The sequence below is a fragment of the Pseudomonas monteilii genome (assembly GCA_001534745.1).
Taxonomy (GTDB): Bacteria; Pseudomonadota; Gammaproteobacteria; order Pseudomonadales; family Pseudomonadaceae; genus Aquipseudomonas; species Aquipseudomonas alabamensis.
Map to the genome: position 1 here is coordinate 4549883 of CP013997.1, position 57671 is coordinate 4607553.

Genomic DNA, 57671 nt, shown 5'->3' on the forward strand with positions numbered 1-57671 from the left:
GGATCGTCGCTAGGTGCTGCAACCGTGATGCTGCCTGCGGTTTGACCTGCAGCGATCGTGATCACCGAGCCGTTGCTCAAGGTCACGGTCACTGGCGTCTGCGCAGCATTGGTCAGAGTTGCGGTGTAGACGATCTGACCGCCTTCGGCCACGGTTGGCGTGGCCGTCAGCGCCACGGTCGTAGTCGTGCTGGTGCCTGGGCCATCGGTGACGGTAGTGCTTGGTGCACCGGCAGTCACCAGGTTTTCGTAGTTGCCACCGCTAACGCCAGTGATGCTGTTGGTTACAGGCGGATTGGTAGCGTAGATGTTGTCCGGCGCGGTTGCATCGACGGTGCCAGAGGACTGGCCGACCGGAATGGTGATGGTTTGGCCGTTGGCCAGGGTTACAACCAACGGTGCTTCGGTGACGGGCGCAGTGACGCTCGCGGTGTAGGTAATCACACCACCTTCAGTGACCGACGGAGTCGCCGTCAGCGTGACGGTGCTGGTGTCGATGGTGTCGGTGACAGCAGTCACCGCTGGCGTACCATTGACTGCCAGATTTTCGAAGTTGCCGCCGGTGGCACCAGTAATGGTCGCATTGACCGAACCGGCGTCGATGTATGGATCGTCACCTGGCGCTGCAACGTTCACCGAGCCGGAGGTCTGTCCTGCAGCAATAGTAATGACTGAGCCATTGCTCAAAGTCACAGTCACTGGCGTCTGGGCAGCATTGGTCAGAGTCGCGATGTAAACGATCTGACCGCCTTCGGCCACGGTTGGCGTGGCAGTCAGCGCCACGGTCGTCGTGGTGTTGGTACCTGGGCCATCGGTCACGGTAGTGCTCGGGGTGCCTGCAGTCACCAGGTTTTCGTAGTTGCCACCGCTAACGCCAGTGATGCTGTTGGTCACAGGCGGATTGGTAGCGTAGATGTTGTCCGGCGCGGTCGCATCGACGGTGCCGGAGGACTGGCCAACCGGAATGGTGATGGTCTGGCCGTTAGCCAGGGTCACGACCAAGGCCGAGCCAGTGACTGGGGCAGTCACGCTGGCAGTGTAGGTGATCACGCCGCCCTCAGTGACCGACGGAGTCGCGGTCAGCGTGACAGTGCTGGTATCGATGGTATCGGTAACCGACGTCACCGCCGGGGTGCCATCGACCGCCAAGTTCTCGAAGTTGCCGCCGGTGGCACCGGTAATGGTCGCATTGACCGAACCGGCGTCGATGTACGGGTCATCGCCAGGTGCTGCAACCGTGATACTGCCTGCGGTCTGGCCAGCCGCGATGGTGATCACCGAGCCGTTGCTCAAGGTCACGGTCACTGGCGTCTGCGCAGCATTGGTCAGCGTCGCGGTGTAGACGATCTGGCCGCCTTCGGCCACGATCGGCGTAGCAGTCAGCGCTACGGTCGTGGTGGTGCTGGTGCCTGGGCCATCGGTCACGGTAGTGCTTGGCGTACCGGCGCTGACTAGGTTTTCGTAGTTGCCACCGCTAACGCCAGCGATGCTGTTAGTTACAGGCGGATTGGTGGCATAGATGTTGTCCGGCGCGGTCGCATCGACGGTGCCGGAGGACTGGCCGACCGGAATGGTAATGGTCTGGCCGTTTGCCAGGGTCACGACCAAGGCCGAGCCAGTGACTGGCGCAGTCACGCTGGCCGTGTAGGTAATCACGCCGCCTTCAGTGACCGACGGCGTCGCCGTCAGCGTGACGGTGCTGGTGTCGATGGTATCGGTCACGGCAGTCACTGCTGGCGTGCCATCGACCACCAGGTTCTCGAAGTTGCCGCCAGTGGCACCAGTAATGGTCGCATTGACCGAACCGGCATCGATGTACGGATCGTCGCCAGGCGCTGCAACCGTGATACTGCCTGCGGTTTGACCCGCGGCGATCGTGATCACCGAGCCGTTGCTCAAGGTCACGCTAACCGGAGTCTGAGCCGCATTGGTCAGGGTCGCGGTGTAGACGATCTGGCCACCTTCAGCCACGGTCGGCGTGGCAGTCAGGGCAACAGTTGTGGTGGTGCTAGTGCCGGGACCATCGGTGACAGTGGTGCTTGGTGCACCGGCAGTCACCAGGTTTTCGTAGTTGCCACCGCTAACGCCAGTGATGCTGTTAGTTACAGGCGGATTGGTCGCATAGATGTTGTCCGGCGCGGTCGCATCGACGGTGCCGGAGGACTGGCCGACCGGAATGGTGATGGTCTGGCCGTTTGCCAGGGTCACGACCAAGGCCGAGCCAGTGACCGGCGCAGTCACGCTGGCCGTGTAGGTAATAACGCCGCCTTCGGTGACCGACGGCGTCGCCGTCAGTGTGACGGTGCTGGTATCGATGGTATCGGTGACGGCAGTCACTGCTGGCGTGCCATCGACCGCCAGGTTCTCGAAGTTGCCGCCAGTGGCACCAGTAATGGTCGCATTGACCGAACCGGCGTCGATGTATGGATCGTCGCCAGGCGCTGCCACCGTGATACTGCCTGCGGTCTGACCAGCCGCGATGGTGATGACCGAGCCATTGCTCAAGGTCACGCTCATGGGCGTCTGAGCCGCGTTGGTCAGCGTCGCGGTATAGACGATCTGACCGCCTTCGGCCACCGTGGGCGTGGCGGTCAGGGTCAAGGTGGTCGTGTCGATCGCATCGTTGATCACCGTCTGCGCTGCAGTCGGGTCGATGGCCAGATCTTCGAAGTTGCCGCCGGAAGCAGCGGTGATCGTGGTGCTCACCGTCGTGCTGCCTGCGTATACGTCATTGCCAGTCTGGAAGTCGACGCTGGCACTGCTGGCGCCAGCAGCGATGGTCAACGTCTGCCCATTGGACAAGGTGACGGACACTGGCGTCTGTGCAGGGTTGTTGAGCGAGACGGTATAGGTGATCGCACCGCCTTCAGTCACGCTTGGGGTAGCAGTCAAGGTAAGGGTCGTGGTGTCGATGGTATCGACTACCTGCGTCACGGCCGGGGTCTGGTCGGCCGTCACGGTCAGGCCACCACCGGTGGTGCCGGTGATCGTGGCCGAGATGTCGCGTGGGTCGATGTAGACCGTGTCATTGGCCGCCACATCGACATTCACGGTGCCTGCCGTCTGCCCGGCAGCGATCACGATCACCGCGCCATTGGACAGTGTGACGGTCAGGTCGGACGTCGGCGCCTGGCCAACGATCGCGGTATAGACGATGACGCCGCCTGCTTCGCTGATCGAGGGCGTAGCGCTCAGGACGACAGTCGTCGAGCCACCACCGCCCGTGTCCGTTGCAGTTGCCGCGTTCGTCGTGTTCACACCACCGACAGGTGGGGTCGGCTGGCCGAATTCGCTGCCGATCGGACCCGTAGGGAAACCGACCGTCGGATCCACGACGCCTGCGGTTTCTTGGTTGATCACGAACGTGTGACCACCGCCGGCCTCACCGCCGCCTGCAGCCGTCGGGCCTGCAGCTGGCGCTTCGAGATCGACCGTCGGGTCGGCACCGGCAGCGATGGCTTGTTGCAGTTCCTCGACCGAAGGCGCTGCCTGGGCCGTTGCCTCGGAAAGGTCCGTGCTGCTATCTGGCGTATCGGCGCTCCACTGGGAGTCCCGGCCCAGGTCCAACATGCGCCCATCGGCCAGCTCGAGCGTGATGGCTCCGCCAGGCCCGGTGAGCACCTGCTCGCCTGCGAACAAGCGGTCCCCTTCCACCAGCACACGCCGGATGCCCTCGGGGGAAACTGCGACCACTTGACCGACGACGCTTTTGACGATGGCAACGACACTGCTCATTGAGGACTCTCCGGGTACCGATTCGGTTGCTTCCATGCACACCGATCGTACGAGACGGTTGTTCGATGGAATGCTTCATGAGGTGGACAATGTTTTGGCGTCAAACTATTGTCTATAGCGCAAAACTATCGCCACCTTAGCCAAACTATTGACCTAATTTGCCAATCCTAAACAATCAGCAAAATAATGTCACATTGATATTTTCACAGAAGGGCAAGCCCCTGATGTATGGCAAAAAATGGATGTTTCACATGGGCTTCCAGCGATTTCAAACTGTCGTTTCACAGCCCTCGTCATTCTGAACGCGCATGATTTTCAACACCTGTCACCAAAGGAGCCAATTGCCCGACACAGAGCGGCCCCAAGCACAAAGCTTGCCTGCTTTGAGGGGCGCGTGCCCTATGACAAGCGGCATCCGATGAAAGGTCAACGCGAGCAGGCCGCTTTAGCAAAAGCGATAGTTACGTAGCAAAGCGTCAGAAGAAATTTAGCCAGAGCCGTATGGACTTGCTAGTTTGTAAACAGGCGAATGAAAACAATGATTGAAGAAGCAAGTCGATAATATTTTGACGAGTAAGCAAAACGGCGTATAAGTTCAAAAAAATTGTCAATTTGTTGACCGAATTGCACGGAAGGAACGCTACCGTCTGGAGGTAGCGCATCCAACAACCGTTGCACGCTCCGAAAGCCTTGAGGTTTTCAACAGAAAATCTGCGAAACCTTCAGGGTGCGTTGTCGTCTTGTATAGCGAATGTGCGTGGAAATGTTTACTCCACCCACATTCGGGGCGACCATGGCGCTTAGCTACCATCCAGATGAGTGGCGGTGGTAGCGCAGAGCACCCTCCATTGGCGACGTGACCTGACCTCGGTCAGCCCTTCGCCCCCATTTCTAGCAAGGTTTTAAGAGAGCGCCGCGTGGAATCCGAAGTCAGTCGAGTCCAACTCAGCCACGATCCCCGCAGTCAGCATGACGATCCCTTGCTGGATAGCCTGCTGAACCTGTGTGTCCTACACCAGAAACCCGCCAGTCGCGCCATGCTGACCACGGGCCTGCCGCTGCCGTCGCAGCGCATGACGCCGGAGCTGCTGCCGCGCGCAGCCGCTCGTGCCGGCCTGCAGGGTCGACTGCTCCAGCGCAAGCTCGAACAGATTCCCGATATCGCCATGCCGGTCATGCTGCTGATGAAGGAAGGCCGTTGCGCCGTTCTGCTGGGCTGGCAGGACGCCGGCACCGCGCGTCTGCTGCTCAGTGAAAGCGACGGCGGCGAAGTTCACGTCAGCCGCGAGAAGCTGCAGGCCGACTACAGCGGCAAGGTGTTCTTCGCCCAGCCTCAGCACAAGTTCGACGTCAATCACGGCAACCTGATCCCGCGCACGCGTTCCTGGTTCCGCGATACGCTGCTGCGCAGCAAATGGCTGTACATGGACGCCATCGCCGCGAGCCTGGTGATCAACATCATCGCCCTGGCTGCGCCCTTGTTCGTGATGAACGTTTATGACCGCGTCGTACCGAACCAGGCCACCTCGACGCTGTGGGTGCTGGCGCTCGGCATTTTCGGTGCCTACATCTTCGACCTGATTCTTAAGGGTCTTCGAAGCCTGTGTCTGGACCTGGCCGGCAAGAAGACCGACCTGATCATCTCGGCGACCCTGTTCGAACGCATCGTCGGCATGTCGATGAAGTACCGGCCGGCCCGCGTCGGCAGCTTCGCCCAGAACATTCACGAGTTCCAGGGGCTGCGGGACTTCCTGGCGTCGCTGACGCTGACCAGCCTCATCGACCTGCCATTCACCCTGTTGATCCTGATGGTCATCGCCATCATCGGCGGGCACCTGGTCTGGATCCCCATCATTGCCTTCCCGCTCGCGCTGGGCATTGGCTATGCGCTGCAAAAACCGCTGCTGGCGACCATGGAGCGCACCATGGCACTGGCGTCCGAACGCCAGTCGAGCCTGATCGAGACACTCGCTGGCCTGGACGCGGTCAAGGTCAACAATGCCGAGAGCGAACGCCAGTACATGTGGGAACAGACCCTGGGCACGCTCAGCCGTCTGGAACTGCGGGTCAAGATCCTCTCGGGCCTGGCGATGAACATCACCCTGCTCATTCAGCAGCTGGCGGGCGTGGCGATGATCTGCGTGGGCGTGTACATGATCATCGACGGCAACCTGACCATGGGCGGCCTGGTGGCCAGCTACATGCTCAGTGGTCGCGCGCTGGGCCCCCTGAGCCAGCTCAACGGGCTGCTCGCGCGCTACCAGCAGGCCAAGGTCACCATGAGCTCCACCGACCAGATGATGAGCCTGCCCCAGGAGCGCAACTTCGAGGAGCGACCGCTCAGCCGTCAGGTACTGCAGGGCGCCATCGAGTTCCGTGGGGTGGACTTCACCTACCCCAACCAGCAGAACATGGCGCTCAAGGGCATCAACCTGAACATCCGACCGGGCGAGAAGGTGGGGATCATCGGGCGCAGCGGCTCGGGCAAGAGCTCGCTGGCCAAGCTGATCGTCGGCCTGTACGAAGCCAATGCCGGCTCGCTGCTGGTCGACGGTGTCGACATCCGGCAGATCGATGTCAGCGAACTGCGCCATAACCTGGGCTACGTTCCCCAGGACATCCAACTGCTGGCCGGCACCCTGCGTGACAACTTGGTCAGCGGCGCGCGCTACATCGAGGACGAGCTGATCCTGCAGGCTGCGGAGCTTTCGGGCGTCCATGAGTTCGCACGCCTGCACCCTGATGGCTACGAACTGCAAGTCGGCGAGCGTGGGCAAAACCTGTCCGGCGGTCAGCGCCAGAACGTGGCCCTGGGTCGCGCCCTGCTGCTCAACCCGCAGATCCTGCTGCTTGATGAGCCCACCAGTGCCATGGACAACACCGGTGAGGAGCGTCTCAAGCAACGCTTGCAGGCCGTCATCGAAAACAAGACCGTGTTGCTGGTCACTCACCGGGCCTCGTTGCTGTCGCTGGTGGACCGGCTGATCGTCATCGACCGTGGACAGATCGTCGCGGACGGCCCGAAAGCCGCCGTCATGGAAGCGCTGAAGAAGGGGCAGATCAGTGTCGCGTAAGCTCGACGTGGGGCAAATCAAGGACAATCTGCGGCGCTACTTCAAGGGCTCGGATTCACTCAGTGGACAGCCGTTGCCCGAGGTCAGCAAGTCGCTGATCGAAGACGCACCGCGGGTGGTGCGCATGACCATCTGGGGCATCATCGCCTTCTTCCTGTTCCTGGTCGTCTGGGCATGCTTCGCGCCCATCGACGAGGTGACCCGGGGTGAAGGCAAGGCCGTGCCGTCCTCGAAGGTGCAGAAGATCCAGAACCTCGAGGGCGGTATCGTCGCCGAGATCTACGCCAAGGAAGGGGAAGTGGTCGAGGTCGGGCAGCCATTGCTGCGCCTGGACGAAACGCGCTTCGCCTCCAACGTGGGCGAGACCGAAGCCGACCGCCTGGCCATGGCGCTACGCGTGCAACGCCTGAGCGCGGAGGTCGAAGACACCCCATTGAAGATCGACGAAGAGCTGCGCAAGGCTGCGCCGAGCCAGGCCGCCAGCGAGGAGTCGCTGTACAACAGCCGACGCCAGCAGTTGCGCGACGAGATCGGCGGGCTCGAAGAGCAGTTGGTGCAACGCCAGCAGGAGCTGCGCGAATACACCTCCAAGCGCGCCCAGTACGCCAATAGCCTGCAACTGCTGCGACAAGAGATCGCCATGTCCGAGCCCTTGGTGGCCAAGGGTGCGATTTCCCAGGTGGAAATCCTGCGCCTGCGCCGTGCCGAGGTGGAAACCCGGGGTGAAATGGACGCGACCGGCCTGGCCATTCCTCGTGCTGAAGCGGCCGTGCGTGAGGTCAAGAGCAAGGTCGAGGAGACCCGCGGGAAATTCCGTAGCGAGGCGCTGACCCAGCTCAACGAGGCGCGCACCGAGTTGAACAAGGCGACGGCCACCAGCAAGGCGCTGGACGACCGGGTCAGCCGTACGCTGGTCACTTCGCCAGTAAGGGGCATCGTCAAGCAGTTGCTGGTCAACACCATCGGTGGCGTCATCCAGCCAGGCAGCGACATCATCGAGATCGTACCGCTGGACGACACCTTGGTGATCGAGGCGAAGATCCTGCCCAAGGACATCGCGTTCCTGCACCCTGGCCAGGAAGCGACCGTGAAGTTCACGGCCTACGACTTCACCATCTACGGTGGCCTGAAAGCCAAGCTGGAGCAGATCAGCGCGGACACCATCACCGATGAAGACAAGAAGACCACGTACTACCTGGTCAGGCTACGGACCGACCGCAGTCACCTGGGCACCGATGAGAAGCCGTTGCTGATCATCCCGGGCATGGTGGCGTCGGTGGACATCCTGACGGGCAAGAAAACCATCATGAGCTATCTGCTCAAGCCGATCATGAAGGCACGTGCCGAGGCGCTCAGGGAGCGGTAAGCGGCAGGCGTTGGAATGTGCGGCAGCTATCGCGGCCCGCCTCCACGGCGGGCCGCACCTCTTACTCCACCACCGGGTACCGCGCGGCGGCGCTGCGCAGGATCCGGGCGATCTCCTCCCGTAGCGCCAGCGGCCGCTCGACGACCAGACCATTCCCCTGGCTCAGCAACCAGCCCCGCAAGGACAGCCCGTCACTCACCGTGGCCTGCAGCCGGTGCCCTTCACCCAGCGCCGTCAGTTGCATGTCGGCGGCCAACGGCGTCTGGCGCAATTGCCGCGCCAATTCGTCGCTCACCCAGGCCTGCAACTGCATGCCGTCCTTCTCTGGGGGCTGGGGCATGCTCCTGCGCAGGTAATCCTGCAAATCCACATGGCTGCGCGGCTCTGTGCCCAGGTTAATCGACCAGTACCAGCCGAAAGGGATGCTCTTGTCATTGCGCTCGAGAGCGAAGATCAGCGACAGCTCGTTCAGGTCACGCTCGATGGTTCGCTTGCTGACACTGAAACCCACATCGCTCAGACGCCAGACCAACTCTGCGCTGGTCACTCCCGGTGAGCGGTTGGGCAACTGACGCAACAGCGCCCACTGTCGACTGAGGGTGGCACGGGTGGTAGCAGAGGGCAAAAGGTAACGTCCTTGTAAGAACTTGCGCCGACTAGCATGGCGACAGCGATAGCGCCTGGCAATTAGCCACGGGCGGCTCAGATCAAGATATGGCCGTTTGAGTGCGCCCTGCCCGTTCGACCGCGACGGGTTTTGTCGCTGGGCTGCGCAGAATCACTGCTCACGCCCGCGTGGTAGGACACCGCAGGCCGTTCAACGAGGATGAACATGTCGGCTGTCAGCACCCTTCATTCGCTGCTGGAGCACCTGCTGCCCACGCATATCGTGCCGCTTGCACAGGGGCGTGTTCGCCGCGACTGTCTCGGTTTCGGCCTCCCCAGCCGCCGCACGGCACTGGGTAACCGCTTCACGCTGATCTCACGCCTGGACGAGGCCGTGGACCTGCAAAGCGTCTATACCGAACTGCGTGCCCAGGCACTGAACGGGAGCGTCACGGTACTGACCGATCTGGGCTGGCTCTGGCTCAACGGCACGTACTGGCAGGCCAACCCGTTGCTGGCGCGTCGGCTGTTTCGCATGGCAGGCCGGCAAGGGGATGCCACGGCCTGGTTCAATCTGGCTGAACAAGCCTATGTGGGACGGGGCGTGGAGGTCTCTCATGCAGAGGCGGCCCGGTGCTACGAACACGCCTTCGAAGCCGGGATGGATCGCGCCGCCGCGGCGCTTGGCGACTTGTTCGAGGAAGGATGGCCCTCGATGCCCTTTCCACGAAGCGCCCCTTCGATGGCGTACCGCTGGTTCCTGAAAGGCGCTCAACGCGGTGAGGCACGCTGTCGCTTCGAAGTCGGCCGACGCCTGTTGCAGGGCACGCAGGTCGAACTCGACGTCAAGGCAGGCCTGTACTGGTTGGAACTGGCTGCGGCGGGTGGCGTCGTACAGGCAGCGGAAGCCCTGACGGTGTATTTCGCGCAGGGCGACGGGGCGCCTTACCGGCATTGGCGTGACCATGCCATCCTCTTGGGCAGCCGCCTGGCGCTGGGTCTCAAACTCAGGGATCAGGTTCGCTGCTGATACCTGTTCGCTCGCCCGTCTTCGTACCTCGTCTGCACGTCTCGTCGACAAGCATTGGCATTGCACGGCGAAATGGCAGTATATTGATAGTTAGCAAACTATGGATCTACGGATACTTCTTCGATGTCACTCGATGCACTGCGGTTGAAAGTCAGCAGCGGCCTCGTCGTTTCCGCGCGCCACTGGCGGCGGATCTGTCACGGTGCCCTGACCGCCTACGGTATCTCCGAAGCCTGTGCGGTCCCTCTGCTGATGATCGTGCGCCTGGGTGATGGCGTGCATCAGGTCGCGGTGGCTCAGGCGGCAGGTCTTGAAAGCCCCTCACTGGTCCGTCTGCTCGACCAGCTGTGCAAGGCGGGCCTGGTGCGTCGCAGTGAAGACCCGAACGATCGCCGTGCCAAGGCGCTGAGCCTGACCGAGCAAGGGCGCACGCTGGCCGACTCGATCGAGACCGAGTTGGTGCGCCTGCGTCGCGAGGTGTTGCGCGATATCGACCCGGGTGATCTGGAAGCCGCTCTGCGAGTGATGCGCGCCTTTGAAAACGCCGGGCTACAAGGGCCAGAGGCAGCGGCATGAACACGAACGGCTTCTTCAGCTCGGTACCACCCGCACGAGACTGGTTCTACGGCGTGCGCACCTTCGCCGCCTCGATGATCGCGCTGTACATTGCCCTGTTGATGCAACTGCCACGGCCTTACTGGGCCATGGCGACGGTCTACATCGTCTCGAGTCCTTTCGTCGGACCGACCAGCTCCAAGGCGCTGTACCGCGCGCTGGGCACGCTGCTGGGTGCTGCCGGCGCCGTCCTGCTGGTACCGCCCCTGGTGCAGTCGCCCGAGTTGCTGAGCGTCGCCATCGCCCTGTGGACCGGTACCCTGCTGTTCCTCTCGCTGAACCTGCGCACGGCCAACAACTACGTCCTGATGCTGGCCGGCTACACCCTGCCGATGATCGCCCTGGCCGTGGTGGACAACCCCCTGGCGGTCTTCGATGTGGCGTCTTCGCGTGCGCAGGAGATCTGCCTGGGCATCGTCTGTGCGGCCATCGTCGGGGCGATCTTCTGGCCTCGCCGCCTCGCGCCGGTGGTCGTCACGGCCACGGGCAACTGGTTCAGCGAAGCCGTGCGCTACAGCGAGACCTACCTGAACCGCCAGGTCTGCGCGGAGAACGTCGGCGCCATGCGCACGTCGATGGCGGCCACCTTCAACAGCCTGGAGCTGATGATCGGCCAGTTGGGGCACGAAGGTGCAGGCCCGCACACCTTGAAGAACGCCCGTGAACTGCGTGGGCGGATGATTCACCTGTTACCGGTGCTCGATGCACTGGACGATGCCCTGGTGGCCCTGGCCAAGCGCGCGCCGAGCGAGCAGGCCAGGCTGCAACCGCTGCTGGACGACGCCCGAGACTGGCTCGCTTCCACCCTCGAACAACCCTCGCTGGCGCGCTGGAGCCTGCTGCGCGAGCACATCGACCGGTTGCAGCCTGACCCGGGGCAACTGGATCAACGCCCTCTGTTGCTGTTTTCGAACGCCCTGTATCGACTGTCCGAATGGGTGGACCTGTGGCAGGACTGCTGCACGCTGCAGCATGCCCTGCGCCAGGACGATGCCTCGCCGTGGCGGGCGGTGTACCGTCACTGGCGGCTGGGTCGCCTGACACCGTTCTTCGACCGTGGCCTGATGCTCTACTCGGTCGTCTCCACCGTCCTGGCGATCATCGTCGCCAGCGCGTTATGGATCCTGCTGGGCTGGAAAGACGGCAGCAGCGCGGTGATTCTCGCGGCCGTCGCCTGCAGCTTCTTCGCCGCCATGGACGATCCTGCCCCACAGATCTACCGGTTCTTCTTCTGGACGATGCTGTCGGTGGTGTTCTCCAGCATCTACCTGTTCCTGGTGCTGCCGAACCTGCACGACTTCCCGATGCTGGTGCTGGCCTTCGCCGTGCCGTTCATCTGCGTCGGTACCTTGACCGTGCAACCGCGCTTCTACCTGGGCACCTTGCTGACGATCGTCAACACCGCCAACTTCATCAGCATCCAGGGCGTCTACGATGCGGACTTCCTGACCTTCATCAACGTCAACCTGGCGGGGCCGCTGGGCCTGTTGTTCGCCTTCATCTGGACGCTGGTGTTCCGCCCCTTCGGCGTCGAGCTGGCTGCCAAGCGCATGACCCGCTTCAGCTGGCGTGACATCGTCGAGATGACCCACCCGGCGACGCTGGCCGAACAGCGCAAGGTCGGTGTGCAGATGCTCGACCGACTGATGCAACACCTGCCGCGCCTGGCGCAAACGGGCCAGGAGGGCGGCGGTGCACTGCGCGATCTGCGTGTCGGCCTGAATCTGCTGGATATTCTGGCCTACCTCCCTCGCGTCGACGCGACTGCACAGAGTCGGCTGCACACCGTGATCGAGGAAGTCGGCGCCCACTACGCGGCCTGCCTACGCGCAGGTGAGCGACAGGAGGCGTCCGCTACCCTGTTGCAGACCATGGATCAGGCGCGTCTCGCGCTGGTCGAGCCCTCGCTGAACGAGCGCGCCGAGGCCAGGGTCCATCTGTTGCACGCACTCAGTGGCCTGCGCCTGGCGCTGCTGCCAGTGGCCAACGTGGCCCTGACGCCCGTCGACCCGCCTCCACCCCTGCCACACGGCATCGACGGAGCCCCTTTGTGATCGGTGATGTAGATATCAGTGGGGTGTTCCTGCCCACGCTCCTGGTGATGATGATCGCCACGTACCTGTTGTTTCTGGGCGTACACGCCCTGTTGCTGCGCCTGGGCTTCTATCGCCTGGTCTGGCACCGGGCGCTGTTCAACGTCGCTCTCTACGCCGTGCTGCTCGGTACGGTGGATCACTTTTGCAGAAACCTGATGCTGCCATGAAAAAACCTTTGCTGACCTTGGGCCGTGTGGTCCTGACCTTGCTGGTGGTGGCCTTCGCGGCCGTGCTCGTCTGGCAGATGGTCGTCTATTACCTGTTCGCGCCCTGGACGCGCGATGGGCACATTCGCGCCGACGTCATCCAGATCGCGCCTGACGTGTCGGGCCTGATCCAGAAGGTCGAGGTGCGCGACAACCAGATGATCAAGCGCGGCGACGTGCTGTTCACCATCGACCAGGACCGCTTCGGCCTGGCGCTGCGCCAGGCCCGCGCCACCCTCGCCGAACGTCAGGAAACCCTGGCCCAGGCGGCCCGCGAAACGCGGCGCAACCGCAAGCTCGGTAACCTGGTGGCGGCCGAACAACTGGAAGAAAGCCAGTCGCGCGAGGCCCGTGCCCGCTCGGCGGTCAACGAGGCCCAGGTGGCCGTCGACACTGCCCAGCTGAACCTGGACCGCTCGGTGATTCGCAGCCCGGTGGACGGTTACCTCAATGACCGAGCGCCACGCGCCCACGAATTCGTCACCGCGGGTCGAGCGGTCCTGTCGGTGGTCGACAGCGCCTCCTACCACGTCGATGGCTACTTCGAGGAAACCAAGCTCGGCGCCATCCATGTAGGCGACGCCGTGGACATTCGCGTGATGGGCGACGACACCCGTCTGCGTGGGCATGTGCAGAGCATGGCCGCCGGCATCGAGGACCGTGACCGCAGCAGCGGCTCCAACCTGTTGCCCAACGTCAACCCGGCGTTCAGCTGGGTTCGGCTGGCGCAGCGTATTCCCGTGCGCATCGCCTTCGACGATGTGCCCGTCGACTTCCGCATGATCGCCGGGCGAACCGCCACGGTGTCGATCATCGAGGAACCTGCACGATGAAACGTTCGCTGTGGTTGGGATGCCTGCTGTGCCTGAGCGCCTGCACGACGGTCGGCCCCGACTACGCGGTGCCGAAGAACGCGGCCGTGCAGCGGGGCGACCTGAACGGCCCCCTGCGCCAGGATGCCGACAGCGTGGTCTCGGCGCCCGTGCCGGAGAACTGGTGGCAGCTATACCAGGACCCGCGCCTCGATGCGCTGGTACGCCAGGCCCTGGCAGCCAACAGCGACCTGCGCGTGGCCACGGCGAACATCGCCCGGGCACGTTCGCAAGTCGAGGTGGCCGAATCCCAGGGTGGCTTCGGGGCCAGTGGCAAGGCGGCGGCGCAACGCTTGCAGGAGTCGGGCGAGGCCTTCTTGCTGACCGAGAAGGTGCCCGTGGCCAACATTGGTGAAGCCATTCTCAGCGCGTCGTATCAGTTCGATCTCTGGGGGACCTTCAAGCGCGGCACCGAGGCCGCCCAGGCCAATGCCGATGCGGCGCAGGCGGCCGCCGACACGGCGCGCATCACCGTGGTGGCGGACGTGGTCAAGGCCTACACCCAGGTCTGCTCGGCCAACGAGGAGTACCACATTGCCCGTGAGTCCCTGGACTTGCAGGAACAAGGGGTACGACTGACGCAACGCTTGCGCGATGCCGGCCGTGGCGATGAAACCCAGGTGACGCGTACCCAGACCCAGTTCAAGTCGTTGCGGGCCGAACTGCCGCGTTTCCAGGCCGAGCGTGAAGCCGGGCTGTTCACCTTGGCGGCGCTGCTGGCCACGCCGGTCGCGCAGCTGCCGGCCGGTACTGCCGAGTGCGCCGAGCTGCCGCAACTCACCCAACTCATCCCAGTCGGCGATGGCGCCGCCTTGCTCAAGCGCCGCCCCGATGTCCGCCAGGCCGAGCGCCAACTGGCCGCGGCCACCGCCAGCATCGGCGTGGCGACCGGTGCGCTGTACCCGGACATCAGCATCGGCGCGCAGGTGGGCACCATCGGTATTCTCGACAACCTGGGCGAGCCGGCGACCAACCGCTGGGGGTTCGGCCCCCTGGTCAACTGGACCCTGCCCACCAACGGCACGCGCGCACGTATCCGTGAAGCCGAGGCCTCGACCCAGGCGGCGCTGGCGCGTTTCGACGGTGTCGTGCTCAATGCCATCCGCGAAACCCAGACACGGTTGGCCCAGTACAGCGCCCTGCTCGATCGCCGGGAAGCACTGGCCGATGCTGAACGCTCGGCGAAGCAGGCGGCGGATCAGACGCACCAGTTCTACCAGGCGGGACGTGCGTCCTTCCTGGAAGACCTGCAGGCAACCCGGACTTACACCACCATGCGTGGACAACTGGCTGCGGCCGATGCACAGGTGGCGCTCGGGCAGATCAACGTGTTCCTGGCGCTGGGCGGTGGCTGGCACACGCCCACGCCTGCGCCTCGTACGACACCGTCACGCTGACAACCCAGGCTACGCCCCTGCGTCTCATGACCAAGGGGCCGGCACGGCAACCCGCTGCCCCTGGACACCCTGCACGCCCATTTCCTGCAACACCTTCAATTCGCCTTCGGTTTCCACACGCTCGGCGATGAGCGGCAGGTCGATGCTGTGCGCAGCGCGCTGGATGGCCTCGATGAACAGCCGCTTGTGCTGCTCCTGATCGATGTTGCGGATGTAGCCGCCGTCGATCTTCAGGTAGGCCAGGCCCAGATGGGCCAGGTTGCCGATCATGCTGAAACGACCGCCGAAGCGCTGCAAGGCCAGGCTGAAGCCCAGGTCGCGCAGGCGACGCGTCAGCTGTGCCAGGCTGGCGTGGTCCGGCAGTTGCTCTTCACCGATCTCGAATGTCAGGCGCGGGCCCAGGGCGCGGTGCTGGCCGAGCAAGTCATACACCTGTTGCAGCGCCTTGGCATCGTTCAGCGTGGCGGCCGACAGGTTCAGCGCCAGCGACTGCTCGTGTGTCTGCAGGTGCTTGAGCACCTTGTCCAGCATCAGCAGGTCGAGTCGCGCCGACCAGCCGAAGCGCTCGAGCCACGGCAGGAACCGTCCGGCCGCAACGGTCTGGCCCTGTTCGTCCTGCAAACGTGAGATCACCTTGTAGTGAAGGACGCGTGCCAGGTCGTGGCTGTCGACCACCGGCTGGAAGAACAGCTCGAACTGCCCGTTGGACAGCGCGCGGTCCAGCCGTGTGTGCCAGTCGTGGTGACTGTCGGCGGCCTGGGCCGCGACGCCTTGCTCCAGACACACCCAACCCGGATCGGCCTTGCTCTCGGCCATGGCCAGGGCTTCGTCGGCCAGCTTGAGCAAGGCAGGCGGCGCGTCACCCGGGGTGTAGGGCGCCATGCCGATGCAGGCCACCGGCGACACATCGCTGGCACCGGTTTCGTGCAGGCTCTGAAGCGTGACTTCGAGCGCCTGGGCCAGCTGAATGGCTTCCTCATGCACCATGCCGGGCGCCAGTACCGCGAACTCGCCGCCGCGGCTGCGGGTGATCAGGTTGTTGGTTTCAGGGAAGCGCGCGCAGGTGCGTTGCAGCTGCTGCCCGATGGCCTGGAGCAACTGGTCGGTACGCTGCCCGCCCAGACGTGCATTGAGGCCGGTCAGGTCCTGCACTCTCAGCAGCAGCAGATAGCCTTGTCGCGCATCCTCGAGGTTGCTGACGCGTGCAGCCAGTTGCATTTCGAAGTACCGCCGGTTGGCCAGCCCCGTGAGGCTGTCCTGGTAGGACTCGACCCGGAGCCGCTCGCTGCGTTCGGCCTGCTCCTGGAACAGCGCCTTGAGCTTTTCGACCATCTGGTTCATCGCCTGCACCACCCGGCGCAGTTCCGGCGTACTGGGCAAATCGGGCAGGCTGAGAAATTCGCGTCGGGCGATGGCGTGGGACTGCGCCACCATGTAGTCCAGCGGGCGCAGTTGTCGACGCAGCAGCAATGCACCGAGCACCGCACTGACGGCACCGCACAGCAGCAGCCAGCTCAGGCTGCCCAGGGCGCTTTGCCAGAGCTTGGACAAGGCGAACATCGGGTGGCTGATCACTTCCACCCGTGCGGCCTGTTGCCAGCCGCGGCTGACGATGGCATCGCCGCCGGCCGCTTCCAGGCCGATCAGGCGTATGAACCAGCGCGGCACGCCATTGGTATCGGGCTCGGCATGCCGTTCGACCAGCACCGCATTGGAACTCAGGTCCACGACCTTGATGCTGGCGTAGTAGCCACTGTCGAAGATCGAGCTGACCATCAACTCGACCATTGCCGGATCATCGATGTTCGGCGTCAGCGACAGTGCCAGGGCGGTGGCCGCATCCTGCGCATGGGAGCGCAACTGGTTGACGTACTGACTGCGCGAGCTTTCCAGGCTGACCATGAAGCTGCCGCTGAAGGCGACGACCAGGAACAGGCAGATGGCCAACAGCAATTGTTTGAACAGTGACATCGGTGATCCTCAGTAGACCGGTTCGGCCGGGAACCCTTCGGCCTGCATTTTCTTGAGTACATCCTGCCAGCGCGACAGACGCTTGGTATCGCCGACTTTCTTGTTGCCCGCCGCGCCCGTCAGCCACAACCCTTCGCCGTTGAAGGCATAGACCGGCAGCAGGTCGGGTCGTTGGTTGGCGGGCTTGATCGGATCGATCAGGCTGTCGAGCACCAAGGGCATCGCCTCTGGGCTGGCATAGTACGTCAGGACCATGTGCGCACGGTTCTGGCGCAAGGCCTTGACGTAGGTGATGCGCAGTTTCTCGCTGGGGATGCCCATGCGACGAAGGCTGAAATACTTGGCGATGGCGTAGTCCTCGCAATCGCCGGCGCCCTTGATCAGCGCCTGGACCGGCGTGGCCCAGTAGTCGGCCTCGTGCCACAGGTCGATATCCTCGACATAGCGCAGCTGCTGGTTGAAGAAGCGGTTGACCACTTGCAGACGCTCCAGCTCGCTCCCTTGTGCTTGGGTGGCCAGCAGGTTCTGCCAGGCGTCGATCCGTGCCTGACCAGCCCCCAGGGGGCCATACAAGGCTTGCGCACGCCGGCTGATCTGGGAGAAATCCCAATCCGCGTGCAGGCCGCCTAGCAGCAGGCAACCCAACAACACGGCCTGACCCAGACGTTTCAGGGTCAGGTGGAAGATCCAAGGTATCGCCACGGCGAGCGCTCGAGCAGATCGATCGGAAGGGCCGATGGTGCGGCTTGGCCTCGTAAAAGACAATGGCACCTTGCGATCATTGATGCCTCTAACCCTTGTGCCAGACGGACGGGTTGTACCCTTTGCCGTGGAGGGGTGCGACTTCTTGCGCCATAGCCTTTATCATGCCGTCCAATGGTACGATTGGCTTGTAACCAGGTTTGACAAGGACTGCTTCCCATTTAAGGTTATTGAATCCAATGCATTCAGGCATCAGGCGTAGACCCCGTGGCCACTAAAACCAAACTGCTCAGTACTGTATTGGGTGGTGAACAGCTGTCGCCCCATCTGGCGCGCAGTGTCATCGAAGAGCGGCTGCGAAGTGCCATTCTCGATGGTCGCCTGCCGCCTGGAACGGCTATTCGTCAACAAGAACTGGCCACCTTGTTCGGCGTCAGCCGCATGCCCGTTCGTGAAGCCATCCGACAACTCGAAGCACAGTCGCTGCTCAAGGTCGTGATGCACAAGGGCGCCGTCGTGGCGCCGTTGATTGGCGAGGATGCGGTCGATACCTACGACCTGCGGCTGATTCTGGAAAGTGAGGCACTGCGTCAGTCCATTCCCTTGCTCGACGCGACCGACATCGCCCTTGCGCGCGATTACATCCGTCAGTTGGAAACCGAAACGCGTCATGCCGAGATCGGTCGATTGAATCGCCTGTTCCACATGACGCTGTACGGCAAGGCGACGAATCAGAAGCTGTTGCGTCTGATCGACAATGAATTGAGCGAAGAAGAACGCTTCTTGCGCTTCCACCTGTCGTCCATGGGACTGGGCCAGCTGACGCAAGACGATCACACTGCGCTGGCCGACGCCGCCAGCGACAAGCTCATCGATGAAGCCTTGTTGGTGCTGGAGCGCCATTTGAGCAATGCCTCACGAACCATCCGCGCCTATCTGAACCGCCAAGTGAAGCCTTGAATCCTGCACCTCGAACCCCTGCTGGGCGGTCCGCGATCACCGCCCAGGGGTCGACCTTGTGTTTCAAGCTGTTGCTACAAGACGCGCAGCATCCCTTCTGAACCCCCCTTCTGAACCGCTCGCCTTCGCATCCAGGCGAGGCCCCTCACGCGAGCATGCGTCGAAAACCCAGCGCTTTTGCGGCTTCTGACCGGCTGCATGGCTGGGTGTATGGCCATTGCGGTGAGGCACGTATTTGGACGCGCCAACGATCGGCGCTTGGAGCAAACCCTTACTTTTTGTGATGGCACCATGGCAGCAGCCATGAATCCGGGCACACTCTATGGCGCGGCACGACTGCTGATCGCCTACGGGCAGCCCTGGTCGGCCGCTGACCATCACTTGCAGAAGGAGTCTGCTACCGGGCACAGGACCGATTAACGATCAGCCGCCCCTTCGACTTCAACTCATCGCCCTCTCCCTTTCTCAGTGCTCGGGTGAAGCATTCACTCACTGTCTTATTTTGATTAGTTCTAATCGAAAGGCACTGACTCATAAATAACATTGCTCGCTTACTTGCAATGACATTCCAACTCGCCCCCAATAAAGTTGCAGTGTTAAAAAGATTAAAAATACATTGCGACTTCCGATCGGACTGATCTAAGTTAATTAGGCCGGCATCGAAACAACCCCACAGCCTCTCTGGCAGTAGGGTCTCGACTGCGCACTCGGCAACTTAAACTTGTGACGATAGTTCGCCTTACTCAGGCCGGCGACGCTGTGCGCCCCTGTGTCTGGCGGGTCGACCGTCTTTCATGACCCTGATAGGAACGCACGATGAACGCTTTGAATACCGAACTGCACATGTGCAAGTTGGCGCTGTCGCGCCACCCGCTCTTTTCATCCATCACGACGCCGACGTTATTGTGCCGTTTCATGGAAACCCATGTCTTTGCCGTATGGGACTTCATGTCGCTGACCAAGCGTCTGCAGCAGGAGTTGACCTGTATCCACTTGCCTTGGCTGCCGCCGCAGGATCCCGCCGCGGCCCGCCTGATCAACGAGATCGTGTTGGGCGAAGAGTCCGATGATCGACTCGATCACGGGCACTACAGCCACTTCGAACTATACCTGGACGCCATGCGTGAAGTCGGCGCCGACACCCAGGCCATCGAACGCTTCATCGCCCTGCAGCGCGAAGGCATCGCCCCACTCGACGCCTTGCAGGCATGCGGCGCTAGCGAAGCGGCCCAGGCGTTCGTCGTCGACACGCTGGAAGTGGCCCTCACGGCACCGGCGCACTGCGTGGCAGCGGCGTTCCTGCATGGGCGCGAGAGTGTCATCCCGATGATGTTCCAGCAGATCCTCGACGAGTGGGGCATCGGCATGGAGCAGGCACCGACCTTCCGCTATTACCTGCAACGCCACATCGATGTCGATTCCGAAGATCATGGTCCGGCGGCCGAGCGTCTGCTCGCACGCCTGGTGGGCGACGACACCCACAAGCAGCGGCAGGTGTTGCAGGCCGCCCTGGCCGCTATCGCCAGTCGCGAACGGTTGTGGAATCGCGTCCATGCCGACTTGCAGGTCGTGGCCGTCGAGGTGGCCCCATGAACGCTCAGGACTACCGCTCCTTCGCCGACACCTGGGAAGCACGCGCCACCATTCGCACACGCCCACGGCGCATGGTCGAAGACGACCACCGGCTGATCTACCCCCTCAGCCGACAGCCGCTGGCCCTGAGCGCGACCTTGCAGCGCGACTGTCCCCACCTGCGCGACTTCGTGCTGGTGCAGAGCCTGTACAAGTTCATCAACGACGTGGTGATCTTCGAGACCGAAATCGTCGACCGAACGGCGCGCCGCATCGCCAAGGACACCTTCGCCGTGCGCTTTCCCTTCGCATGCCGCTATGACGCCATGACCGTGGTGGTGGATGAGGACTATCACGCGCTGGTGGCGCTGGACTTCCTTCAGCAGACCATTGCCCTGACCCAGGTCGAGCCGATCGACCTGCCAGCGGAGATCGAGTTGAGTCGGGCGATTCCGGCAGCGTTGCAGCACGTACCTGCGAGGCTGCGCGATGCCGTCGAGCTGATCTGTGTGGGCATCGCCGAGAACACCCTCACCGACGACGTGGCGGCATTTGCCCGCGACGACACGGTCAAGCCTTCGGTGAAGGGGCTGATGGCCGACCACCTGCTGGACGAGGGGCGACACTCCAGCTTCTGGGCACGACTGACGCGGATCTATTGGCAGTCCGCGCCCGAGGCCGACCGTGAAGCCATTGCCCAGGTACTGCCGGTCTTTCTGGCGCAGTACCTGACCAGTGACATTCAGCAACGTTTCGACTCCGCCTTGATCGAGGCGCTGCCCGTCACGGAGGCCACCCGCGATGCACTGCGCGAGGAAGTCCGCGGCCTGGCCTACCCGATCCACCGACAGCACCCCTTGCTCGGCAACATCCTGCGCTTTTTCCGCACCAGTTCGATGCTCGACAGCGCTTGCGTCCAGCAGGCGTTGCACGACTACCTGCCTTAGGAGGCTGCCATGAAACGTCTGAACATTGCCTTGGTTGGCCAAGGCCACGCCCTGGAACGCCTCGTCGGGCTGCTGGAAGAACAAGGCCATGCTGCCATTGTGCATGCGCACTACGCCCACCTGTCGGCGGCGAGCGACCTGATCATCGAGGATGGCAGCGCGTCCATCCCAGGTGATGACCCATCGGCCTTGCCGCACCTTCCGGTGTTGGGCGTGCGCCTGACGGTCAGCGACACACCTCTGGAGATCGCTGTGGATATCTCCTTCAGGGGTGGTGTAATCGAGGCACCTCATCTCATCGAGCAGCGGCGCGTTCAGCCCGATTCGCCCACGGGCAACGGTCAGCAATGGCGTCTTGAAACGCTGCAGGTCGTGGAAGAGCAGCTGACGCTGCAGGTCGCCCGGTATGCCCGTGATCCACAGGCCCTGTACGAAGCGCCCTCTCTCGCCACACCGCGTTCAGGACAGTCGAGGACACTCGATTGGCTCGAGCAGCTGGCCTTTGTCCATGCCTTCAACGAGACCTCGCACGCAGGCTGGCAGGAGGCGGCTTCGCACGACCTGCTCTCGGCGCTGCACCCAGGCCTGCTCACCTTTGCCGACCGCACAGCGCTCAGCCTGGACGGTCAGCGCTGGAGCTACAGCCAGTTGCATGCGCTGACGAATACCTTGGCCCAGGCCCTGGCGCAGCATCTACCGGCGGACGGTGAGCGGGTACCTGTGGTCGGGGTATGCCTGCGCAAATCGCCTGCGCTGTACGCCAGCCTGATCGCCGTCCTGCGCAGCGGCGCCCTTTATCTGCCGATCGATCCGGCCACGCCCCTGGCACGCCGCGAGCACATCCTGCGCGATGCAGGCGCCTGCGTGGTGCTGCACGACGAGCAGGCCCACGCGGACATCGTATCGCTGGATGTGCGCGACGTGCCGTTACTCCCCAATACGGCACGACCGGCGCCCAGTACCTCGGTGTCGCTGGCGCCCGATCGCCCGTGTGTGGCGATCTATACCTCGGGCACCACGGGCCAGCCCAAGGGCGTGCTGCTCAGTCGTCGCAACCTGGCGCACTTCATCGCCTGGTACATCGATCACGTGGCGCTCAACGCGCACAGCCGGGCGTTGCAGTTTTCCACCATCGGGTTCGATGCCTCGCTGCTGGACAGCCTGCCGGCACTCGCTGTCGGTGCCGAGCTGGTCATACCCAGCGAGCCGCAGCGTCAGGATCCCCATGCCTTGAGTGCGCTGATCCGCCACGAGTCGGTCACCCACGCCTTCCTGCCGCCAGCGCTGCTGAGCCTGCTGCCCAGCGAACCGCCTCTGGGCCTGCAGCACCTGGTGACAGGCGGAGACGTCTGCGAACCCCAGGCCATCGCCCGCCTGGCGCCCCAATGCCGGCTGCACAACATCTACGGGCCGACCGAAACCACGGTGCTGGCCACCACACGGGTATTCGCGGCCGAGGACGACAACCGCAACGTGGGTCGGCCGATCGCCAACACGCAGGTGCTGATCCTCGACGAGGCCCTGCGACCGGTGGGCGACCAGGTGCCTGGCGAGCTGTACATCGCCGGTGCAGGTGTCGGACTGGGCTACGTCAACAACCCTGCCCTGACCGCCGAGCGCTTCAGGCACCTGCCGCTACCGGGGGGCGATACCGTGCGCGTCTATCGCACGGGTGACATCGCCCGGTGGACGGCCGACGGCATCGTACTGTGCGGACGGCGCGACAATCAGGTGAAGATTCGCGGCTTTCGGGTCGAGCCCGAGGAGATCGAGCACTGCCTGCGTCGCAGCCAGGCCTATGGCCAAGTCGCGGTGGTGATCGACGCGCAGCAGCGGATCCTGGCGTTCGTCGCCCAGCCGCGCGATGGGCAGGCCGACGCCAGGGTACGTGATCACGCCCGCCAGCACCTGCCGGACTACATGGTGCCGACGTTCTACCGTGAGCTGGAGAGCCTGCCCGGCACGGCCAATGGCAAGGTCGACCGTCAGGCGCTGCTGCGCAGTCAGCCCGCGCCTGCCGCCGCACGACCCCGCCTGGCACCGCAGACACCGACCGAACAGCGCTTGCTCGCGCTGTGGAGCGAGCTGCTCGAACAACCCGAGGCCGACCTGTCCATCGACGACAGCTTTTTCGAGAAGGGTGGCCACTCGATTCTGCTGTCGCGCCTGCTGCTGGCCGTGCGGGAGCGGTTCGGCCAGGGCGTGGCGATCAACCAGTTCATCGAGCAGCCGACCGTGCGGCGACTGGGCGCCCTGCTCGATGGAACCGGTGACGCCATCCAGGGCCTGGCCGAGCGTCTCGAACGTGATGCCCAGCGACCGTTCGATTTTCAGGTGCAACCCTTGGAGCGCCTGGGCGATGTGCACCGGGTGATCGTCACCGGCGCCAACAGCTTCCTGGGGGTTCACCTGGTCGAGGCGCTGCTGGACTGGAGCAGCACGGAAGTGGCCTGCCTGGTGCGCCGCGGTGAAGGCCGCAGCGCGCAGGCACGGTTCGCCCAGGCGCTGGCGGACAATCGCCTGACCCTGGACATGACGCGTGTGCGGGTGTTCGAGGCAGACCTGCGCCGACCGCGTCTGGGGCTGAGCGAAGCCGATCATCGCTACCTGGACGAACACTTCGGCGCTCTGGTGCACAACGCGGCCCAGGTCAACCACGTGCTGGACTACCCCGCCTTGGCCCCGGACAACGTCGAGCCGCTGTTCGAGTGCCTGCGCCTGTGCGAAGGCGCGCGCAAGAAGGTCTTCAACTTCGTCTCGACCCTGTCCGCCTGCAGTGCGGTGGACGAGCACGGGCGGGTGCTCGAGCAGGAAGCGGCAGCGACGCCGCCGGTCTACCTGCGCAATGGCTACAACCTGAGCAAATGGGTCGGCGAGCGGATCCTCGCCCGGGCACGCGCCCAAGGGGTCCGGGTCAACCTGTTCCGGCCAGGCAACATCACCTTCGACAGCCGCTCGGGCGTCAGCCAGCCGGAGCGCAATCGCTTGATGCTGATGCTCAAGGGGTCGCTGCAGCTGGGCCAGGTGCCACGCCTGCAGATCGATTTCGACCTGATGCCGGTGGATTTCCTCGCCCGCTTCGTCGCCTTCCACGCCAGCCGGCATCACCCCGAGGCCTGCGTGTTCAACCTGCACAACCCTGAACCGCTGCGCTGGGAGGACTACCTGGCGAGCTTTCGCGCCCATGGGCATGCCTTCGACCTGGTCAGCACAGAGGAATGGCAGCGGCAACTGCACCGGGTCGATCGCGACAATGCGCTGTTCGACGTGCTGGGGTTCTACCTGGACGGCTTCGGCGAAGACATCGGCGACATCTCGTCGATCGAACACCACAACGCACGGATCGGGGTGCAGCGCATGGGCACGCGCTACCCGGCCAAGACGCCGGCGCTGCTGCAACGCGGCTGCCAGTACCTGAACGACATCGGTTTCATCTGACCTCACCCCTACAGGAGCTTTACCCATGCACACACTCACACCCGATACCCTGATCGCCCACCCGCAAGGCTGCGAGGTCATCTCCAGCGTCGAGATCGCGGCACCTGCCGCCAGCGTCTGGGCCATGGTCGGCAACTTCGCAGGCTTTGCGGTGTTCATCCCGGCGCTCGCGCACATCGAGATGACCGGCAGCGGCGTACGCTCGGTGCGCAAGAAACTGTTCAAGGATGGCAACGTGGTGATCGAGCAGCTGAACAGCCGCGATGATTCAGCGATGTTCATGACCTGGAGCCTGATCTACACCAGCCTGAACATCGGCAACCTCTGGGCGGCCATGCAGGTGGAACCGCTCGGCGAGGGTCGTAGCCGGGCGACCTGGACCATCCAGGCCGAACCCTGGGAAGGGGGCGAGGCGGCATTGCCCGCTTTCCAGGCCTTCCTGCAGGGCTTCGCCGATGAGGCGATGGGCACGGTGCGCCAGTTGCTGAGTTAACCGTTCGAGGGCGCCAGGGGGTCTACCCCTGGCGCTTGCTCCCGCAGTAGTTGCAAATTGCCTCAGGCACGCGAACAATGAGACTAATTATCATTCATTGCGTAGCCGACGCCCTCCATGCCTTCCTCAGATTTCGTGCACCAGTTGTACAGCGAACACCATGGTTGGCTTCGCGGCTGGTTGCGCAGCCACCTGAACAACGCGGCCGATGCGGCCGACCTGGCCCACGATACCTTCGTACGCCTTCTGCAACGCCGGGAAACCCCCCAGCTGTCCACGCCGCGCGCCTTCCTGCGTACGGTCGCACGCGGCCTGGTGATCGACCACTGGCGACGTGAAGAACTGCGGCGTGCCTATCTGGAGGCCCTGGCACAGCTGCCCGAGGCCCAGGCGCCTGATGCGGAAACGCGCGAGGTGGTACTGGAACTGCTCGAGCGCATTGATCGTCTGCTCGATGGACTCAAGCCCAAGGTCCGCCAGGCGTTCGTGCTGGTGCAGTGCGAGGGGCTGAGCCAAAAGGACGCGGCGGCCCGCCTGGGCATTTCCCTGCGCTCGGTCGAGCGCCATGTCGCCGACGCGCTCTATCACTGCTACGTACTGCGCTACGAGCAGGCGCCCCCTGCCGATGGATGACTCTGCACTCCCGCCGGCCGTCGTGCGCCAGGCCATCGCCTGGATGCTGACGCTGCGCGAGCAGGGTCACGCACGCACCCTGCTGGAACAATGCGCCTGCTGGCGTGCTGCGCATCCGAGTCATGAGCTGGCCTGGCAGCGGGTGACCGGGCTGGGCCAAGAACTCGACCTCAGCACGCTGCCTGGCCCGCCTGTAGCCTGGCGCGCCCTCGAGCCTGCCCGTGCCCGTCTGCACCGGCGTCAGGCCTTGAAGGTGCTCGCAGGCGTAGCGTTGGTAGGATCGGCCGGCTGGCTGAGCAGGGACCTCGATACGCTGAGCGACTGGCGTTCGGACTATGTCAGCGCGCTTGGCGAGCGCCGCCGGTTCACGCTGCCCGACGGCTCGGTGCTTCAGCTGGATACCTGCAGCGCAGTGAACCTGGCCTTCGATGCGCAACAACGTGCGCTCGAGCTGGTGCATGGTCAGTTAATGCTGAGCTGTGACCCTGGGCGCGCGGATCAGCGGCCTGTCCACATACGGACACAGCAGGCGTGGGTCCAGAGCCTGAAGGGCCGCTTCGTGGTCCGCCAGCACGCGCAAGCGACGTCCATCAGTGTGCTCGAGGGTCAGGCGGCGATTCACGAGGTACACACGGCGGGCATGCTGGTCATGGCCCAGGCCGGACAATCCTATCGTCTCGATGGGCAAGGGATTCATCGACTCGGCGCGCTGCCGCTGCAGGCTGACGCCTGGGCGCAGGGCCTGATCGTCACCCGCGGCATGCGTCTGCAGGATTTTCTGGCCGAAGTCGGTCGCTACCGACGCGGCTACCTGGGCTGCAGCGCGGCAGTGGCCGACTGGCGTCTGTCGGGGGTGTACCGTCTTGAGGACACCGACCAGCTGCTGGCCATCCTGCCGCAGAGCCTACCGGTGAGGCTCGAGCGTCGCACACGCTGGTGGGTGCGTGTCGAACGCGCGGGTTGAACCGTTTTGGCGGGTTTGCGCGCGTCGTTCGGCCTTGAGAAGCGCAGTTCTTTTCTTGGATCAACGGACCTTTCCATGCCCAACGCTTCTTCTTCCCTACGCCCTCTGCCCGCACAGGTCGCGCCTGCCTCACGTCTTGGCGGCGCCGTGCGCGCGGCCCTGTTCGGTACCGCCCTTGGCCTGAGTGGCCTGCCCGCGCTGAGCCAGGCAGCCGATGCCTATGCCGTCAGCCGCGTTTACGACATTCCCGCCGGTAGCCTGGGCGATGTGCTCAATCGATTCGCCCAGCAAGCCGGCATCACCCTGTCCGGTACGCCGCGCCAGGTCGATGATCTGCAATCGCCAGGCTTGCAGGGCAATTATGCCGTCGATCAGGCGCTGCGCCGTCTGCTGGCCGGCACTGGCCTGGAAGCCGTCACCCAGGGCGGCGGTAGCTATGCCCTGCGTACCCAATCCACGGAGGCTGCACTGGCCCTGCCGGACACTGACGTGCGCAGCTTCAGCCTGGGCAACGCACTGGGCAGCATGGACGGCTACAACGCCACCCACAGCCAGGTCGCGACCAAGACCAGCACGGCGCTGCTGGAGACCTCACAGTCGGTGTCCGTGGTCACCCGGCAACAGCTGGACGACCAGGGCTCGCAGACCGTGGCCCAGGCCATGCGCTACACGCCCGGCGTGATGACCAGCCCGTATGGTGCGACCCACCGTTACGATTACGTGGCCATGCGCGGTTTCAACGATGGCTCGGTGGACAACATCTACCTGGATGGCTTGAAGTCCATGGGGGACAACGGGACCTACAGCACCATGCAGGTCGACCCGTACTTCCTCGAGCGGATCGACGTGCTCAAGGGGCCGTCTTCGGTGCTGTACGGGCGCAGCTCCCCGGGCGGCCTGGTGGCCTTGACCACCAAGAAACCCCTGTTCGAGGCTTTCCACCAGGTGCAGGCGACGGTGGGCACCCAGGGGCAACGTGGCATGGGTTTCGACCTGAGTGGCCCCCTGGACGATGACAAGCGCATCGCCTACCGACTGACGGGCCTGGCGGACCATTCCGATACCCAGTTCGACCATAACGAAGAAGAGCGCTATGCGATCGCGCCGGCCGTCAGCATCGATTTCAGCGAAGACACGTCCCTGACGTTGCAGGCGTACCTGCAGCACGATCCGGACGGTGGTTACCATGGCGGCAATCCAGCAGCCGGCATGCTGCATCCGCGCAATGGCCTGCGCCTGTCGGACCACTTCTTCGAGGGTGAGCCGGACATCGACCATTACGAGCGGACGCAGCAGTCGTTCAGCTACCAGTTCGAGCACCGTTTCAACGACGTGCTGACGGCGCGGCAGAACTTCCGCTACCAGGACTCGGACGTGTCGATGGACCAGGTGTATTCGGCAGGCTGGGCGGATGCGCAGAGCAACGTGCTGAACCGTGCCTACACCGGGGGCGACGAGCGCCTGCACTCCTTCATCGTCGACAACATGCTGCAGGCCGAGCTGTTCGCGGGGTCGGCCAAGCATACGGTCTTGCTGGGTGCGGACTACCAGCGGCGCAAGGCCAATGTGGACTGGCGATATGGCTCGGTAGATCCGCTGGATGCAGGGGCACCGGTCTACGGCAATGGCAACCTGGAGCGTCAGGGCGAAAACCGTTACCTGCGACGGTTGCAGCAGACCGGCGTGTACCTTCAGGACCTGGTGGAGTGGGACCAGTGGCGTTTTTCGCTGGGCGTACGCCAGGACTGGGTGAAAGTATCGGAAGAGAATCGGGATACCGGCATCCGTGTCAGCGATGACCGCAGCAAATTCAGCGGGCGCGCAGGCGTGCTGTACGTGTTCGAGAATGGCCTGGCGCCGTATGTGAGCTACTCGGAGTCGTTCAACCCCAATACCGTCTCCGACCAGGAAGGCCGCCCCCTGGCGCCGACTGAAGGCACGCAGTGGGAAGCCGGCCTCAAATACCAACCGCCGGGCACCGACAACCTGTTCACGGCGTCGGTCTTCCACATCGAACAGGAAAACCTTGCCTCCAAGCAACCGAACGAAGACTTCTACCGAGCCGTGGGTCAGGTGCGCTCGCAGGGCCTCGAACTGGAAGCCCATGTGCAGGTAACGGACAACCTCAAGCTGATCGGGGGCTATACCTTCACCGACATCGAATACAGCAAGACCATGCCGAGCCTGGCCCTCCCTGGACAGGACAACCGTGGTCATTCACCAACCCAGGCGCCCAAGCAGATGGCCTCGCTGTGGGCCGACTACAACGTGCGCCAGGGGCCCCTGGATGGCCTTAGACTAGGCGGTGGCGTGCGGTATGTGGGCTACAGCTGGGTCGATGCCGAGAACAGCATGAAGGTGCCTTCGTACACCGTCTTCGATGCCTCGATCGGCTACGACATGGGCAAACTGGGCGTGAAGGGTCTGGACCTGCGCCTGAATGCCAACAACCTGACCAACGAGAGCTACATCACCTCCTGCGCGAGCCTGAACTACTGCTACATGGGCGAAGAGCGCAGCGTGAGCGCGACGGCCAGCTACCAGTTCTGATGGCAGACGCCTGAAAAGACAAAACCCCTACCTGCCTGCGCAGATAGGGGTTTTGCGGAATGAATCTTGACGATGACCTACTCTCACATGGGGAAACCCCACACTACCATCGGCGATGCATCGTTTCACTGCTGAGTTCGGGAAGGGATCAGGTGGTTCCAATGCTCTATGGTCGTCAAGAAAACCGGTGTGCTGAACGGCCAGTGGGCCACTCGGCGAAATTAGGGTCTCTCTACCTAAAGACAAAACCCCTACCTGCATGCGCAGATAGGGGTTTTGCGAAATGAATCTTGGCGATGACCTACTCTCACATGGGGAAACCCCACACTACCATCGGCGATGCATCGTTTCACTACTGAGTTCGGGAAGGGATCAGGTGGTTCCAATGCTCTATGGTCGCCAAGAAATTCGGTAGCCGGACCGTCGTATCGACAGGCCAGCAGATTCGGATATGTGATCTTTGTGTGTTCGCGAACTTTCGGTTCGTGTGTCTTCACACCCAACCTGCGCTTGGCAGATTGCTTGGGTGTTATATGGTCAAGCCTCACGGGCAATTAGTATTGGTTAGCTCAACGCCTCACAGCGCTTACACACCCAACCTATCAACGTCGTAGTCTTCGACGGCCCTTTAGGGGATTCAAGATCCCAGTGAGATCTCATCTTGAGGCAAGTTTCCCGCTTAGATGCTTTCAGCGGTTATCTCTTCCGAACATAGCTACCCGGCAATGCCACTGGCGTGACAACCGGAACACCAGAGGTTCGTCCACTCCGGTCCTCTCGTACTAGGAGCAGCCCCTCTCAAATCTCAAACGTCCACGGCAGATAGGGACCGAACTGTCTCACGACGTTCTAAACCCAGCTCGCGTACCACTTTAAATGGCGAACAGCCATACCCTTGGGACCGGCTTCAGCCCCAGGATGTGATGAGCCGACATCGAGGTGCCAAACACCGCCGTCGATATGAACTCTTGGGCGGTATCAGCCTGTTATCCCCGGAGTACCTTTTATCCGTTGAGCGATGGCCCTTCCATACAGAACCACCGGATCACTAAGACCTACTTTCGTACCTGCTCGACGTGTGGGTCTCGCAGTCAAGCGCGCTTTTGCCTTTATACTCTACGACCGATTTCCGACCGGTCTGAGCGCACCTTCGTACTCCTCCGTTACTCTTTGGGAGGAGACCGCCCCAGTCAAACTACCCACCATACACTGTCCTCGATCCGGATAACGGACCTGAGTTAGAACCTCAAAGTTGCCAGGGTGGTATTTCAAGGATGGCTCCACGCAGACTGGCGTCCACGCTTCAAAGCCTCCCACCTATCCTACACAAGCAAATTCAAAGTCCAGTGCAAAGCTATAGTAAAGGTTCACGGGGTCTTTCCGTCTAGCCGCGGATACACTGCATCTTCACAGCGATTTCAATTTCACTGAGTCTCGGGTGGAGACAGCGCCGCCATCGTTACGCCATTCGTGCAGGTCGGAACTTACCCGACAAGGAATTTCGCTACCTTAGGACCGTTATAGTTACGGCCGCCGTTTACCGGGGCTTCGATCAAGAGCTTCGCTTGCGCTAACCCCATCAATTAACCTTCCGGCACCGGGCAGGCGTCACACCCTATACGTCCACTTTCGTGTTTGCAGAGTGCTGTGTTTTTAATAAACAGTCGCAGCGGCCTGGTATCTTCGACCGGCATGGGCTTACGGAGCAAGTCCTTAACCCTCGCCGGCGCACCTTCTCCCGAAGTTACGGTGCCATTTTGCCTAGTTCCTTCACCCGAGTTCTCTCAAGCGCCTTGGTATTCTCTACCTAACCACCTGTGTCGGTTTGGGGTACGGTTCCCGATTATCTGAAGCTTAGGAGCTTTTCTTGGAAGCATGGCATCAACCACTTCGTCGCCTAAAGGCAACTCGTCATCAGCTCTCGGCCTTGAGATCCCGGATTTGCCTAAGATCTCAGCCTACCACCTTAAACTTGGACAACCAACGCCAAGCTGGCCTAGCCTTCTCCGTCCCTCCATCGCAATAACCGGAAGTACAGGAATATTAACCTGTTTTCCATCGACTACGCTTTTCAGCCTCGCCTTAGGGACCGACTAACCCTGCGTCGATTAACGTTGCGCAGGAAACCTTGGTCTTTCGGCGTGGGAGTTTTTCACTCCCATTGTCGTTACTCATGTCAGCATTCGCACTTCTGATACCTCCAGCCAGCTTCTCAACTGACCTTCACAGGCTTACAGAACGCTCCTCTACCGCATCACCTAGTGGTGATACCCGTAGCTTCGGTGCATGGTTTGAGCCCCGTTACATCTTCCGCGCAGGCCGACTCGACTAGTGAGCTATTACGCTTTCTTTAAAGGGTGGCTGCTTCTAAGCCAACCTCCTAGCTGTCTAAGCCTTCCCACATCGTTTCCCACTTAACCATGACTTTGGGACCTTAGCTGACGGTCTGGGTTGTTTCCCTTTTCACGACGGACGTTAGCACCCGCCGTGTGTCTCCCATGCTCGGCACTTGCTGGTATTCGGAGTTTGCATCGGTTTGGTAAGTCGGGATGACCCCCTAGCCGAAACAGTGCTCTACCCCCAGCAGTGATACATGAGGCGCTACCTAAATAGCTTTCGAGGAGAACCAGCTATCTCCGAGCTTGATTAGCCTTTCACTCCGATCCACAGGTCATCCGCTAACTTTTCAACGGTAGTCGGTTCGGTCCTCCAGTCAGTGTTACCTAACCTTCAACCTGCCCATGGATAGATCGCCCGGTTTCGGGTCTATACCCAGCGACTGTTCGCCCTATTAAGACTCGCTTTCGCTACGCCTCCCCTATTCGGTTAAGCTCGCCACTGAATATAAGTCGCTGACCCATTATACAAAAGGTACGCAGTCACCTAACAAGTAGGCTCCCACTGCTTGTACGCATACGGTTTCAGGTTCTATTTCACTCCCCTCTCCGGGGTTCTTTTCGCCTTTCCCTCACGGTACTGGTTCACTATCGGTCAGTCAGTAGTATTTAGCCTTGGAGGATGGTCCCCCCATATTCAGACAAAGTTTCTCGTGCTCCGTCCTACTCGATTTCATTGAAAGAAGATTTTCGTGTACGGGGCTATCACCCACTATGGCCGCACTTTCCAGAGCGTTCCACTAATCTTCAACCAACTTAAGGGCTGGTCCCCGTTCGCTCGCCACTACTAAGGGAATCTCGGTTGATTTCTATTCCTCAGGGTACTTAGATGTTTCAGTTCCCCTGGTTCGCCTCATGCACCTATGTATTCAGTGCAGGATACTCAGCTTATGCTGAGTGGGTTCCCCCATTCAGAGATCTCTGGATCACAGTCTGTTTGCCGACTCCCCAAAGCTTATCGCAGGCTACCACGTCTTTCATCGCCTCTGACTGCCAAGGCATCCACCGTATGCGCTTCTTCACTTGACCATATAACCCCAAGCAATCTGGTTATACTGTGAAGACGACATTCGCCGAAAATTCGCATGTTGCGCTCTCGCGCAGAACTCACAAATTTTACCTTAGCCTGATCACCACCAGTGAAAGTGGCCATCAGTCTATTTCTATCACATATCCGAATTTTTAAAGAACGATCTGACAAAAGTCAGAAATCAACATTTCACAGCCTCAGGCTGCAAATGTTCATTTCTAAGTTCTGAACAGCGGCGACGATGGAAGTGGTGGAGCCAAGCGGGATCGAACCGCTGACCTCCTGCGTGCAAGGCAGGCGCTCTCCCAGCTGAGCTATGGCCCCGTGTGTCGTAGCATCAAGCCGCACCATGAAATGGTAGGTCTGGGCAGATTTGAACTGCCGACCTCACCCTTATCAGGGGTGCGCTCTAACCAACTGAGCTACAGACCTATAACAGGGTCGCGTTACAGCATCGTCTTCGTACAAAGAATCAAGCAATTCGTGTGGGAGCTCATCAGCTGGCTGATGTCGTCGATTAAGGAGGTGATCCAGCCGCAGGTTCCCCTACGGCTACCTTGTTACGACTTCACCCCAGTCATGAATCACACCGTGGTAACCGTCCTCCCGAAGGTTAGACTAGCTACTTCTGGTGCAACCCACTCCCATGGTGTGACGGGCGGTGTGTACAAGGCCCGGGAACGTATTCACCGCGACATTCTGATTCGCGATTACTAGCGATTCCGACTTCACGCAGTCGAGTTGCAGACTGCGATCCGGACTACGATCGGTTTTGTGAGATTAGCTCCACCTCGCGGCTTGGCAACCCTCTGTACCGACCATTGTAGCACGTGTGTAGCCCAGGCCGTAAGGGCCATGATGACTTGACGTCATCCCCACCTTCCTCCGGTTTGTCACCGGCAGTCTCCTTAGAGTGCCCACCATAACGTGCTGGTAACTAAGGACAAGGGTTGCGCTCGTTACGGGACTTAACCCAACATCTCACGACACGAGCTGACGACAGCCATGCAGCACCTGTGTCAGAGTTCCCGAAGGCACCGATCCATCTCTGGAAAGTTCTCTGCATGTCAAGGCCTGGTAAGGTTCTTCGCGTTGCTTCGAATTAAACCACATGCTCCACCGCTTGTGCGGGCCCCCGTCAATTCATTTGAGTTTTAACCTTGCGGCCGTACTCCCCAGGCGGTCAACTTAATGCGTTAGCTGCGCCACTAAAATCTCAAGGATTCCAACGGCTAGTTGACATCGTTTACGGCGTGGACTACCAGGGTATCTAATCCTGTTTGCTCCCCACGCTTTCGCACCTCAGTGTCAGTATCAGTCCAGGTGGTCGCCTTCGCCACTGGTGTTCCTTCCTATATCTACGCATTTCACCGCTACACAGGAAATTCCACCACCCTCTACCGTACTCTAGCCTGCCAGTTTTGGATGCAGTTCCCAGGTTGAGCCCGGGGCTTTCACATCCAACTTAACAAACCACCTACGCGCGCTTTACGCCCAGTAATTCCGATTAACGCTTGCACCCTCTGTATTACCGCGGCTGCTGGCACAGAGTTAGCCGGTGCTTATTCTGTCGGTAACGTCAAAATTGCAGAGTATTAATCTACAACCCTTCCTCCCAACTTAAAGTGCTTTACAATCCGAAGACCTTCTTCACACACGCGGCATGGCTGGATCAGGCTTTCGCCCATTGTCCAATATTCCCCACTGCTGCCTCCCGTAGGAGTCTGGACCGTGTCTCAGTTCCAGTGTGACTGATCATCCTCTCAGACCAGTTACGGATCGTCGCCTTGGTGAGCCATTACCTCACCAACTAGCTAATCCGACCTAGGCTCATCTGATAGCGCAAGGCCCGAAGGTCCCCTGCTTTCTCCCGTAGGACGTATGCGGTATTAGCGTTCCTTTCGAAACGTTGTCCCCCACTACCAGGCAGATTCCTAGGCATTACTCACCCGTCCGCCGCTGAATCCAGGAGCAAGCTCCCGTCATCCGCTCGACTTGCATGTGTTAGGCCTGCCGCCAGCGTTCAATCTGAGCCATGATCAAACTCTTCAGTTCAATACTGCTTGGGTTTTTAAGAAACCCTAAACTTGGCTCAGCAATCTCAAATGACTACTATGATTACTCATGTGTCACTTGTGATGCTGATAATCTATGTGACTATCAGTCCAAACTCACAAGCACCCACACGAATTGCTTGATTCAATTTGTTAAAGAGCGTTTGGCTGAGAAGCTTTCATCTCAACCGAGGCGCGCATTCTACGCTATCCTCGTTGTGTGTCAAGCGTTTATTTTGAAGTTCTTTTCGGGAAACCCTAACAACTTCAACCACTTGACTCGCTGCGATCTCTCGAAGCGGGAGGCGAATCATACAGCGTTACAACCTGCTGTCAACTGCCTTTTTCACCGCTTCCGGTCGGGACCGAAGCCCTTCCAGTTTCGTTTCGATTCACGCAACCTGTTGATTAACAAGGCGTTTATCGTTCCGACTGCGTTGGAAGTGGTGCGCATTATAAGGGGATCTGAAACCCCGTCAACCCTTTATTTCAAATAAAGTTCAAATACTTACGCACACCCTGAAAACCTTCAGATCACCCGGGTTTCGCGCAGCGCAGTGATCTGTGCGTCAGTCAGGCTCAGCACGCTCTTCAGGACCTCTACCGTGTGTTCACCTAATAGAGGAGGCGCATGCCGATACTCTACAGGTGTACCCGACAGCCGCAATGGGCTGGCCACCTGGGGCACACGGCCCGCCAGCACATGGGGCAGCTCGAAGGCCAGACCGCGGGCGATCACCTGGGGATCCTGGAAGGTCTGCGCAACATCGTTGACCGGGCCACACGGCACCCCGACCGCCTCCAGCTCATCGACCCACTGCGCCGTGGTCTTGAACACGGTGGCCTGCCGGATCAGAGGGATGAGCTCGGCCCGGTGCAGTACCCGCGCACGGTTGCTGGCAAACCGGGGATCCTGCGCCCACTGCGGCTGCCCGGCCACCTCGGCGAAACGCTGGAACTGGGCATCGTTCCCCACGGTGAGAATGATGTCGCCATCGGCGGTAGGGAAATCCTGATAAGGCACGATGTTCGGATGGGCATTGCCCAGCCGCTTGGGCGCCACCCCCGTGGTCAGGTAGTTCATCGCCTGATTGGCCAGGCAGGCGACCTGGACGTCCAATAACGCCATGTCGATGCGCTGGCCGACGCCCGCACGGTCACGATGGGCGAGCGCGGCCAGGATCGCCACGCTGGCATAGAGCCCTGTGAGGATATCGGTCAGCGCCACCCCGACCTTGACCGGCCCGGCACCGGCCTCAGGCTCTGGTTTGCCGGTCAGGCTCATGAGCCCACCCAGCCCCTGCACCATGAAGTCATAACCGGCACGTCCGGCATAGGGTCCCGTCTGACCGAAGCCCGTGATCGAGCAGTACACCAGGCGCGGATTGAGCGCCGAGAGGCTTTCATAGTCCAGGCCGTAAGCCGCCAGCCCACCCACCTTGAAGTTCTCGATGACCACGTCCGAGGCCGCGGCCAACTCCCGCACCAGGCGCTGGCCTTCCGGTTGCGTGAAATCGATGGTCACCGACTGCTTGTTGCGATTGGCCGCCAGGTAATAAGCCGCCTCACTTGTGTCATGACCATTGGCATCCTTCAGGAAGGGCGGCCCCAGGCCCGGGTATCGTCGCCGCTACCCGGCCGCTCGACCTTGATGACCTCGGCGCCCAGGTCGGCCAGGATCTGGCCCGACCACGGCCCGGCCAGCACGCGCGACAGGTCCAGCACACGCAGATGCGACAGCGCCCCCATGCTCGCCCCCCTTCTCTCTATCTATTAATAGAACGCCTGGATACCGGTCTGGGCCCGCCCCAGAATCAGCGCATGGACGTCATGGGTACCTTCATAGGTATTGACGACCTCGAGGTTGACCAGATGGCGCGCCACACCGAATTCGTCGGAGATGCCATTGCCGCCGAGCATGTCCCGGGCCAGGCGCGCGATCTCCAGCGCCTTGCCGCAGGAGTTGCGCTTGAGCAAGGAGGTGATCTCCACCGCCGCACTGCCTTCATCCTTCATCCGCCCCAGGCGTAGGCAGCCCTGCAGCCCAGGGTGATTTCGGTCTGCATGTCCGCCAGCTTCTTCTGCATCAGCTGATTGGCGGCCAAGGGCCGACCGAACTGCTTGCGGTCGAGGGTGTATTGGCGCGCCGTGTGCCAGCACGCTTCGGCCGCACCCAGCGCGCCCCAGGAGATCCCATAGCGCGCCGAGTTCAGGCAAGTGAAAGGCCCCTTCAAGCCACGCACCTCGGGGAAGATGTTGTCCTCGGGCACGAAGACGTTGTCCATGACGATCTCGCCGGTGATCGAGGCGCGCAGTCCGACCTTGCCGTGAATGGCCGGCGCACTGAGTCCCTCCCAGCCTTTTTCGAGCACGAACCCGCGGATATCGCCGTCGTCGTCCTTGGCCCAGACCACGAACACGTCGGCAATCGGACTGTTGGTGATCCACATCTTGCTGCCGGAGAGCCGGAACCCACCCTCGACACGCCTGGCACGGGTCAGCATGCCGGCCGGATCGGACCCATGGTCGGGCTCGGTCAGGCCGAAGCAGCCGATCCACTCGCCACTGGCCAGCTTCGGCAGATAACGCTGCTTCTGCGATTCACTGCCGGAAGGCATGGATCGGCACCATGACCAGCGATGACTGCACGCTCATCATCGAGCGATAGCCCGAATCGATCCGCTCCACCTCACGCGCGATCAAGCCATAGCAGACATAGTTCAGGCCGCTGCCGCCATATTGCTCGGGGATGGTGGCCCCCAGCAGCCCGACCTCGCCCATTTCACGGAAGATCGCAGGGTCGGTGCGCTCGTGCCGAAAGGCTTCCAGCACGCGGGGTGCCAGCTTGTCCTGGGCGAAGGCCGCCGCGCTATCGCGCACCATGCGCTCTTCTTCGGTGAGTTGCTGGTCGAGCAACAGCGGGTCGCTCCAGTGGAACTGCGCCTTCGTGGTCATGAACACCTACCTCGCGGTCATTCAAGGGGATCTGTGTTCAGCCTAGGCAGGGCCCGCATTGAGAGCAAACGAGGATTGCGCACGCAGCTGTGGCAATAACCTCACTCTATATAGACGGGATGAACGAGGCTTACGAGCCTGCGAAGTGAGATTTTCGTATGCGACGCAAGATTCCAAGCACCACGGCCTTGATCTGCTTCGAAGCGGCCGCCCGACACCAGAGCTTCACCCGCGCGGCGAAGAACTGGCCCTGACCCAGGGCGCTGTCTGCCGTCAGATAGGCGGCCTGGAAAGCTTCCTTAATGTCGAACTGTTCCACCGTAGCCCAGCGAGGTGTCCGACTGACCGAGGCAGGCCTGTCCTACAGCCGCCGGATCGCGACCCAGCTGGATGCGGTAGAGCGGATACCTTGTCGGTGATGCGCCAGCAGGGCGCCAACGTCATCGAACTGGCCGTCGTCCCCACCTTCGGCACGCAGTGGCTGCTTCCACGGCTGAAGGACTTCCAGCAGCGGTTTCCCGAGGTGACCGTCAACCTGACGAACCGCACCCGGCCTTTCTGTTCGCCGACACGACGTTCGACGCCGCGATCTATTTTGGCGAGGGCGAGTGCCCGGCACCCAGGTCGATCGGCTGATGGGAGAGGGCCCGGTCCCGGTCTGCTGCCCCTCCGCTGCTCGAAGGTCACCGCACGCTGAGCGCCCGTCAGATCGGCGAGCTGCCGCTTCTGCAGCAGACCACACGCCCTTATGCCTGGCGACAGTGGTTCGACAGCCAGCAGGTGAGTGTGGCCCTCGACATGACAGCCCACGCTATGAGCTATTCTCGATGCTGGCCAAGCAGCCATGCACGCCATGGGCATCGCGCTGATCCCACCCTCCTGATCCAGCGCGAACTCGAGGAGGGCAGACTGGGTGATCGCCAATCCGCATGCCCTGACCAGCACCAAGGCGTATTACCTGGTCGTGCCCGAGCGCAAGACCGAGTCGGCGTCCCTGCGCGCGTTCCAGGCCTGGCTGATCGAGCAGGCGCAGCGCTATGCGGCAGGGGGAGAAGCCTAGTAAACAATTTTAAACACTCTTCGGAAGTAGCCGAAGACGCCTGAAGGTACGTTGTCACTCGTCATACAACCTCATGAAGTTCCCGTTTCCCGGGCGCTTTCGATCATTTGCGACGCTCACGTTTGCAATCGCGCACCGGCGCTCGTACTTGCGATTTTTTCTTTTACTCTGCGTAACGCCCGGCCTTTCCGGGTGGCCCAGTCGTGACTGGCGATACACAACTACAAAGGCTCAGCGCAGGAGAGAAGACGTGCACATTGGTGTTCCGTTGGAGACGCAAGCAGGCGAAGCGCGGGTTGCCGCCACGCCGGAAACCATCAAGAAGCTGGTCGCTCAGGGCCATCGGATCACTGTCCAGCGTGGTGGCAGGCCTTCGGGCCAGCGGTGCCAGACAGTGCCTACGAAGGCTGCAGGGGCCACGTTGGCAGCGCTGCGGACGCCCTGGGTGCCGAACTGGTCCTCAAGGTCGCCGCGCCGGATCCTCAGGAGTTGAAGCAGATCCAGCCCGGTGCGGTGCTGGTCGGCATGCTCAACCCGTTCGACGCAGCGCGGATCGCCCAGTTCGCCGCCCACGGCATCACCGCCTTCGCCCTGGAAGCCGCGCCCAGAACGTCCCGGGCGCAGAGCCTCGATGTGCTGTCTTCCCAGGCCAACATCGCCGGCTACAAGGCAGTCCTGCTGGCAGCCTCCCACTACGCACGCTTCATGCCCATGCTGATGACGGCAGCGGCACCGTGAAGGCAGCACGCGTGCTGATCCTGGGGGCGGCGTGCAGGCTTGCAGGCGATCGCTACGGCCAAAGCGCTGGGCGCAGTGATCGAAGCCTCGGACGTACGCCCCGCGGTCAAGGAACAGATCGAATCGCTGGGCGCCAAATTCATCGACGTCCCCTACGAGACCGATGAGGAACGCGCCTGCGCCGAGGGCGTCGGGGGTTACGCCCGGCCCATGCCGCCAGCTGGATGCAGCGCCAGGCCCTGGCCGTGCACGAACGCCAAGCAGGCCGACATCGTCATCACCACGGCGCTGATTCCAGGCCGCAAGGCGCCGACGCTGATCAGCACCGAGACGGTCGCACAGATGAAGCCAGGCTCGGTGATCGTCGACCTGGCCGCCGCCCAGGGGGGCAACTGCCCGCTGACGGTGGCCGACCAGGTGGTGGTGGAGCAGGGCGTGATCATCGTCGGGCCGACCAACCTGCCGGCCCAGGTTGCAGCCGATGCCTCGGCCTTGTACGCACGCAATCTGCTGGATTTCCTCAAGCTGATCTGCACCCCGGACGCCACGCTTTCGATCGACCTTGAAGACGACATCGTCGCGCCTGCCTGATGTGCCGCGATGGCACCGTCAGCCGTGCGGCTGCCTGAGGAGCCAGAACCATGCAAGACATGCTGATTTCAGACGGGTTGTACAACCTGATCATCTTCGCTGCGCCATCTACGTGGGCTACCACGTGGTCTGGAACGTCACGCCCGCCCTGCACACACGTTGATGGCCGTGACCAACGCCATCTCGGCCATCGTGATCGTCGGCGCCATGCTGGCGCGCCCTCACGGTGACGCCCCCGCGGCAAGGTGATGGGCACGCTGGCCGTGGCCCTGGCCGCGGTCAATGTGTTCGGCGGCTTCCTGGTGACGCGTCGCATGCTGGAGATGTTCAAGAAGAAAGCCAAGACCGAGGAGCGCAAGCAACCATGAGCATGAACCTGGTAACGCTGCTCTACCTGATCGCCTCGATCTGCTTCATCCAGGCACTCAAAGGGCCTGTCGCACCCGACCACCTCGCGGCGCGGCAACCTGTTCGGCATGGTCGGCATGGCCCTGGCCATCCTCACCACGGTCGGGCTGGTCTACAAACTCGGTGCGCAGATGAGTTCGGTCGGCATCGGCTACGTGGTGCTGGGCCTGCTGGTGGCGGCACGGCCGGCTCGATCATGGCCAAGCGCGTGGAAATGACCAAGATGCCCGAGCTGGTCGCCTTCATGCACAGCATGATCGGCCTGGCGGCGGTGTTCATCGCCATCGCCGCGGTGCTCGAAGTCGCTGGGCATCGTCGCCGGTATCGCAGACCCGATCCCGACCGGCAACCGGCTCGAGCTGTTCCTGGGCGCGGCCATTGGCGCCATCACCTTCTCCGGCTCGGTGATCGCCTTCGGCAAGCTGTCGGCAAGTACCGCTTCCGCCTGTTCCAGGGTGCGCCGGTACAGTTCGTCGGCCAGCACAAGCTCAACCTGATCCTGGCTTGATCACCTGGCCTTGGGCCTGCTGTTCACCTTCACCGGTCACTACAGCGCGTTCACGGCTGATGCTGGTCCTGGCGTTCGTCATGGGCGTGCTGATTCATCATCCCGATCGGCGGCGCCGACATGCCGGTCGTGGTGTCGATGCTCAACAGCTACTCGGGCTGGGCCGCTGCCGGGATCGGCTTCTCGCTGAACGAACTCCATGCTGGATCATCGCCGGTTCGCTGGTGGGCTCCAGCGGCGCGATCCTGTCCTACATCATGTGCAAGGCATGAACCGCGTTTTCGTTCTCAACGTCAGCCTCGGGGCTTTGGTGGGGACGTCGAAAGCGGGGGTCCCGCTGCGCCCAGGAACAGCGTCCGACCCGCTCCGGCTCGGCCGACGATGCGACCTTCCTGCTCAGCAATGCCGACAGCGTGATCATCGTCCCGGGTTACGGGCTGGCCGTGGCACGCGCTCAGCACGCCTTGAAAGAGCTGACCGAAAAGCTGACCCACCAGGGGGTCACGGTCAAGTACGCGATCCACCCGGTGGCCGGTCGCATGCCTGGGCACATGAACGTCCTGCTGGCCGAGGCCGAGGTGCCTTACGACCAGGTGTTCGAGATGGAAGACATCAACGCCGAGTTTGGCCAGGCCGACGTGGTCCTGGTGCTGGGTGCGAACGACGTGGTCAACCCGGCGGCGAAGAACGATCCAAGTCGCCGATCGCCGGCATGCCGATCCTGGAAGCGTTCAAGGCCAAGACCATCATCGTCAACAAGCGCTCGATGGCCAGCGGCTATGCCGGCCTGGACAACGAGCTGTTCTACCTGGACAAGACCATGATGGTGTTCGGCGACGCCAAGAAGGTCCTGGAGGACATGGTCAAGGCCGTGGAGTGAGCCCTGGCGAACGCTGCGCCCGTCGCGCCGCCCGTGCCCGGACCTGTCCAGGCACGGGGGACGCACGACCTGAGTTAGAACCTCAAAGTTGCCAGGGTGGTATTTCAAGGATGGCTCCACGCAGACTGGCGTCCACGCTTCAAAGCCTCCCACCTATCCTACACAAGCAAATTCAAAGTCCAGTGCAAAGCTATAGTAAAGGTTCACGGGTCTTTCCGTCTAGCCGCGGATACACTGCATCTTCACAGCGATTTCAATTTCACTGAGTCTCGGGTGGAGACAGCGCCGCCATCGTTACGCCATTCGTGCAGGTCGGAACTTACCCGACAAGGAATTTCGCTACCTTAGGACCGTTATAGTTACGGCCGCCGTTTACCGGGGCTTCGATCAAGAGCTTCGCTTGCCGCTAACCCCATCAATTAACCTTCCGGCACCGGCAGCGTCACACCTATACGTCCACTTTCGTGTTTGCAGAGTGCTGTGTTTTAATAAACAGTCGCAGCGGCCTGGTATCTTCGACCGGCATGGGCTTACGGAGGCAAGTCCTTAACCTCGCGGGCACCTTCTCCCGAAGTTACGGTGCCATTTTGCCTAGTTCCTTCACCCGAGTTCTCTCAAGCGCCTTGGTATTCTCTACCTAACCACCTGTGTCGGTTTGGGGTACGGTTCCCGATTATCTGAAGCTTAGGAGCTTTTCTTGGAAGCATGGCATCAACCACTTCGTCGCCTAAAGGCAACTCGTCATCAGCTCTCGGCCTTGAGATCCCGGATTTGCCTAAGATCTCAGCCTACCACCTTAAACTTGGACAACCAACGCCAAGCTGGCCTAGCCTTCTCCGTCCCTCCATCGCAATAACCGGAATACAGGAATATTAACCTGTTTTCCATCGACTACGCTTTTCAGCCTCGCCTTAGGGACCGACTAACCCTGCGTCGATTAACGTTGCGCAGGAAACCTTGGTCTTTCGGCGTGGGAGTTTTTCACTCCCATTGTCGTTACTCATGTCAGCATTCGCACTTCTGATACCTCCAGCCAGCTTCTCAACTGACCTTCACAGGCTTACAGAACGCTCCTCTACCGCATCACCTAGTGGTGATACCCGTAGCTTCGGTGCATGGTTTGAGCCCCGTTACATCTTCCGCGCAGGCCGACTCGACTAGTGAGCTATTACGCTTTCTTTAAAGGGTGGCTGCTTCTAAGCCAACCTCCTAGCTGTCTAAGCCTTCCCACATCGTTTCCCACTTAACCATGACTTTGGGACCTTAGCTGACGGTCTGGGTTGTTTCCCTTTTCACGACGGACGTTAGCACCCGCCGTGTGTCTCCCATGCTCGGCACTTGCTGGTATTCGGAGTTTGCATCGGTTTGGTAAGTCGGGATGACCCCCTAGCCGAAACAGTGCTCTACCCCCAGCAGTGATACATGAGGCGCTACCTAAATAGCTTTCGAGGAGAACCAGCTATCTCCGAGCTTGATTAGCCTTTCACTCCGATCCACAGGTCATCCGCTAACTTTTCAACGGTAGTCGGTTCGGTCCTCCAGTCAGTGTTACCTAACCTTCAACCTGCCCATGGATAGATCGCCCGGTTTCGGGTCTATACCCAGCGACTGTTCGCCCTATTAAGACTCGCTTTCGCTACGCCTCCCCTATTCGGTTAAGCTCGCCACTGAATATAAGTCGCTGACCCATTATACAAAAGGTACGCAGTCACCTAACAAGTAGGCTCCCACTGCTTGTACGCATACGGTTTCAGGTTCTATTTCACTCCCCTCTCCGGGGTTCTTTTCGCCTTTCCCTCACGTACTGGTTCACTATCGGTCAGTCAGTAGTATTTAGCCTTGGAGGATGGTCCCCCCATATTCAGACAAAGTTTCTCGTGCTCCGTCCTACTCGATTTCATTGAAAGAAGATTTTCGTGTACGGGGCTATCACCCACTATGGCCGCACTTTCCAGAGCGTTCCACTAATCTTCAACCAACTTAAGGGCTGGTCCCCGTTCGCTCGCCACTACTAAGGGAATCTCGGTTGATTTCTATTCCTCAGGGTACTTAGATGTTTCAGTTCCCTGGTTCGCCTCATGCACCTATGTATTCAGTGCAGGATACTCAGCTTATGCTGAGTGGTTCCCCCATTCAGAGATCTCTGGATCACAGTCTGTTTGCCGACTCCCCAAAGCTTATCGCAGGCTACCACGTCTTTCATCGCCTCTGACTGCCAAGGCATCCACCGTATGCGCTTCTTCACTTGACCATATAACCCCAAGCAATCTGGTTATACTGTGAAGACGACATTCGCCGAAAATTCGCATGTTGCGCTCTCGCGCAGAACTCACAAATTTTACCTTAGCCTGATCACCACCAGTGAAAGTGGCCATCAGTCTATTTCTATCACATATCCGAATTTTTAAAGAACGATCTGACAAAAGTCAGAAATCAACATTTCACAGCCTCAGGCTGCAAATGTTCATTTCTAAGTTCTGAACAGCGGCGACGATGGAAGTGGTGGAGCCAAGCGGGATCGAACCGCTGACCTCCTGCGTGCAAGGCAGGCGCTCTCCCAGCTGAGCTATGGCCCCGTGTGTCGTAGCATCAAGCCGCACCATGAAATGGTAGGTCTGGGCAGATTTGAACTGCCGACCTCACCTTATCAGGGGTGCGCTCTAACCAACTGAGCTACAGACCTATAACAGGGTCGCGTTACAGCATCGTCTTCGTACAAAGAATCAAGCAATTCGTGTGGGAGCTCATCAGCTGGCTGATGTCGTCGATTAAGGAGGTGATCCAGCCGCAGGTTCCCCTACGGCTACCTTGTTACGACTTCACCCCAGTCATGAATCACACCGTGGTAACCGTCCTCCCGAAGGTTAGACTAGCTACTTCTGGTGCAACCCACTCCCATGGTGTGACGGGCGGTGTGTACAAGGCCCGGGAACGTATTCACCGCGACATTCTGATTCGCGATTACTAGCGATTCCGACTTCACGCAGTCGAGTTGCAGACTGCGATCCGGACTACGATCGGTTTTGTGAGATTAGCTCCACCTCGCGGCTTGGCAACCCTCTGTACCGACCATTGTAGCACGTGTGTAGCCCAGGCCGTAAGGGCCATGATGACTTGACGTCATCCCCACCTTCCTCCGGTTTGTCACCGGCAGTCTCCTTAGAGTGCCCACCATAACGTGCTGGTAACTAAGGACAAGGGTTGCGCTCGTTACGGGACTTAACCCAACATCTCACGACACGAGCTGACGACAGCCATGCAGCACCTGTGTCAGAGTTCCCGAAGGCACCGATCCATCTCTGGAAAGTTCTCTGCATGTCAAGGCCTGGTAAGGTTCTTCGCGTTGCTTCGAATTAAACCACATGCTCCACCGCTTGTGCGGGCCCCCGTCAATTCATTTGAGTTTTAACCTTGCGGCCGTACTCCCAGGCGGTCAACTTAATGCGTTAGCTGCGCCACTAAAATCTCAAGGATTCCAACGGCTAGTTGACATCGTTTACGGCGTGGACTACCAGGGTATCTAATCCTGTTTGCTCCCCACGCTTTCGCACCTCAGTGTCAGTATCAGTCCAGGTGGTCGCCTTCGCCACTGGTGTTCCTTCCTATATCTACGCATTTCACCGCTACACAGGAAATTCCACCACCCTCTACCGTACTCTAGCCTGCCAGTTTTGGATGCAGTTCCCAGGTTGAGCCCGGGGCTTTCACATCCAACTTAACAAACCACCTACGCGCGCTTTACGCCCAGTAATTCCGATTAACGCTTGCACCCTCTGTATTACCGCGGCTGCTGGCACAGAGTTAGCCGGTGCTTATTCTGTCGGTAACGTCAAAATTGCAGAGTATTAATCTACAACCCTTCCTCCCAACTTAAAGTGCTTTACAATCCGAAGACCTTCTTCACACACGCGGCATGGCTGGATCAGGCTTTCGCCCATTGTCCAATATTCCCCACTGCTGCCTCCCGTAGGAGTCTGGACCGTGTCTCAGTTCCAGTGTGACTGATCATCCTCTCAGACCAGTTACGGATCGTCGCCTTGGTGAGCCATTACCTCACCAACTAGCTAATCCGACCTAGGCTCATCTGATAGCGCAAGGCCCGAAGGTCCCCTGCTTTCTCCCGTAGGACGTATGCGGTATTAGCGTTCCTTTCGAAACGTTGTCCCCCACTACCAGGCAGATTCCTAGGCATTACTCACCCGTCCGCCGCTGAATCCAGGAGCAAGCTCCCGTCATCCGCTCGACTTGCATGTGTTAGGCCTGCCGCCAGCGTTCAATCTGAGCCATGATCAAACTCTTCAGTTCAATACTGCTTGGGTTTTTAAGAAACCCTAAACTTGGCTCAGCAATCTCAAATGACTACTATGATTACTCATGTGTCACTTGTGATGCTGATAATCTATGTGACTATCAGTCCAAACTCACAAGCACCCACACGAATTGCTTGATTCAATTTGTTAAAGAGCGTTTGGCTGAGAAGCTTTCATCTCAACCGAGGCGCGCATTCTACGCTATCCTCGTTGTGTGTCAAGCGTTTATTTTGAAGTTCTTTTCGGGAAACCCTAACAACTTCAACCACTTGACTCGCTGCGATCTCTCGAAGCGGGAGGCGAATCATACAGCGTTACAACCTGCTGTCAACTGCCTTTTTCACCGCTTCCGGTCGGGACCGAAGCCCTTCCAGTTTCGTTTCGATTCACGCAACCTGTTGATTAACAAGGCGTTTATCGTTCCGACTGCGTTGGAAGTGGTGCGCATTATAAGGGGATCTGAAACCCCGTCAACCCTTTATTTCAAATAAAGTTCAAATACTTACGCACACCCTGAAAACCTTCAGATCACCCGGGTTTCGCGCAGCGCAGTGATCTGTGCGTCAGTCAGGCTCAGCACGCTCTTCAGGACCTCTACCGTGTGTTCACCTAATAGAGGAGGCGCATGCCGATACTCTACAGGTGTACCCGACAGCCGCAATGGGCTGGCCACCTGGGGCACACGGCCCGCCAGCACATGGGGCAGCTCGAAGGCCAGACCGCGGGCGATCACCTGGGGATCCTGGAAGGTCTGCGCAACATCGTTGACCGGGCCACACGGCACCCCGACCGCCTCCAGCTCATCGACCCACTGCGCCGTGGTCTTGAACACGGTGGCCTGCCGGATCAGAGGGATGAGCTCGGCCCGGTGCAGTACCCGCGCACGGTTGCTGGCAAACCGGGGATCCTGCGCCCACTGCGGCTGCCCGGCCACCTCGGCGAAACGCTGGAACTGGGCATCGTTCCCCACGGTGAGAATGATGTCGCCATCGGCGGTAGGGAAATCCTGATAAGGCACGATGTTCGGATGGGCATTGCCCAGCCGCTTGGGCGCCACCCCCGTGGTCAGGTAGTTCATCGCCTGATTGGCCAGGCAGGCGACCTGGACGTCCAATAACGCCATGTCGATGCGCTGGCCGACGCCCGCACGGTCACGATGGGCGAGCGCGGCCAGGATCGCCACGCTGGCATAGAGCCCTGTGAGGATATCGGTCAGCGCCACCCCGACCTTGACCGGCCCGGCACCGGCCTCAGGCTCTGGTTTGCCGGTCAGGCTCATGAGCCCACCCAGCCCCTGCACCATGAAGTCATAACCGGCACGTCCGGCATAGGGTCCCGTCTGACCGAAGCCCGTGATCGAGCAGTACACCAGGCGCGGATTGAGCGCCGAGAGGCTTTCATAGTCCAGGCCGTAAGCCGCCAGCCCACCCACCTTGAAGTTCTCGATGACCACGTCCGAGGCCGCGGCCAACTCCCGCACCAGGCGCTGGCCTTCCGGTTGCGTGAAATCGATGGTCACCGACTGCTTGTTGCGATTGGCCGCCAGGTAATAAGCCGCCTCACTTGTGTCATGACCATTGGCATCCTTCAGGAAGGGCGGCCCCCAGGCCCGGGTATCGTCGCCGCTACCCGGCCGCTCGACCTTGATGACCTCGGCGCCCAGGTCGGCCAGGATCTGGCCCGACCACGGCCCGGCCAGCACGCGCGACAGGTCCAGCACACGCAGATGCGACAGCGCCCCCATGCTCGCCCCCCTTCTCTCTATCTATTAATAGAACGCCTGGATACCGGTCTGGGCCCGCCCCAGAATCAGCGCATGGACGTCATGGGTACCTTCATAGGTATTGACGACCTCGAGGTTGACCAGATGGCGCGCCACACCGAATTCGTCGGAGATGCCATTGCCGCCGAGCATGTCCCGGGCCAGGCGCGCGATCTCCAGCGCCTTGCCGCAGGAGTTGCGCTTGAGCAAGGAGGTGATCTCCACCGCCGCACTGCCTTCATCCTTCATCCGCCCCAGGCGTAGGCAGCCCTGCAGCCCCAGGGTGATTTCGGTCTGCATGTCCGCCAGCTTCTTCTGCATCAGCTGATTGGCGGCCAAGGGCCGACCGAACTGCTTGCGGTCGAGGGTGTATTGGCGCGCCGTGTGCCAGCACGCTTCGGCCGCACCCAGCGCGCCCCAGGAGATCCCATAGCGCGCCGAGTTCAGGCAAGTGAAAGGCCCCTTCAAGCCACGCACCTCGGGGAAGATGTTGTCCTCGGGCACGAAGACGTTGTCCATGACGATCTCGCCGGTGATCGAGGCGCGCAGTCCGACCTTGCCGTGAATGGCCGGCGCACTGAGTCCCTCCCAGCCTTTTTCGAGCACGAACCCGCGGATATCGCCGTCGTCGTCCTTGGCCCAGACCACGAACACGTCGGCAATCGGACTGTTGGTGATCCACATCTTGCTGCCGGAGAGCCGGAACCCACCCTCGACACGCCTGGCACGGGTCAGCATGCCGGCCGGATCGGACCCATGGTCGGGCTCGGTCAGGCCGAAGCAGCCGATCCACTCGCCACTGGCCAGCTTCGGCAGATAACGCTGCTTCTGCGATTCACTGCCGAAGGCATGGATCGGCACCATGACCAGCGATGACTGCACGCTCATCATCGAGCGATAGCCCGAATCGATCCGCTCCACCTCACGCGCGATCAAGCCATAGCAGACATAGTTCAGGCCGCTGCCGCCATATTGCTCGGGGATGGTGGCCCCCAGCAGCCCGACCTCGCCCATTTCACGGAAGATCGCAGGGTCGGTGCGCTCGTGCCGAAAGGCTTCCAGCACGCGGGGTGCCAGCTTGTCCTGGGCGAAGGCCGCCGCGCTATCGCGCACCATGCGCTCTTCTTCGGTGAGTTGCTGGTCGAGCAACAGCGGGTCGCTCCAGTGGAACTGCGCCTTCGTGGTCATGAACACCTACCTCGCGGTCATTCAAGGGGATCTGTGTTCAGCCTAGGCAGGGCCCGCATTGAGAGCAAACGAGGATTGCGCACGCAGCTGTGCAATAACCTCACTCTATATAGACGGATGAACGAGGCTTACGAGCCTGCGAAGTGAGATTTTCGTATGCGACGCAAGATTCCAAGCACCACGGCCTTGATCTGCTTCGAAGCGGCCGCCCGACACCAGAGCTTCACCCGCGCGGCCGAAGAACTGGCCCTGACCCAGGGCGCTGTCTGCCGTCAGATAGGCGGCCTGGAAAGCTTCCTTAATGTCGAACTGTTCCACCGTACCCAGCGAGGTGTCCGACTGACCGAGGCAGGCCTGTCCTACAGCCGCCGGATCGCGACCCAGCTGGATGCGGTAGAGCGGGATACCTTGTCGGTGATGCGCCAGCAGGGCGCCAACGTCATCGAACTGGCCGTCGTCCCCACCTTCGGCACGCAGTGGCTGCTTCCACGGCTGAAGGACTTCCAGCAGCGGTTTCCCGAGGTGACCGTCAACCTGACGAACCGCACCCGGCCTTTTCTGTTCGCCGACACGACGTTCGACGCCGCGATCTATTTTGGCGAGGGCGAGTGGCCCGGCACCCAGGTCGATCGGCTGATGGGAGAGGGCCCGGTCCCGGTCTGCTGCCCCTCGCTGCTCGAAGGTCACCGCACGCTGAGCGCCCGTCAGATCGGCGAGCTGCCGCTTCTGCAGCAGACCACACGCCCTTATGCCTGGCGACAGTGGTTCGACAGCCAGCAGGTGAGTGTGGCCCTCGACATGACAGGCCCACGCTATGAGCTATTCTCGATGCTGGCCCAAGCAGCCATGCACGCCATGGGCATCGCGCTGATCCCACCCTTCCTGATCCAGCGCGAACTCGAGGAGGGCAGACTGGTGATCGCCAATCCGCATGCCCTGACCAGCACCAAGGCGTATTACCTGGTCGTGCCCGAGCGCAAGACCGAGTCGGCGTCCCTGCGCGCGTTCCAGGCCTGGCTGATCGAGCAGGCGCAGCGCTATGCGGCAGGGGGAGAAGCCTAGTAAACAATTTTAAACACTCTTCGGAAGTAGCCGAAGACGCCTGAAGGTACGTTGTCACTCGTCATACAACCTCATGAAGTTCCCGTTTCCCGGGCGCTTTCGATCATTTGCGACGCTCACGTTTGCAATCGCGCACCGGCGCTCGTACTTGCGATTTTTTCTTTTACTCTGCGTAACGCCCGGCCTTTCCGGGTGGCCCAGTCGTGACTGCGATACACAACTACAAAGGCTCAGCGCAGGAGAGAAGACGTGCACATTGGTGTTCCGTTGGAGACGCAAGCAGGCGAAGCGCGGGTTGCCGCCACGCCGGAAACCATCAAGAAGCTGGTCGCTCAGGGCCATCGGATCACTGTCCAGCGTGGTGCAGGCCTTCGGGCCAGCGTGCCAGACAGTGCCTACGAAGCTGCAGGGGCCACGTTGGGCAGCGCTGCGGACGCCCTGGGTGCCGAACTGGTCCTCAAGGTCGCCGCGCCGGATCCTCAGGAGTTGAAGCAGATCCAGCCCGGTGCGGTGCTGGTCGGCATGCTCAACCCGTTCGACGCAGCGCGGATCGCCCAGTTCGCCGCCCACGGCATCACCGCCTTCGCCCTGGAAGCCGCGCCCAGAACGTCCCGGGCGCAGAGCCTCGATGTGCTGTCTTCCCAGGCCAACATCGCCGGCTACAAGGCAGTCCTGCTGGCAGCCTCCCACTACGCACGCTTCATGCCCATGCTGATGACGGCAGCGGGCACCGTGAAGGCAGCACGCGTGCTGATCCTGGGGGCGGGCGTGGCAGGCTTGCAGGCGATCGCTACGGCCAAGCGCCTGGGCGCAGTGATCGAAGCCTCGGACGTACGCCCCGCGGTCAAGGAACAGATCGAATCGCTGGGCGCCAAATTCATCGACGTCCCCTACGAGACCGATGAGGAACGCGCCTGCGCCGAGGGCGTCGGGGGTTACGCCCGGCCCATGCCCGCCAGCTGGATGCAGCGCCAGGCCCTGGCCGTGCACGAACGCGCCAAGCAGGCCGACATCGTCATCACCACGGCGCTGATTCCAGGCCGCAAGGCGCCGACGCTGATCAGCACCGAGACGGTCGCACAGATGAAGCCAGGCTCGGTGATCGTCGACCTGGCCGCCGCCCAGGGGGGCAACTGCCCGCTGACGGTGGCCGACCAGGTGGTGGTGGAGCAGGGCGTGATCATCGTCGGGCCGACCAACCTGCCGGCCCAGGTTGCAGCCGATGCCTCGGCCTTGTACGCACGCAATCTGCTGGATTTCCTCAAGCTGATCTGCACCCCGGACGCCACGCTTTCGATCGACCTTGAAGACGACATCGTCGCCGCCTGCCTGATGTGCCGCGATGGCACCGTCAGCCGTGCGGCTGCCTGAGGAGCCAGAACCATGCAAGACATGCTGATTTCAGACGGGTTGTACAACCTGATCATCTTCGTGCTGGCCATCTACGTGGGCTACCACGTGGTCTGGAACGTCACGCCCGCCCTGCACACACCGTTGATGGCCGTGACCAACGCCATCTCGGCCATCGTGATCGTCGGCGCCATGCTGGCGGCGGCCCTCACGGTGACGCCCGCGGGCAAGGTGATGGGCACGCTGGCCGTGGCCCTGGCCGCGGTCAATGTGTTCGGCGGCTTCCTGGTGACGCGTCGCATGCTGGAGATGTTCAAGAAGAAAGCCAAGACCGAGGAGCGCAAGCAACCATGAGCATGAACCTGGTAACGCTGCTCTACCTGATCGCCTCGATCTGCTTCATCCAGGCACTCAAGGGCCTGTCGCACCCGACCACCTCGCGGCGCGGCAACCTGTTCGGCATGGTCGGCATGGCCCTGGCCATCCTCACCACGGTCGGGCTGGTCTACAAACTCGGTGCGCAGATGAGTTCGGTCGGCATCGGCTACGTGGTGCTGGGCCTGCTGGTGGGCGGCACGGCCGGCTCGATCATGGCCAAGCGCGTGGAAATGACCAAGATGCCCGAGCTGGTCGCCTTCATGCACAGCATGATCGGCCTGGCGGCGGTGTTCATCGCCATCGCCGCGGTGCTCGAACCGCAGTCGCTGGGCATCGTCGCCGGTATCGCAGACCCGATCCCGACCGGCAACCGGCTCGAGCTGTTCCTGGGCGCGGCCATTGGCGCCATCACCTTCTCCGGCTCGGTGATCGCCTTCGGCAAGCTGTCGGGCAAGTACCGCTTCCGCCTGTTCCAGGGTGCGCCGGTACAGTTCGTCGGCCAGCACAAGCTCAACCTGATCCTGGGCTTGATCACCGTGGCCTTGGGCCTGCTGTTCACCTTCACCGGTCACTACAGCGCGTTCACGCTGATGCTGGTCCTGGCGTTCGTCATGGGCGTGCTGATCATCATCCCGATCGGCGGCGCCGACATGCCGGTCGTGGTGTCGATGCTCAACAGCTACTCGGGCTGGGCCGCTGCCGGGATCGGCTTCTCGCTGAACAACTCCATGCTGATCATCGCCGGTTCGCTGGTGGGCTCCAGCGGCGCGATCCTGTCCTACATCATGTGCAAGGCCATGAACCGCTCGTTCTTCAACGTCATCCTCGGGGGCTTTGGTGGGGACGTCGAAAGCGGGGGTCCCGCTGGCGCCCAGGAACAGCGTCCGACCCGCTCCGGCTCGGCCGACGATGCGACCTTCCTGCTCAGCAATGCCGACAGCGTGATCATCGTCCCGGGTTACGGGCTGGCCGTGGCACGCGCTCAGCACGCCTTGAAAGAGCTGACCGAAAAGCTGACCCACCAGGGGGTCACGGTCAAGTACGCGATCCACCCGGTGGCCGGTCGCATGCCTGGGCACATGAACGTCCTGCTGGCCGAGGCCGAGGTGCCTTACGACCAGGTGTTCGAGATGGAAGACATCAACGCCGAGTTTGGCCAGGCCGACGTGGTCCTGGTGCTGGGTGCGAACGACGTGGTCAACCCGGCGGCGAAGAACGATCCCAAGTCGCCGATCGCCGGCATGCCGATCCTGGAAGCGTTCAAGGCCAAGACCATCATCGTCAACAAGCGCTCGATGGCCAGCGGCTATGCCGGCCTGGACAACGAGCTGTTCTACCTGGACAAGACCATGATGGTGTTCGGCGACGCCAAGAAGGTCCTGGAGGACATGGTCAAGGCCGTGGAGTGAGCCCTGGCGAACGCTGCGCCCGTCGCGCCGCCCGTGCCCGGACCTGTCCAGGCACGGGGGGACGCACGGGCGGCGGCATTCGACCTTGGTCGCGGGACGGGGCAGGGCGAAATCACTAGACTGCGCATCTAGCTTGAGCAGCCCGAGATAACAACCATGTACCGTGATCGTATCCGCTTGCCCTCTCTGCATGACAAGGTCATGAGCGCGGCCGACGCCGCCGGCCTGATCCAGAACGGCATGACCGTCGGCATGAGCGGCTTCACCCGCGCCGGCGAAGCCAAGGCCGTGCCCCGTGCCCTGGCCGAACGGGCGCGTCAGTCGCCGCTGAAGATCAGCCTGATGACCGGCGCCAGCCTGGGCAACGACCTGGACAAGCAGCTGACCGAGGCCGGTGTCCTGGCCCGGCGCATGCCCTTCCAGGTGGACAGCACGTTGCGCAAGGCCATCAACGATGGCCAGGTGATGTTCATCGACCAGCACCTGTCCGAAACCGTGGAGCAGTTGCGCAACCAGCAGCTCACCCTGCCGGACATCGCGGTCATCGAAGCCGTGGCCATCACCGAGCAAGGGCACATCGTGCCGACCACCTCGGTGGGCAACTCGGCCAGCTTCGCCATCTTCGCCAAGCAGGTCATCGTCGAGATCAACCTGTCGCACAACGCCAACCTCGAAGGGTTGCACGACATCTATATCCCGACGTACCGGCCGACCCGCACCCCGATCCCACTGGTCAAGGTCGACGATCGCATCGGCAGCACGGCGATCGCCATCGACCCGGCCAAGATCGTCGGCATCGTCATCAGTCAGCAGCCTGACTCGCCTTCCACGGTCCTGCCCCCAGACAGCGAAACCCAGGCCATCGCCGATCACCTGATCGACTTCTTCAAGCGTGAAGTGCAGGGCGGGCGCATGACCAACCGCCTCGGCCCCCTGCAGGCCGGTATCGGCAGCATCGCCAATGCGGTGATGTGCGGCCTGATCGAGTCGCCGTTCGAAGACCTGACGATGTACTCCGAAGTCCTGCAGGACTCCACCTTCGACCTGATCGATGCCGGCAAGCTCAGCTTCGCCTCAGGCAGCTCGATCACCCTGTCCGAACGCCGCAACGCCGATGTCTTCGGCAATCTCGAGCGCTACAAGGACAAGCTGGTACTGCGCCCGCAGGAGATCTCCAACCACCCGGAAGTGGTACGCCGACTCGGGATCATCGGTATCAACACGGCGCTGGAGTTCGACCTGTACGGCAACGTCAACTCGACCCACGTCTGCGGTACGCGAATGATGAACGGCATTGGCGGTTCGGGCGACTTCGCCCGCAACGCCCACCTGGCGATCTTCGTCACCAAGTCGATCGCCAAGGGCGGTGCGATTTCCAGCGTGGTGCCGATGGTCAGTCACGTGGATCACACCGAGCACGACGTGGACATCCTGGTCACCGAGCAGGGCCTGGCCGATCTGCGCGGGCTGGCGCCGCGCGAACGGGCGCGGGCGATCATCGACAACTGTGTGCACCCTGATTATCGCGCTGCCTTGAACGACTATTTCGAGCGCGCCTGTGCACGGGGCGGACACACGCCTCATCTGCTCCGCGAAGCGCTCGCCTGGCATGACAACCTGGAAATCACGGGACGCATGCTGGCAGTGTAGGGCGGTACCGAAGCCTGCTCGGCTGTCGTCCTGCGACAGTCAGGCAGGCTTCATTGGCTTTGCCAGGCTGTTCACCGTTACAACTGAAGCAGTCACCACAGCTGTTCTGCCAAAACTGTTCTACTGTTATGGTAATCCTGCCCTTTTCTGCTTGAAATCGCGATTTTCTAGTCAGGTAAGCACCTTTATGGTGCAGACCAGTACAGTTGTGCAAATTTGCAGTGCAACAGTCGCATTCAACAGTTAACTGGAGCACTGCATTACCCCCTAACTGTACCTACTGTAATGGACAGAAGAAGAGGATCATTGGCATCAGTTGAAATCACTTACTCGATGCCGCCACAAGCGGAAGGATGACTCATCATGGAACGTACCCTCAGTTCCGGCCTGGTTTTCGAAACCAACACCCAAGAATCCAAAGCGTCGCTGCCTCTGCGCGTCGCCTCCAACCTGCTGCTCTGGCAGCGTCGCGTTTCCAGCCGCCGTCAACTGGCTCGACTGGACGCCCGCCTGCTGGCCGATGCCGGTATCAGCGAAGCCCAGCGCCAGCAAGAGCTGAGCAAGCCATTCTGGCGCTAAGCAGGTCGCTGGCTCGACCAGCGCTCTTGAAGAAACCCGTCGTGGACACCACGGCGGGTTTTTTTTGGTCTGCAGTAAACCCGGCAGCAGGGGGCGACCATAACAGTTTTATGGAATCCAATATTGTCAGGTACAGTTTATGACGCCCGTGTGACTATCGGTCCGACTCACGTGATAGTCTTGCTCTACCTGAGCTATCGGAATGCCGACGATTGTCCTACAGTCCGCTCTAGACGTTCATAATCTTCTTTCTCTTCAGGAGTTGTCCCATGTCTCGTCTTTCTCTTCTTGGCGGCGCCATGCTCTTGACCCTGGCTGGCGTGGCCCAGGCGTCCAGCTTCGTCGTCACTACCGATTCGCTGGTACGTGGCATTGCCGCGTCGACCGATGCCACTTCCGACGCTTCGTCCTCGCTGCGTGACAACAAGATCGTCGAAGCGGCCCGTGACGACGCTGCCAGTTTCGTCGGCAGTCAGGGCGCGATCCGTGGCGCCAAGCTGGAAAGCGCGTTTGCCTACCTGCGTCAGCAAGCGCCAACGCTGCAGGCCAGCGACGCGCAACTGGCCCAGGCCATTCTGGCCCATTGAACCCTGTTGTTTCGTCGCGCACCTGGCGCGACGTGCTGCGCCCTTTCGAGATCCGTGTGAAGCGTTCCATGCGTCAAGCTCTTCCCTGGCTACTGTTCTGTGCCTGCATCGGTAGCGCCCAGGCCTTCGACACCACGACTCAAGGCCTGGTGATCTCAGGCTATGCGACGAGCCAGGTCACCACCGGGCCTTTCGACAGCAAGCTCGTGCGCCAGGCGCGCGACGATGCGGCCATGTTCGTGGCGACCGACGGACAGGTGGAAGGCGTGCGCCTGCATGCGGCGCTCGACCACCTGCACCGCGTACTGCCTGCGCAGGTTCACGATGACCTTGAACTGGCACGCGCCATTCTCGTCCAATGACCATTCCTCGACTCCCTGTACTTTCCGGAGATGCTCCATGCGTAAACCGCTGATCGCCGCCGCTCTCGGCTTCCTGCTCCTGGCCGACGTGGCCCATGCCCAGACCCTGGTGGCCACCAGCAACATCATCGTGCGCGCCTTCGGCCGCTCGATCGACTTCACCTCGGACACCACCACCTCGATTCGCGACTCCAAGGTCGTGCGCGAAGCACGTGACGACGCCGCCAGTTTCGTCGCCAGCCGTGGCGACATCCGCGGTGCGCAGCTCGAAGCCGCGTTCAATACCCTGCGTCAGCGTGTGCCTGAAGCGCGCGACGCCAGCGATCAGGTTCTGGCTGAAGCCATCCTGTCCCTGTGAGGCGGCTGCGTGCCTGGCTGCTCGGCTGCGCTCTGACGCTGCTCGGCACGCCCGTCCTGGCTGACCTGCAGTTACAGTTGCAGGCACAGGACCTCGACGCCCCACAACGCCAGGCGACCCAGGCGCTGCTCGACGAAGCCCTGGCAAAACTGCCGCCTTCGTTCAAGCAGCACCTGGACCGCACGGTCCAGGTCAGCTGGGCCTCGGGCATGCGCCATGATGCCTACGGCCAGGCCTCGCCGAACGCTACCCTGACCCTCAACGCGCGGCTGTTGCCCGGCCTGGTCGATGGCAGCGCCGCCAAGGCCCCCACGGGCCGCACCCACGGCACTGTGCGCCAGGAGTTGCTGGCCACGGTCCTGCACGAACTGACCCACGTCTACGACCGGGCACGCCTGTGGCCCGAGGCCGAGCGCCGCGTGATCAACCGGTGCCGACGCCAGCACGACACCCTGGGCGCCGTCGGCCTGCCTCACGATTGTCGCGGCCAGACCGAGCGCCGTTTCACCCTGAGCGACGACCCACGCCTGCTCGACCTGGCCGGCTGGCCGCAGTACGTAGGCCGGCGTGGCGAGCGCGAACGGCACAACGGCCAGGTCGCACGCAGCCCGGACAGCTACGAGCTGGACAGCCCCAAGGAATTCATCGCGGTCAACATGGAATATTTCCTGCTCGACCCGAGCTACGCGTGCCGACGCCCTGCCATGAATGCCTACCTCACCGAGCGCTTCGGCTGGGCGCCGGTGCAATCGGCCTGCCCCAAGGGTCTGCCGTTCCTCAACGCCGGCAACGACTTCGCCCGCGAGCCCCTGGGCGAGATCGACCCGGAG

33 protein-coding genes, 4 tRNA genes, 5 rRNA genes, 6 pseudogenes and 1 other annotated feature (2 of these 49 running past the window's edge) are annotated in these 57671 nt (G+C 61.5%); of the genes and pseudogenes, 31 read left to right on the forward strand and 17 right to left on the reverse strand.

Features of this window, described 5'->3' with window-relative positions; all coding sequences use genetic code 11:
* A protein-coding gene (locus tag APT63_19380; protein ID AMA47625.1) for a hypothetical protein crosses the window boundary here: on the reverse strand, positions 1–3734 show its 5' portion. 29878 nt of this gene lie to the left of the window's left edge; the window shows 3734 of its 33612 coding nt (coding positions 1–3734); it begins with the start codon at positions 3732–3734; its stop codon lies off the left edge, out of view.
* A gap of 917 nt (positions 3735–4651) precedes the next feature.
* Between APT63_19380 and APT63_19385 the strand changes: the two genes are divergently transcribed.
* Both APT63_19385 and APT63_19390 read left to right on the forward strand, forming a co-directional pair.
* Positions 4652–6808: an ABC transporter gene (locus APT63_19385; GenBank protein ID AMA47626.1), complete on the forward strand. Its 2157-nt coding sequence runs from the start codon at positions 4652–4654 to the stop codon at positions 6806–6808.
* On the forward strand, positions 6798–8174 hold the full coding sequence (locus APT63_19390; protein ID AMA47627.1) for a hemolysin secretion protein D: 1377 nt from the start codon (positions 6798–6800) through the stop codon (positions 8172–8174). Before APT63_19385 ends, APT63_19390 begins: the two co-directional genes overlap by 11 nt.
* A 61-nt stretch (positions 8175–8235) precedes the next feature.
* Here the strand turns inward: APT63_19390 and APT63_19395 are convergent, their stop codons facing one another.
* The gene (locus APT63_19395) at positions 8236–8799 is read right to left on the reverse strand and encodes a transcriptional regulator (protein AMA47628.1); all 564 of its coding nucleotides are present in this window, start codon (positions 8797–8799) and stop codon (positions 8236–8238) included.
* Positions 8800–9006: 207 nt separating this feature from the next.
* On the opposite strand from APT63_19395, the gene APT63_19400 reads away from it, so the two are divergent.
* The 6 genes from APT63_19400 to APT63_19425 all read left to right on the forward strand — a co-directional run bounded on the left by APT63_19400 (position 9007) and on the right by APT63_19425 (position 14996).
* Positions 9007–9810, forward strand: a complete 804-nt coding sequence (locus APT63_19400) for a hypothetical protein (GenBank protein ID AMA47629.1) — start codon at positions 9007–9009, stop codon at positions 9808–9810.
* Positions 9811–9933: 123 nt separating this feature from the next.
* A complete protein-coding gene (locus APT63_19405) occupies positions 9934–10386 on the forward strand; it encodes a MarR family transcriptional regulator (protein ID AMA47630.1) in 453 nt (150 codons plus the stop codon).
* Positions 10383–12479 carry a fusaric acid resistance protein gene (locus APT63_19410; GenBank protein ID AMA47631.1) on the forward strand — a complete coding sequence of 699 codons (2097 nt, stop codon included), beginning with the start codon at positions 10383–10385 and terminating at the stop codon, positions 12477–12479. The genes APT63_19405 and APT63_19410 overlap by 4 nt, the downstream gene beginning before the upstream one ends.
* Complete coding sequence (locus APT63_19415) at positions 12476–12688, forward strand: hypothetical protein (protein ID AMA47632.1); 213 nt, start codon at positions 12476–12478, stop codon at positions 12686–12688. The genes APT63_19410 and APT63_19415 overlap by 4 nt, the downstream gene beginning before the upstream one ends.
* Positions 12685–13560, forward strand: coding sequence for an efflux transporter periplasmic adaptor subunit (locus APT63_19420; GenBank protein AMA47633.1), 876 nt, complete (start codon positions 12685–12687; stop codon positions 13558–13560). The genes APT63_19415 and APT63_19420 overlap by 4 nt, the downstream gene beginning before the upstream one ends.
* Positions 13557–14996: an RND transporter gene (locus APT63_19425; GenBank protein AMA47634.1), complete on the forward strand. Its 1440-nt coding sequence runs from the start codon at positions 13557–13559 to the stop codon at positions 14994–14996. Before APT63_19420 ends, APT63_19425 begins: the two co-directional genes overlap by 4 nt.
* A gap of 24 nt (positions 14997–15020) precedes the next feature.
* Here the strand turns inward: APT63_19425 and APT63_19430 are convergent, their stop codons facing one another.
* The gene (locus APT63_19430) at positions 15021–16967 is read right to left on the reverse strand and encodes a hypothetical protein (GenBank protein AMA47635.1); all 1947 of its coding nucleotides are present in this window, start codon (positions 16965–16967) and stop codon (positions 15021–15023) included.
* A gap of 9 nt (positions 16968–16976) precedes the next feature.
* Entirely contained in the window at positions 16977–17669 is a 693-nt protein-coding gene (locus APT63_19435) for a hypothetical protein (GenBank protein AMA47636.1), read from the reverse strand.
* Positions 17670–17936: 267 nt separating this feature from the next.
* Here APT63_19435 and APT63_19440 point away from each other — a divergent pair, with 267 nt between their 5' ends.
* The 9 genes from APT63_19440 (at position 17937) to APT63_19480 (ending at position 29226) form a co-directional block, all read left to right on the forward strand.
* Positions 17937–18629: a GntR family transcriptional regulator gene (locus APT63_19440; protein AMA47637.1), complete on the forward strand. Its 693-nt coding sequence runs from the start codon at positions 17937–17939 to the stop codon at positions 18627–18629.
* 210 nt (positions 18630–18839) lie between these two features.
* Positions 18840–19049 carry a hypothetical protein gene (locus tag APT63_19445; protein ID AMA47638.1) on the forward strand — a complete coding sequence of 70 codons (210 nt, stop codon included), beginning with the start codon at positions 18840–18842 and terminating at the stop codon, positions 19047–19049.
* A 396-nt stretch (positions 19050–19445) separates the two neighbouring features.
* Positions 19446–20222, forward strand: coding sequence for a mangotoxin biosynthesis-involved protein MgoB (locus tag APT63_19450; protein AMA47639.1), 777 nt, complete (start codon positions 19446–19448; stop codon positions 20220–20222).
* Complete coding sequence (locus APT63_19455; GenBank protein ID AMA47640.1) at positions 20219–21148, forward strand: aminobenzoate oxygenase; 930 nt, start codon at positions 20219–20221, stop codon at positions 21146–21148. Before APT63_19450 ends, APT63_19455 begins: the two co-directional genes overlap by 4 nt.
* A gap of 9 nt (positions 21149–21157) precedes the next feature.
* Entirely contained in the window at positions 21158–24586 is a 3429-nt protein-coding gene (locus APT63_19460; GenBank protein ID AMA47641.1) for a peptide transporter, read from the forward strand.
* A gap of 25 nt (positions 24587–24611) precedes the next feature.
* Positions 24612–25079: a polyketide cyclase gene (locus APT63_19465; protein ID AMA47642.1), complete on the forward strand. Its 468-nt coding sequence runs from the start codon at positions 24612–24614 to the stop codon at positions 25077–25079.
* A 117-nt stretch (positions 25080–25196) separates the two neighbouring features.
* On the forward strand, positions 25197–25712 hold the full coding sequence (locus tag APT63_19470; protein ID AMA47643.1) for an RNA polymerase subunit sigma: 516 nt from the start codon (positions 25197–25199) through the stop codon (positions 25710–25712).
* Complete coding sequence (locus tag APT63_19475) at positions 25705–26676, forward strand: peptide ABC transporter substrate-binding protein (protein AMA47644.1); 972 nt, start codon at positions 25705–25707, stop codon at positions 26674–26676. Before APT63_19470 ends, APT63_19475 begins: the two co-directional genes overlap by 8 nt.
* 180 nt (positions 26677–26856) lie before the next feature.
* Positions 26857–29226 (forward strand): ferrioxamine B receptor, encoded by a 2370-nt coding sequence (locus APT63_19480; protein AMA47947.1) that lies wholly within the window; start codon positions 26857–26859, stop codon positions 29224–29226.
* Positions 29227–29290: 64 nt separating this feature from the next.
* On the opposite strand, the gene rrf (APT63_19485) is transcribed toward APT63_19480, so the two are convergent.
* From rrf (APT63_19485) to APT63_19520, 8 genes and pseudogenes are all read right to left on the reverse strand, one after another.
* A 5S ribosomal RNA gene (rrf, locus tag APT63_19485) occupies positions 29291–29406 on the reverse strand.
* Positions 29407–29514: 108 nt separating this feature from the next.
* A 5S ribosomal RNA gene (rrf, locus tag APT63_19490) occupies positions 29515–29630 on the reverse strand.
* 115 nt (positions 29631–29745) lie between these two features.
* Positions 29746–32658 (reverse strand): 23S ribosomal RNA (locus APT63_19495).
* 242 nt (positions 32659–32900) lie between these two features.
* Positions 32901–32976: transfer RNA gene (locus APT63_19500), tRNA-Ala, on the reverse strand.
* A gap of 31 nt (positions 32977–33007) precedes the next feature.
* Positions 33008–33084 (reverse strand) — tRNA-Ile (locus APT63_19505).
* 76 nt (positions 33085–33160) lie between these two features.
* A 16S ribosomal RNA gene (locus APT63_19510) occupies positions 33161–34707 on the reverse strand.
* The 16S, 23S and 5S rRNA genes sit together here with 2 tRNA genes alongside, the layout of an rRNA operon.
* Before the next feature lie 528 nt (positions 34708–35235).
* Positions 35236–36455 (reverse strand): annotated as a pseudogene (locus tag APT63_19515) (CoA-transferase).
* Positions 36456–36479: 24 nt separating this feature from the next.
* Positions 36480–37661, reverse strand: a pseudogene (locus APT63_19520) (acyl-CoA dehydrogenase).
* Between the two features lie 158 nt (positions 37662–37819).
* Here APT63_19520 and APT63_19525 point away from each other — a divergent pair.
* From APT63_19525 to APT63_19540, 4 pseudogenes are all read left to right on the forward strand, one after another.
* Positions 37820–38721, forward strand: a pseudogene (locus tag APT63_19525) (LysR family transcriptional regulator).
* Between the two features lie 250 nt (positions 38722–38971).
* Positions 38972–40088, forward strand: a pseudogene (locus APT63_19530) (NADP transhydrogenase subunit alpha).
* A 12-nt stretch (positions 40089–40100) separates the two neighbouring features.
* Positions 40101–40418: pseudogene (locus APT63_19535) on the forward strand (NAD(P)(+) transhydrogenase).
* Positions 40415–41846, forward strand: a pseudogene (locus APT63_19540) (NAD synthetase). Before APT63_19535 ends, APT63_19540 begins: the two co-directional pseudogenes overlap by 4 nt.
* Before the next feature lie 43 nt (positions 41847–41889).
* Positions 41890–44104, reverse strand: a sequence feature (possible 23S ribosomal RNA but does not have good blast hits on one or both of the ends).
* A gap of 242 nt (positions 44105–44346) precedes the next feature.
* Here APT63_19540 and APT63_19545 read toward each other — a convergent pair.
* The 5 genes from APT63_19545 to APT63_19565 all read right to left on the reverse strand — a co-directional run bounded on the left by APT63_19545 (position 44347) and on the right by APT63_19565 (position 49106).
* Positions 44347–44422: transfer RNA gene (locus tag APT63_19545), tRNA-Ala, on the reverse strand.
* A 31-nt stretch (positions 44423–44453) separates the two neighbouring features.
* Positions 44454–44529, reverse strand: a tRNA-Ile gene (locus tag APT63_19550).
* 76 nt (positions 44530–44605) lie between these two features.
* Positions 44606–46151 (reverse strand): 16S ribosomal RNA (locus APT63_19555).
* 528 nt (positions 46152–46679) lie between these two features.
* Positions 46680–47900, reverse strand: coding sequence for a CoA-transferase (locus APT63_19560; GenBank protein AMA47645.1), 1221 nt, complete (start codon positions 47898–47900; stop codon positions 46680–46682).
* A 24-nt stretch (positions 47901–47924) separates the two neighbouring features.
* On the reverse strand, positions 47925–49106 hold the full coding sequence (locus APT63_19565) for an acyl-CoA dehydrogenase (protein AMA47948.1): 1182 nt from the start codon (positions 49104–49106) through the stop codon (positions 47925–47927).
* A gap of 156 nt (positions 49107–49262) precedes the next feature.
* On the opposite strand from APT63_19565, the gene APT63_19570 reads away from it, so the two are divergent.
* The 10 genes from APT63_19570 to APT63_19615 form a co-directional block, all read left to right on the forward strand.
* Positions 49263–50168, forward strand: a complete 906-nt coding sequence (locus APT63_19570; GenBank protein ID AMA47646.1) for a LysR family transcriptional regulator — start codon at positions 49263–49265, stop codon at positions 50166–50168.
* Between the two features lie 249 nt (positions 50169–50417).
* On the forward strand, positions 50418–51539 hold the full coding sequence (locus tag APT63_19575; GenBank protein AMA47647.1) for an NADP transhydrogenase subunit alpha: 1122 nt from the start codon (positions 50418–50420) through the stop codon (positions 51537–51539).
* Positions 51540–51551: 12 nt separating this feature from the next.
* Positions 51552–51872 carry an NAD(P)(+) transhydrogenase gene (locus tag APT63_19580; protein ID AMA47648.1) on the forward strand — a complete coding sequence of 107 codons (321 nt, stop codon included), beginning with the start codon at positions 51552–51554 and terminating at the stop codon, positions 51870–51872.
* Positions 51869–53305 (forward strand): NAD synthetase, encoded by a 1437-nt coding sequence (locus APT63_19585; GenBank protein ID AMA47649.1) that lies wholly within the window; start codon positions 51869–51871, stop codon positions 53303–53305. Before APT63_19580 ends, APT63_19585 begins: the two co-directional genes overlap by 4 nt.
* A gap of 156 nt (positions 53306–53461) precedes the next feature.
* Positions 53462–54955 (forward strand): acetyl-CoA hydrolase, encoded by a 1494-nt coding sequence (locus APT63_19590; GenBank protein ID AMA47650.1) that lies wholly within the window; start codon positions 53462–53464, stop codon positions 54953–54955.
* Between the two features lie 363 nt (positions 54956–55318).
* Entirely contained in the window at positions 55319–55534 is a 216-nt protein-coding gene (locus APT63_19595; protein ID AMA47651.1) for a hypothetical protein, read from the forward strand.
* 269 nt (positions 55535–55803) lie between these two features.
* A complete protein-coding gene (locus APT63_19600) occupies positions 55804–56121 on the forward strand; it encodes a holliday junction resolvasome, helicase subunit (protein ID AMA47652.1) in 318 nt (105 codons plus the stop codon).
* Between the two features lie 68 nt (positions 56122–56189).
* On the forward strand, positions 56190–56483 hold the full coding sequence (locus tag APT63_19605) for a Holliday junction resolvase (protein ID AMA47949.1): 294 nt from the start codon (positions 56190–56192) through the stop codon (positions 56481–56483).
* A 37-nt stretch (positions 56484–56520) separates the two neighbouring features.
* The gene (locus APT63_19610) at positions 56521–56841 is read left to right on the forward strand and encodes a hypothetical protein (protein ID AMA47653.1); all 321 of its coding nucleotides are present in this window, start codon (positions 56521–56523) and stop codon (positions 56839–56841) included.
* Positions 56838–57671, forward strand: the beginning of a protein-coding gene (locus APT63_19615) for a hypothetical protein (protein AMA47654.1). Its footprint extends 1125 nt past the window's final position; the window shows 834 of its 1959 coding nt (coding positions 1–834); its start codon is at positions 56838–56840; its stop codon lies off the right edge, out of view. The genes APT63_19610 and APT63_19615 overlap by 4 nt, the downstream gene beginning before the upstream one ends.

What these genes read in the sequence shown, in the direction of transcription:
- APT63_19430 (AMA47635.1), bottom strand. Translation starts at nt 16,967, where the DNA reads ATGTCACTGTTCAAACAATTGCTGTTGGCCATCTGCCTGTTCCTGGTC.
- APT63_19450 (AMA47639.1), top strand. Translation starts at nt 19,446, where the DNA reads ATGAACGCTTTGAATACCGAACTGCACATGTGCAAGTTGGCGCTGTCG.
- APT63_19475 (AMA47644.1), top strand. Translation starts at nt 25,705, where the DNA reads ATGGATGACTCTGCACTCCCGCCGGCCGTCGTGCGCCAGGCCATCGCC.
- APT63_19595 (AMA47651.1), top strand. Translation starts at nt 55,319, where the DNA reads ATGGAACGTACCCTCAGTTCCGGCCTGGTTTTCGAAACCAACACCCAA.
- APT63_19420 (AMA47633.1), top strand. Translation starts at nt 12,685, where the DNA reads ATGAAAAAACCTTTGCTGACCTTGGGCCGTGTGGTCCTGACCTTGCTG.
- APT63_19600 (AMA47652.1), top strand. Translation starts at nt 55,804, where the DNA reads ATGTCTCGTCTTTCTCTTCTTGGCGGCGCCATGCTCTTGACCCTGGCT.
- APT63_19405 (AMA47630.1), top strand. Translation starts at nt 9,934, where the DNA reads ATGTCACTCGATGCACTGCGGTTGAAAGTCAGCAGCGGCCTCGTCGTT.
- APT63_19455 (AMA47640.1), top strand. Translation starts at nt 20,219, where the DNA reads ATGAACGCTCAGGACTACCGCTCCTTCGCCGACACCTGGGAAGCACGC.
- APT63_19585 (AMA47649.1), top strand. Translation starts at nt 51,869, where the DNA reads ATGAGCATGAACCTGGTAACGCTGCTCTACCTGATCGCCTCGATCTGC.
- APT63_19610 (AMA47653.1), top strand. Translation starts at nt 56,521, where the DNA reads ATGCGTAAACCGCTGATCGCCGCCGCTCTCGGCTTCCTGCTCCTGGCC.
- APT63_19465 (AMA47642.1), top strand. Translation starts at nt 24,612, where the DNA reads ATGCACACACTCACACCCGATACCCTGATCGCCCACCCGCAAGGCTGC.
- APT63_19570 (AMA47646.1), top strand. Translation starts at nt 49,263, where the DNA reads ATGCGACGCAAGATTCCAAGCACCACGGCCTTGATCTGCTTCGAAGCG.
- APT63_19560 (AMA47645.1), bottom strand. Translation starts at nt 47,900, where the DNA reads ATGGGGGCGCTGTCGCATCTGCGTGTGCTGGACCTGTCGCGCGTGCTG.
- APT63_19425 (AMA47634.1), top strand. Translation starts at nt 13,557, where the DNA reads ATGAAACGTTCGCTGTGGTTGGGATGCCTGCTGTGCCTGAGCGCCTGC.
- APT63_19460 (AMA47641.1), top strand. Translation starts at nt 21,158, where the DNA reads ATGAAACGTCTGAACATTGCCTTGGTTGGCCAAGGCCACGCCCTGGAA.
- APT63_19580 (AMA47648.1), top strand. Translation starts at nt 51,552, where the DNA reads ATGCAAGACATGCTGATTTCAGACGGGTTGTACAACCTGATCATCTTC.
- APT63_19445 (AMA47638.1), top strand. Translation starts at nt 18,840, where the DNA reads ATGGCCATTGCGGTGAGGCACGTATTTGGACGCGCCAACGATCGGCGC.
- APT63_19410 (AMA47631.1), top strand. Translation starts at nt 10,383, where the DNA reads ATGAACACGAACGGCTTCTTCAGCTCGGTACCACCCGCACGAGACTGG.
- APT63_19565 (AMA47948.1), bottom strand. Translation starts at nt 49,106, where the DNA reads ATGACCACGAAGGCGCAGTTCCACTGGAGCGACCCGCTGTTGCTCGAC.
- APT63_19605 (AMA47949.1), top strand. Translation starts at nt 56,190, where the DNA reads ATGCGTCAAGCTCTTCCCTGGCTACTGTTCTGTGCCTGCATCGGTAGC.
- APT63_19590 (AMA47650.1), top strand. Translation starts at nt 53,462, where the DNA reads ATGTACCGTGATCGTATCCGCTTGCCCTCTCTGCATGACAAGGTCATG.
- APT63_19470 (AMA47643.1), top strand. Translation starts at nt 25,197, where the DNA reads ATGCCTTCCTCAGATTTCGTGCACCAGTTGTACAGCGAACACCATGGT.
- APT63_19400 (AMA47629.1), top strand. Translation starts at nt 9,007, where the DNA reads ATGTCGGCTGTCAGCACCCTTCATTCGCTGCTGGAGCACCTGCTGCCC.